Raw genomic sequence first — 46,585 nt, 5'->3', positions numbered from 1 at the left:
GAACCTGTGACCCCTACCATGTCAAGGTAGTGCTCTACCGCTGAGCTAACCGCCCATCTTGTTCTTGCCGCCCGAAAGCTGGCCTTGCTACGTAAAAACCCGGCGCCAGGGCCGGGCTTTGCAGTTCACGACAGCCCCCTTCCAGGGACGTCGTGGTGGGCGGTACAGGGTTCGAACCTGTGACCCCTACCATGTCAAGGTAGTGCTCTACCGCTGAGCTAACCGCCCATCTTGTTCTTGCCGCCCGAAAGCTGGCCTTGCTACGTAAAAACCCGGCGCCAGGGCCGGGCTTTGCAGTTCACGACAGCCCCCTTCCAGGGACTTCGTGGTGGGCGGTACAGGGTTCGAACCTGTGACCCCTACCATGTCAAGGTAGTGCTCTACCGCTGAGCTAACCGCCCGATTTTGCTTCTGAACGTCCGCGATTGCGTCGGTGCAGGCCGCGTATATTACGGATGCCGGCCGTGAAGCGCAACACTTTTGTGAAGAAGATGCTGCACTGCCGCGTTCAGCCCAGACTCGCTTCCTTCAGCTGCCGGATCTGGTCACGCACGCGGGCGGCATCCTCGAATTCCAGGTTCTTGGCGTGCTGGTACATCTGCTGCTCCAGCGCCTTGAGACGGGACGCCAGCTGGGCCGGGCTGAGGGATCGATAGTCACTCCCCTCCTCGGCAACGCCGGGCCTGCCCTTGCCCTTGCTCTTCTTTGCTTCCTTCTCGGCCGCATCGGAGCGCGCGCCTTCCAGCACGTCGGTGATCGGACGCGCCACCGAGCGCGGCACGATGCCGTGCTGCTCGTTGTACTCGACCTGCTTGGCGCGACGGCGGTCGGTCTCGTCGATCGCCGCCTGCATCGAACGGGTGATCTTGTCCGCATACAGGATCGCCTTGCCACGCACGTTGCGGGCGGCACGGCCGATGGTCTGGATCAGCGAGCCGGTCGAGCGCAGGAAGCCCTCCTTATCGGCATCCAGGATCGCCACCAGGGACACCTCGGGCATGTCCAGGCCCTCGCGCAGCAGGTTGATGCCCACCAGCACATCGAACTTGCCCAGGCGCAGGTCGCGGATGATCTCCACGCGCTCGACCGTGTCCACGTCCGAGTGCAGGTAGCGCACGCGGATGCCGTGCTCGGTCAGGTATTCGGTGAGATTTTCGGCCATGCGCTTGGTCAGCGTCGTGACCAGCACACGGTCACCGGCCTTGATGCGCGCGTTGGCCTCGCTCATCAGGTCGTCAACCTGGGTGCCGACCGGGCGGATCTCCACCACCGGGTCGATCAGCCCGGTGGGGCGTACGACCAGTTCGGTGATCTCGTCACCGGCCTCGCGGTACTCATAGGGGCCTGGCGTGGCCGACACATAGATGCTACGCGGGCAGCGCTCTTCCCACTCCTCGAAGCGCAGCGGCCGGTTGTCCAGCGCCGAGGGCAGCCGGAACCCGAACTCGACCAGCGTTTCCTTGCGCGAACGGTCGCCCTTGAACATGGCACCGATCTGCGGAATGGTCACGTGCGATTCGTCGATCACCAGCAGCGCGTCGGCCGGCAGGTAGTCGAACAATGTCGGCGGCGGTTCGCCGGCGTTCTTGCCGGTCAGGTGCCGGGAGTAGTTCTCGATGCCGTTGCAGTAGCCGACCTCGGCCATCATTTCCAGATCGAACTGGGTGCGCTGCGCCAAGCGCTGCGCCTCCACCAGCTTGTTCTGCGCGTACAGCTGCTCCAGGCGCTCCTTCAGCTCGACCTTGATCGTCTCGATCGCCGCCAGCACACGCTCGCGCGTGGTGGCGTAATGGGTCTTCGGGTAGACCGTGAAGCGCTGCATGTTGCGCAGCGTCTCGCCGGTGAGCGGATCGAACAACGTGATCTTCTCGACCTCGCCATCAAACAGCTCCAGGCGCAGCGCCTCGCTGTCCGACTCGGCCGGGAACACGTCGATGACTTCACCACGCACGCGGAAGGTACCGCGCTGCAGCTCGTATTCGTTGCGCGTGTACTGCAGCTGGGTGAGGTGGTTGATCAGGTCGCGCTGGTCGATGCGCTCGCCCTTGGACAGGATCAGGCGCAGCGACAGGTAGTCTTCCGGCGCGCCCAGGCCGTAGATCGCCGACACTGTCGCCACCACGATCGCGTCCGGGCGCGACAGCAGGGTCTTGGTCGCCGCCAGCCGCATCTGCTCGATGTGCTCGTTGATCGAACTGTCCTTCTCGATGAAGGTGTCCGACGATGGCACGTAGGCTTCCGGCTGGTAGTAGTCGTAGTAGCTGACGAAGTACTCCACCGCGTTGTGCGGGAAGAACGCCTTGAACTCACCATACAGCTGCGCCGCCAGCGTCTTGTTCGGCGCCATGATCAGCGTCGGCTTCTGCACGTTCTGGATGACGTTGGCGATGGTGTAGGTCTTGCCCGAGCCGGTGACGCCCAGCAGCGTCTGCTTGGCGATGCCCGCTTCGAAGTTGCTGGTCAGCTTCGCGATGGCATCAGGCTGGTCGCCTGCCGGCGAATACGGCGAGACGAGTTCAAAACGGTCGCTCATGGTGGTGCCAGTTCCCGGGAGTGGTGAGTATACGGGGCATGGAGTGACGGCCCGCTGAGGGGTTTCCGGGCAGGTGAGCGCGGCGTTGGCTGATGGTGGCGCCTAGCTGGACAAGGGAGGCTGGACCCATGCGCCACCTCCCCTTCCCCAGCCCTACCGCACCGCGAGGCATGCATCTGGTCGAACTGTTGGCGGTCGTGGCAGTGATGGCCGCGCTACTGGCGGCCGGCTGGCCCTCCCTGCAGTCCCTGCTGTTGCGGCAGCGTGCGGACGCCACCCGCATCAACTTGCAGTCCGGACTCGCTACTGCGCGCTACCAGGCGATCATGCGGCGTACCTTGATCGGCATCTGCGCAAGTACCGATGGCCACCACTGCGGCGACGACTGGAGCCAGGGCTGGATCATCTACAGGGCAATCGGCGGGCGACAACCACCCTCTTCTGCCGATGCCATTCTGATGCACCAGACAGGCTTTCCGAACATCAAGATCCGGGGAGCCACCAGCAGTGGCCGACCACAACTTTACTTCCAACCGGATGGCCGCAGCCCTGGCGCCAACCTGACGCTGCGCATCTGCGCGGACGGCCGTGAGCACTCCCGGATAATCGTCAGCAACAGCGGTCGCGTCCGATCAACACGGACCAGGACCGATCGACCCTGCTGAAAACAAAAAAGGCCTGCGGATGACCGCAAGCCTTTGATGCGTATAACTTGGCGCCCGAAGTTGGACTCGAACCAACGACCCCCTGATTAACAGTCAAGTGCTCTAACCGGCTGAGCTATTCGGGCGGGGAGGCGCATTGTAATCACCTCGGTCAGAGAGTGCAACACTCCTGTCCACGACGACCGCCGACGCACTTTTCCCACATCACCAGCATTCGGACAGCGTGCCCTTGGACGTCTTCACATTGGCCTGGTTGAGGGACAGGTCACCACACTTGTCTTTGGTCTGAGCATTGGCAGCCGTCGCCGTAAATGTAAACGTCGATTGCGCGGTTTCCATGGACAAGGTGTAAGCCGCCGTACCACCCTCACGAGGAGAGTTGATGGAATCCGCGCCGCCCGGGAAGGTGAAGCCCACATAGGTGTTGTTGACGGTGTGGTAGCGCTCGGCCAGCTGCGCGTACTCCACCAGGTCGGCCTTGGCCTGCGCCCGCCGCGACTTCCGCACATGTTCGCTGTAGTTCGGGTAAGCAATCGCAGCGAGGATCGCCACGACCGCCACCACGATCATCAGTTCAATGAGAGTGAACCCGCGGGCCAGGCGGCCAGGGGCAAACGTCGTGTGCATTGCGGCAACTCCATTGATCGACGAAGCACGGATGCCACTCACTGGATCTGCCTCCACGACTGGCGACCACACGGGTAAGGCAAGTACATCGGTTTCGCACCCGCCACCGAAATCTGCATCAGGCAGGCCTCGCCAGGCGGCGTCGGAGGCGGGGTCCCTGGCTCACCCGGATCCGGCGGCGCAAGGCGAGGGACAACAGAGGTCGTGACATCCCTGACCGGAGCGTTACCGCCCGTTTCCAGGGGTACACCAGCCGTACCTGCCCCCGGCGACGTGCCATCCGGTGCACCGAAGCGCACCTGCGACATTGCCGCTTCGCCACTGCCGGCCTGCAGGCCAAACACCCAGTTCGCACCATCCACCGAGCAGCCCCTGGCCTCGGACGGGATATAGGTTGGCATGAAGACCACCCCGGAAACGATGCGCGGATTGCCGACTGCACGCTCCTTGTCGGACAGCGTTACGGTCCAGCCACGGCTCAGCGTCGGGATAGTACCCGGCAGCAGGGTACGAACGTCATTCTCAAACTGTGCCGCGAACGGACGCAGATTGGCCGAGGTCAACGTGGCACTGGGCTGCCCGGTTTCGACGTCATTGATGCCAAAGAGCGCCTGCACCGCAGCATCGTTCTCATCGCCGTAGTACGAGAAGCTGCCGGTCCCGAAGATCAGCATCACGCCACCGGACGGGCCCGCGGTCACGGTCATGCCGCCGGTGATCGGTTGGCGATAGGTCCGCTTGTCGCTGCGATCGACATGAGTATCGGTGGTGAACAGCGGAACTGTCGGTGCCGCGTCGGCGCGCAGGTCGAACTTCCAGACCGCTCCTCGCTTGTCAGCACCATAGACGGTATCGGCAAGACCATCGCGGACCCGTTCGCTCTGTCCAGCCCCGCCCCAACGATCGACCACGACGATGTTGCCCAGCCCATTGCTACCGGCGGGCAGATCTGTACCAGATTCGACCGCCTCGATCATGCGGATGGTCGGCGTGCTGCCTGCTGCCATGTCGACCACGAACAACACGGCTTTGCCACTCTCGCTTTCATAGCCATTGCCAAAGATCGCCCGGAAGCCCACCGAGCCATCGGCATTCTTCATCGGCACGATCACCGGCTTGCCCAGCACATGGCCGATATTCGCTCGCACTTCGTCATCCAGTGCGGCGTTGAGATCACTGATTTCCCATAGCAGCGAGCCGGTGCCGCCGAAGCTGGCCGGATCAGACACATCCAGCGCGAACACGCTACGGCCACCTGCGCCGGCCGTACCCACCAGCGAGGTGGTCCAACCGCTGCTGCCATAGGTATCGCTGATTGTCACTGGGCCATCGACGTAGTAGCGATGCTGGAAGCGCTGGATGTTCTGGTTGGTGGGATCGTTGGGCAACAACAGATTGCCCATATGACCCAACGACGTGGACGGGATATAGGCAAACAGCTCCTTGCCACCATCGCTGTCCATCTCGCCATCCGCGCCCATGCCGCCATCAAAGGCGTGCAGCATCCCGTCGTTGGCAGCCGCGTAGACCATGTAGCGTCGGTCATTGCGCTTGGTGACCATGTAGTCGGCATAACTGGTGCCCATCGCGCCCGGCAGACGGCGGAAGCCGTAGTCATCGAGCGGCGAGCTCAGGGCCGGCGTAGAGGTGATGATGTCCCCAAGCACTGTGGTACGGTCGCGCAGCTTGCCACCGCTGCGCTTTTCGTTGGTTGTGTCTCCACGCAGATACGCCACGGCGGTCGCCGAATCCGTGGCGAGCCCTTCCAGTTCCGAGGCACTGCAGATCAGCATGCCCGGATACATCACACCCGACTTGTCGCACAGGTTGGCCAGGCTGACATTACTGCCGGTGAAATCAACCAGTTCACCGTTGCGCCAGAAGCGGATGCGGCGCGATGCGGCCGCTGGCATCTTCGCCGACGCTTCCCATGCCTCCTCCGAGACAATCCTGCGCGTTGAGTCGTCCACTTTCAGCGAGTAGGCATGCAACCTGCCGTACCAGTCGGTGCCGTTGTTGGTCGCCTCGTAGAACGGCTCCACCGACAGCGAGCCCACGCCGATACGAGCCCCCGTCAACGAACGCGAGCCGGACGGCGTGGCCCCTTGGGCAACATTGCTGATGATCCGGCGCATGGCAGCGGTGATTTCGCCCGGGCGCGTGGCGTTGACCATCTCGCCGCGGGTGTCATATACCGCGTTCCACAGCTCGTCGACCGCTTCCGGCTTGAGATCCTGCGTCGTGGTCGGGAAATTGGGCTTGACCACGTACGGATCGGGACTGAGCACCCAGGGGCGCTTCGGATCCGGAAGGTACTTGACGCCGAACTCTTTGCCCTGAGTACCCAGCGTCACACCGTAGAAATTCATGTGCAATTTTCTGTTGCAGTCCAATGACGGGTCCGGACTGGAACTGCTGCACTCTGCAGGAACCGGCACAGAGCCGTTATCAAGGTCTTCGACCAGCGGGCCCTTGTAGTAAGGCGCCACCAGGTCCTTCATCAGAGTATTGTTGCCGCTTTCATTGATGTACCCATCAGTGAACAGCATGCCCGCATTCTTCTGGCAAGCCAGCAGCACAGGCGCCCCTTCATCCGTGCGCTGGAACTGCTGACCAAGGTATTTTGCGGCAGAACGGTTAGGCGTGGAGCCACTGGCTCGCATTCTGCTCATGATGTCGTACAGCAACTTCGACTTTTCGGTCTCGTCGGTCATGTTGTGCATCTTGACCTTCTGCAGATCATCCGGCCGATCGTTGATACGGAACCAGCCCACGCGCAGGTTCGTAGTGCCATGCAGCGCATTGGTGGCCGCACCGATCAAGGCTTCGCGACGGGTCCGATACAGACTGAACCAGTTGGCGAAGTTCCGCATCGCATTGTTGAACTTGGCCTGATCCTTGTTGAAGTTATCCAGCTTGATCTCATACTTGTAGAGCGTACCCGGACGCCCGCCAACTGGGTTGGTCACCGCCACCGGGGATGCGGTATAGCCGTAATCGGCCGGCAGCGAGGCCGGGTTTTCCAGGAAGAACGTGGCCGGATAGAACACCATTGCGGCACTGCAGCTTTTGCTCAGCGTCACCTTCTTATTCAGCACAGCGAAGCCGTCCTTCACACTACTGTTTCCGCCTTTTCCGCTGGTAATATCGCTGCACCGATTGTCTTCAATCCTCGTATCTTTCGGAAGTTCCATACCGCTATAGAACTGAAAACGCCAGTTTGCGGATTTTCCACTCACGACAATGGACCTCATTGTCGAATCGGCGGTGAGGTCAAGGGTGCCGGTCTTCTTGCCGTCTGGCGTGCCCGGTCGCGGATCCAGGGGCGCTGCGGCCGGATCAATCGGACCACTTGGGAAATTGGCAGCCGAGCCCGTGAGCCCGGTTTTCCACGAATCATAGGTCTCGCGAGGATCAAAGTAGGAGCCGTTGACATCCGGAGATCGCACAAAGCCATAGGCATCCAATGGCGGAACTGCAAGATTCGAATCCCGGCCGTAGTTCGGGAATACGTAGTGATATATGTTCCCGAAATCGACATAGCCGTACGCCACGCTGCCACTGTAGAAGCTCGTCCCGCTCCAGCGATATACACCATCACGGGTGTTGTTCAGCGTCTCCCACAGCATCGAACCGGAATCATCCAGCGCCATCAGGAAGGCCGGTGCCGTCTGCACCTGGATGTTCAGCGGCGCCTGTGCAAGCGTGCCCTGGCCCTGGGCCGCCATCAGGGTATAGATGAAGTAGCCCCCACCCAGCGCCAGTGCGGCGCCACCTGCGGCCATGAAGCGGAATTTGCGCGAAGCCATGGCCTGCGTCCTCAGAGTTTGAATACGGTATCGATGACCACTGCGGACGAGCTGGCATCCGCATCGTCAGTGGCGAACCCAGTGATCTGGTAGATCGGCGTGATGTCTTCCAGTGGCCGCCCCATCTCCAGTGCCGATTCACCAACTACGCAACTGTCGATCTGCCTTACATTGACTGCAGAGCGAGTATCGTCGCGGCGCTCTACAGCCCAATCGGCCGGGTCGAATCCATCATCGCAGACCCGCGACACATCGCTGGCCTGCACCAGGCTCTCGTCGCCGACATCCTGGCGATTGGCGATCTGTTCCACCGTGCGCTCGGCTGCACGCACCACACCTTCCGAATTCTGGAACGCCCGGTTGGCGGCTCGGTAATTGGCTGCCATCTTCTCCTGCATGCCCGCCACCTGCATGCCAGCGATACCCAGCAATGCCAGCAGGATGAGCATGATCAACGCGACATACAGCACCGCACCACGCTGCTGGCGGGGAGCGGTGATCGGCCTGAACGAACGCTGGAAATGGGCCATGATCAGTTTCCGAACAAGCGATTGCGCAGGGCAATCGAGACTTCATAACTGGAGCGGTAGCGACCGTCGGGCTTGTCACTGTTGGTGAACTCAACGCCGAGCACCGATAGCGCATTGGCCGATTGGGCCGAGGACGACGGCGATGGGCTGCGCGCCAGCAATCCGACCTGCACTTGCCCCACACGCAACCACTGTGCGGCACCTTCGGCATTGGCATCCGTGCTGACCCCGCCGGCTGCGGCGAGCTGGGTGATGTTGCCGGCCGGCGGAGCACTGATACTGATGTTGGCGGTGTTGTCCAGGCCGTACATCAGCTGCAGGCTTTCGATGCCTTCCACCAACTCTTCATTGATCTTGTACTCCCCATCGCTGTCGGCACGCGCTCGCCGCAGCCCAGGCTGTTTCGTCTCCGGATTGATACCCACGTAATAGACCATCGACTCGGCGCGATAGAGCATCGTCTGCCCGGTTGGCTGCGCCACGTAGCGCGACAGATCCAGAGAGGTCGCAGTCACCCGCGCAGCGCTCAACGTGCCTGCGAACACATCGGCATGCCCACAGTCGGCGATGCCGAACAGAGTGGGCGTGCTGATGCCATCGCTGGTCAGGCGCGCGACGTGGTCACTATCCACGTCCAGGAGTGCATCGCCGCCATCGGAAGAGATCGCCGTGACCGGCACCCCCATGGGGGCGAAGAAGCGGAGCAACAGCACATCGCTGCCGCCGGCCGGTGCCGGGCTCAATCCGGCGATCGCAGCCGGCAGGCCTTGCGGCGCGGACCAGTCCGCGCCTAGCGCCAGACTGCCGCCGGGAGCCGTGCCGGGAGCGTCGAAGCCCTGGATGGAAACACTGAAATCCAACGGACTGCCAGCACCGGAGGTAGCACCAAGATGCGATACCGGGTCTCCCTGGTTCTTTACTACATGGGCCTGGTCGTTGACACAGCCCATGTGCCCGGCCATTCGGATGTCCCGCTCCAGGAAGTCCAACGCGAATCGTGCATTTTCCTGAACGCGGGATGCTCCCTCAGACAGGCGCGAAGCCGTCTGTGAGGCAATGAACACCTGGACCACACCCAGCATCAACACCAGGCTGATCACCAGCGCGACCATCAGTTCGACCAGCGATAGACCAGCCATGGCGGTACGACGTTTCATGGCCATGCTCACAATTCCGTCGCCAGAGCGAAGGTGGTGGCCTTGTCCGGATCATCCGGATCCCAGCGCTGGTCGCCCCAGGTGATCGCCACGTTCACCACACCCCCCTTGTAGGTCACCTCGGCGCCGGCATCGTCACCCAGCGCTTTTACAACCTGGCATTGCCAACGTTCAATCTTTGCACCAATAGCGACTTCGCCGGTATCGGCGGCGCACGCCTTCTCTGCGGTTTTGCTGCCTGCCGCAAACGACGCGGCGGTGTACCACGCCGCTTGATAGCGGTTGCTGCGCATCTGCTCGGTCAAGTCGTAGGCGAGATTGGTTGCCTGGGTACGGTAGTTGGCGCTCTGTACGAAGCGGACGTTCATGGTCTGCAGCAGGGCGAATCCCAGCAGGCCGAATGCCAGAACGATAATTGCAATCAGCACTTCCAGCAGAGTGAAGCCGCCCGCTTGGCGTGCACGGATCGAACGCGGGTTCATGAGCAGGTTTCCTTGGTGCTGCGGATCTGCCCAGAGGCATTTACCGTAAGAGTGCGTTTGTCCAGTGCGCCCTTGCTGCAGACATCCGGCTCCAGCAGGATCGACTGATCGCTGGCGGCCCTGCGGCGCCCCCGCCCATCGAAGGCGACCTCTTCCGACGGTCCACTCAGCTGCAGCTTGGGGCTGCCGCTGACGAACCGCAGTACGGTTTCCTCGGAGGACATCGTGCCATCACCATCGGTGTCAGTGAAGGCCAACATGCCGGCAGACCAGCTACCGTCACAGCTCGCGCCGTCGCTGCTGCCACACACGCCACCGCCACGGTTGCTGCGAATTGCCTCGCTCCGCGCCAGGCTGAGCAGGCCCAGTACTTCATTGTTTGCCGACGCAACCCGATTGGAGCGGAGAGTGCCTTGGAAACTCGGAAAGGCGATCGCGGCCACGATCGCCAGCACGGCAACCGTGACCATCAACTCAACCAGCGTAAAGCCGTATTGCCGGCGCAAAGACATTGGACGCTCCCCAGCGTGTTGATGGCCACGATGGGCCATCGCCCTGCCACCGGCAAGCGGCGGCAGGATGAACGGTCATTCCGGGGCGACGGGCGTCAACGCCTTGACGGCCAGCCCTCCCCTGCCTGTCCCGGCGCGATCCCCATCGCGCCGACGCAGGCTCAGGCCAGCACCTGGTAGCAGGGCTGGTATTCGCCGGAGATCTTCATCCGGCGCTGTTCGACGAAGGCACGCAGCAGCGCGTCCAGGGCCTGCATCATGTCCGGGTCACCGTGGATCTGGAACGGCCCGAACTGCTCGATGCGGCGCATGCCGTCTTCCTTCACGTTGCCGGCAACGATGCCCGAGAACGCCCGGCGCAGGTCGGCCGCCAGCGCGTGCGGGGCACGTCCGTGGTGCAGGTCCAGCGCGGCCATTGCCTCGTGGGTCGGCACGAACGGCTGCTGGTACTCCCACGGAATCTCGATCGACCAGTTGAAGAAGAACGAGTCCTTCTGTGCCAGGCGGTGCTCACGCACGCGCTTGATGCCGTTGGCCATCTTCTTTGCCACCGCCACCGGGTCGCCGATGACGATCTCGTAGCGCTCGGCGGCTGCATCGCCCAGGGTCAGGCGGATGAAGCGATCGATCTGCTCGAAGTACGGCGCTGCCACCGTCGGGCCGGTCAGGATCAGCGGGAACGGCAGGTCCTTGTTTTCCTCGCGCAGCAGGATGCCGAGCAGGTACAGGATTTCCTCGGCGGTGCCGACGCCACCGGCGAACACGATGATGCCGTGGCCGATGCGGACGAAGGCCTCCAGGCGCTTCTCGATGTCCGGCATGATCACAAGGTGGTTGACGATCGGGTTCGGCGATTCGGCCGCGATGATGCCCGGCTCGGTCAGGCCGATGTAACGCGTCACGGTGCGGCGCTGCTTGGCGTGGGCGATGGTGGCACCCTTCATCGGGCCCTTCATCGCGCCTGGACCGCAGCCGGTGCAGATGTCCAGGCCGCGCAGGCCCAGCTCATAACCCACCTGCTTGGTGTACAGGTACTCGTCGCGCGAGATCGAATGGCCACCCCAGCACACGACCAGGTTCGGGTCGCCCGGGTTGAGGATGCGTGCGTTGCGCAGCAGGCCGAACACCGCGTTGGTGATGCCCTCGGACGACTCCAGCTCGGCCGCGTAGGCCGGGCCCATCTCGATGGCCATGTAGGCCAGGTCACGCACCACGGCGAACAGCAGTTCGGCGACGCCGCGGATGATCTCGCCATCGACGAAGGCCATCGCCGGTGCATTGACCAGATCGATGCGCACGCCGCGATCCTGCTGCGCCACCTGGATGTCGAAATCAGGATACAGATCGCGCGCTGCGCGCGGATCGTCAGAGGCACTGCCGCTGGTCAGCACGGCCAGCGCGCAGCGGCGCAGCAGCTCGTGCATACCGCCGGCAGACGCATCGCGCAGGCGGGCCACTTCGGCCCGCGACAGCACATCCAGCCCACCGCGCGGGTAGATCCGCGCGTCCTGCACCGGCAGTGCACGGGCTGATTTTTCGTTCGTGGTCATGTCCAATTTTTCGCTTCCTTCAAGGTTTCCGACTGTACTGCCGCCCCCTTAAAAAGCAAAACGGCCGGGAAGCCCGACCGTTGGATGTGTGCTTCCCGCGTTCGCCTTTCCGGGACCGCATCGGCGGCGTTGGCACCGCGCACATTTCCGGATGCTACGCCGATGCCAGGTGACCTGCAAGGACTTTCGCATGAACGGAAAACGGCCGGGTTTCCCCGGCCGTTCGACAGAGAGAAGGCTCAGCCCTTGGACTGTATCAATGCATACAAGCCAGGTTACCTCCTGCAATCAAATATCGGCACAGGATTAGGATCGATGGGCACTGATGATGATGGATCAGTTATCTTCCAAGATTCATATGCAAGCCTCCCGTGGAGTTCCGGGATATCACGATAGGCTACGAAGTACTCCCCCCTATCCGAGTTTTCGTAGTAGTCAACTCGATATTCCAAAGGCAGTGAAAGGAAGCTAGCCAGCACCGCAGCATATCGCTCCTGCACCGGGGTATCGCAACTCATGTGCGCGCCGGAAACAAGAAGAAACGCATCCCCGCTCCGCCCCGAAGTGGACGTATCCCCCCCACCCGGATAGGTCGGAGTCGGGGGGCAGTAGCTTGGATTACACCAAGGATCCAAAGCACTGACCTTCGATGCCGCAGTCATACCCATACCAAATACGACAGATGCGATGATCACACTCAACTTCATGGCAACTCATCCTTGTTTTGATTCCAACGTTGAACTTCAGAACACTTCACCTACGGACGTCCACTTCTACACATTGCAACTTCACGGCTCGGCCAGAATCCTTCCAAGCAGGACTCCGCGCCCCCACTCCTCCAACCCACCCGGATTCACGCTCAACCGCTCGAAGAGTTCGAGCGCAGCACAATTGAACTCCTCCAGGGCACCTGGCGCACCATCAGCGGCCAGTTCGATCGCGTGAACAAATTCTCTTTGCATGACCTTTATATAGATCGCCAGGAAAGCAAAGAAATCACAGTGATAGTGGATCGAAAAGACGAACGCAATCGCTCGCATCAATCGACCATTTCCATCCTCGAACGGATGAATGATGTTGACTGTCAACAGCAGCGCATACAGCCGAACGATTGGCGCCATTTTTTCAGTGGCACCAATAATTCGAGACAGATGTGATTGAACATCGATATGTGCTGCAACGAAGCTCTGAGGTACATCCCTCGGACCGACCCATATTCGCCCGACCCGAAATCCGGCACGTTCCACAGCACCACTGGAAAATCTAGCGTGAATGAAGAGAAGTGAACGAGCGTGCATACTCAGGATGTTGCACTTTCCTGCAGACTTAAGGTATTCAGCACCTCGGCGGCAGCGCAGGAAATGATCATCTGCAGAACGACAGCTCGGACAAAACCGCATTCGACATGAAAGCACACGAGCGAACAGCTCTCTCAGGCGTCGACTCGAGCAATGATCAGGAGCATTCTCCGGCAGTGCAAATTTACAATCCTGCAACCCTGCTATGGACGACTCCGGCAATCCGTACCTGACCTTCATTTCCGCCTTCCATGGGGAACCACACCGGTCACTTATATCGAACAGAAAATTACTTGTCCATCTCAAAAAAGAAACGGCCGGGTTTCCCCGGCCGTTTCCACTTACTGCTTCAAGCTCTGATGGATCAGAACTCGTAACGCAGGGTCAGCATTGCAGACCAACGCGAAACGACGCGTGACGGGTAGCCCGAGCTGAAATCGTACTCACGCAGTTCCTGCGGCGAGTTGCGACCCAGATCGTACTCGTACGAACCATCGGCCTTGACCTTGCCAGTGGTCAGGTAGCGAGTGTCGAAGTCAGACGCGTTGCGGGTCCGACCCCAGCTCTTGTCCAGCATGTTCAGGAAATTGTAGATATCCAGGCGCAGGATCGACTTGTGCTCCTTGAAGAAGCCCGGGAGTTCCTGCTGAATGGCCACATCCAGCTGATTGACCCACGGATTGCGGGCACCATTGCGCTCGGCGACCGAACCGCGACGCGCTGCCAGGTAGGGATTTTCGTCGATGCGGCGCTGGAACTCGGCGATCTCGGCGGCGGTTGCAGCGCGATTACCCTTCACGTATGAAACGTTGGCGTCATTCAGCAACGGAATATACGCCGGATCCTGGAAGATGCCGTCACCGTTCAAGTCACCATCAACCAGCCAAGTGTAAGGCAGGCCGTTGCGACCAGTGTAGAAGCCGGTAATGCTGGTCTTGTAGTTGCCGAAGAACGCGTGCTCCCAACCCAGCGACAGCTTGATCTGATTGCGGATCTCGCGGGTGGCGGTGCCAGCATACTCCTCGTTCGGGTTCAAGCGCGAAACGAACTGGTAGCTCGACCAAGCCTGCGAACTGGTGTCCGAACCCACTTCTGTTGCCTTGGTGTAGGTATAGGACAGGTTGCCGTACCAGCCATTTGCCATCGGCTTGTCCAGCGAGAAGGTGACTGCAGTGGAACTGCCCTTGTTGGAGTTGGTCAGGTAGGTCGAGTTGGTGGTGTAACCCGGCTTGCTACCATTGTTCTTAACGCCGCCCGGAGTGACCCAGTAGCTGTCACGACCGTCGAACAGCTGGCCGTTCGGCGTTCCGATATTCAGAGCGTTGTAGAACACTGCATCCTTGTTCTTCAGGTACTGCACTTCGACAGTGCCCACCAGCCCCATCCACGGCAGCTCATGATCGTAGCCCAGGCTAGCCTTCCAGACGGTCGGCAGTTTGAAGTCCGGATCAATGGAATCCATCTGCGCATTGGTCGGCGCGGCTGCACCGCTCGGGAACGGCTGGTTGAATGCATCCGGGCTGAACGCGTACTGGCCGTTGTTCGGAACACAGCCGCGAACCACGGTGTTGCCATAGGCGCAGAACGAAGCCGAGGTCATGCCGTTGTTCTGGTACGGATTGGCAAGCCAGACGAACGGCGGGACTGACTGGAACAGGCCCACGCCACCGCGCAGCTGCGAGTAGCGCTCGGTATCGAAGGTGTAGTTGAACGAGAAGCGCGGCATGATCACCTTATTGCTGCTGCCGAGCTTGTAGTCATTTCGGAAGCCGAAGGTTTCCTCGAAGCCCGGCTTGCGCGGCGGCGCCTTGTCGGCCTTCGGGATATTGGCGCGCACACCATAGGTGATCGACAGGTTGTTATTTACCTGCCAAGTATCCTGCAGGTACGGGCTGAACATGGTGAAACCAATCGCAGCTGCAGTGTCGGCTTCGGAGTACCCACCGATCGGGCGGCGCACATCGTAGCGGTAGTACTTGCCTGCTTCGAAGTCAGCGATGCTGTCAAAGGTATACACGCCGTGCAGATCTCGGCCATACAGATTCAACGCGTCGGTATCTTCATAGTCGAAACCACCCTTGATAGTGTGATCGCCAGCGTAGTAGGTACCAAAGATCGAGGCGGTCTTCTTCTTGGTGTTGATCGCATTCTCGTGTCGGTTGCGATCTTCACCCAGGCGCACACCGTTGCTCGAGCCAGACTGGGTGCTGGCCACACCCACATTGATGGTCGGCAGGTTCTGCGAAGCTCCCGAGACCTGTTCGAACTTCTGGTAGCTGAACTTGGCCTCCGTGGTGAAGTTGTCGGTCCAATCACTGAACAGCTGCAGTGCAGTGTTCTTGGTCTCGCTGGTCTTGGTGAACCAACGACTGGTAAGAATCACAGAATTTGCGTTGCTGTCGTACGGCTGCGGCAGCGACTCCTCAGTCTGCTGGTAGGTCAGGCTGGCGCGATGTGAGTCGTTGATGTTCCAGTCGATTTTGCCCAGATAGCGCTTGTTGGTCAGATTCACGCCACCGGCTGCACCATAGGTACCCGGGTCGATCCCGTACTTGTTCTTGGAAATGTCGATGACCCGGTCGATCTCCGCGCGGGTCACCGCACCAGTGCTCAGACCGTCGGAAGACGCCGCGCCACCGAAATCGGTGATTTCCTGTTCTTCATACGACCCAAAGAAGAACAGGCGATCCTTCAGGATCGGACCGCCCAGGGTGAAGCCCTTGGTGGTGTCCTTGCCGAAAGCATCGTAGTCCTCGCCGTTGCGCTTGCCCACCATGCTGTCGGCCTTCTTGTACACGTAGTACGCCGAGCCGTGGAACTCATTGGTACCAGACTTGGTGACCGCATTGATCGCGGCGCCGACCACGTCCTGAGACACGTCATAGTCGCTGACTTTGATGTCGTAGGCAGCAATCGTGTCCACCGAAATCGGCGAGCCGGTGTACGGCATGCCGTTGGCGTTGAGGCCGAATGGGTCACCCTGAGACAGGCCGTCGACCGAGATTTTGTTGTAGCGGTTGTTGATACCCGCGACCGAGATTGCGCCGGTGGCCTGGTCAGTCACGCTGATGCGCGGATCCAGACGAGCGACGTCATCCAACGAACGATTGCCCTTCGGCGCCAGCTCCAGCTTGCGGCCGTCAACCGAGGTACCCACGCCCTTGTTTTCCGAGCTGAAGACGCTTGAACCGGCAGTGGCAACAACGTTCACGGCATCCAGGTTCGTTGCAGCCAGATCACCGCCCAGGTTGGCGTTGACCGTGTTGACCTGGTTCAGGTTCAGGAAGACTCCCTCTTCGGTCTTGGTCCCTGCACCCGGCTTGGTGATGGTGATGGTATACGGGCCACCCACGCGCAAGCCGCGCGCGGTGTAGCGACCCGACGCATCGGTGGTGGCACGCGAAACGGTGCCCGACTCGGTGTGGGTGATGGTGACTTCAGCGCCGACCACAGGCTGGCCTGCGGCGGACATCACCTGGCCGCCGACACCGGCAGAGGTGCTCTGGGCGAAGGCGGGAGCGGCGGCGAGCGCAGCCACGAGACCAAGGGTGAGCTTGGACATCCGGAGTGGGTGGGTCATTTTTCGGTAGCCTCGATGCGAGTTGGCGATGGCGGAAAAAAAGCGCATCCAAACAGCCCTGCGGGTGGCTGGTCGGACATTTATCTGGGGTTCCCTACCGCTTGGCTGAAGGAAGCCACAACGGTTAACACTAGATTAACACGCTACGCCATCAATGTGACGGTTGTGCGACAAACGGCACCCGATCGCAACGCAATCGTGACGGGTTCTTCACTCCGCCTTTCCCCGGCGCTCACTCGGCCGGGGACGCCCCGCTGGCATCGAGAATCCGGCCGCGCCAGGTGGCGCCAGCACCGGACAACAGGGTCACGGCCGCAGCGGCGGCGGCCTCCGGGCCTTGGGCGGCCGGGTCCTGGTCGACGGAATACGCCCGGGCCCGCAGGGCTGTGCGCAGCGGGCCGGGGTACAGGCCACTGACCCGTATCGGGCTGCGGCCGAGTTCGTCATGCAGGCTGGCGATCAGGCCACGCAGGCCATGCTGGGCCACACCGTAACCGCCCCAGTAAGCCTGCCCGACCCGGTCGGGGGCATCGACCGCAAACACCAGCGCCGCATCTTCGCGCTGCCGCAGCAGTGGCAGGCAGGCCTGGGCCAGCCAGGCCGGCGCGGTCAAGGTAACGTGCACCGCACGGGCGAAACTGGCCGGGTCGGCCAGCTCGAACGGGGTCAGGCCCGGGAAGTGGGCGGCACAGACCAGCAGGCCGTCCAGCCGCCCCAGCTCGCGCTGCAGGGCCTGGGCCAGCTCGGCATAGTCATCGGGGCCGGCGCCTTCCAGGTCCAGCGGGTACAGCAGGGGTTCCGGGCCGACAGCCTGCACCTGGGCGTAGACACGGTCCAGGCGCCGCGGCTTGCGGCCCAGCAGGACCACGGTGGCACCGGCCGCTGCGGCCGCAACGGCCGCCGCACTGCCCAAGCCACCGCCAGCGCCTGCAACCAGCACCACGCGATCCTGCAACGGGCGGCCATCGAGCGCCCCGTCGGTCGGTGACGTCGATGGCCAGGCACTCATCCCTGGGTCGCCTCTTCGACGATGCGCTTGAGCTCGCCGGCTTCGAACAGCTCCAGCACGATGTCACAGCCGCCGATCAATTCACCGTTGATGAACAGCTGCGGGAAGGTCGGCAGGTTGGAAAAGCGCGGCAGGTTGGCGCGGATCTCGGGCTCTTCCAGCACGTTGACGGTGCGCAGGGTGACCGCGCCGGCCGCCATCAATGCCTGTACGGCGCGGCTGGAGAAGCCGCACATCGGGTATTGCGGGGTGCCCTTCATGAACAGCACGAGTGGGTAACGATCGACCTCGGCCTGGATTTGCTGCATTACCGCCACAACCACACTCCTTGCTTCGCCGGACAAACCGACCGTGATGGTCGGCTAGACTGCCCACGGTAGCCGCCATTGTAAGCGGATGGAACCGGCTGCCGCCGCCCCCTGGCCACGAACCTGTCCATGCCTGTCGAATTGCCTGCCCTGCCCTACCTCTCCGGCTCCCTGCAGCCGCACCTGTCCGCACAGACCGTGGAACTGCATCACGGCCGCCACCATCGCGCCTACGTGGATGCCGTCAACGCCGGCATCCTCGGCACCGAGTGGGAGGAAGCGTCGCTGGAGGAGATCGTCCGCCACGCCCAGGGCACGCTGTTCGATGCCGCTGCACAGGCCTGGAATCACAGCTTCTACTGGCAGTGCCTGCGCCCGCGCGGCGGCGGTGAGCCGCAGGGGCGGCTGGGCGAGCTGGTCAAGCGCCAGTTCGGCGACGTGCAGCGCCTGCGCGAGGAATTCAACCGCACCGCACTGGGCCTGTTCGGCTCGGGTTGGGTGTGGCTGGTGCAGCATCCGGGCGGGCAGCTGGGCCTGCAGGCCACCCGAAACGCCGGCACGCCATTGACCGGCGAAAGCACCCCACTGCTGTGCTGCGACGTCTGGGAGCACGCCTACTACACGGACTACCAGAATGATCGCGCGCGCTACCTGGACGCGTTCTGGCAGATGGTCAACTGGGAATTCGCCGAAAGCCAGCTGCGCTGAGGCAGCGGCTCCGCCACGGGGTAGTGCCGGCCGCTGGCCGGCATCCCCATACGCGCACGACCATACCCGATCCGCCCGCCAGCGGCCGGCACTACCGGGAAACAGTACAGAGCTTCACGCGCTCTCGTGCGCGGCCACCGCGTCCATCACCCGTGCCGAGTACACCAGCGCGGCGCCTGCATTGAGCGACACGGCCACGCCCAGCGCCTCGGCGATTTCCTCGCGGCTGGCGCCGTGCTTCAGCGCTGCATCCACATGCACGGTGATGCAGCCGTCGCAGCGGGTGGTCACTGCCACGGCCAGCGCGATCAGCTCGCGGGTCTTGGCATCCAGGTGGTTGGTCTGCGCGCCGGCATTGGCCAGGGTGGCATAGCCCTTGACCGTATCCGGCGAGAGCTTGCCGATCTCGCCGATGCGGCCCTTCAGTTCCTTGCGGTAGGCATTCCAGTCGAGCATGGTCGTGACTCCTGTGAAAGGAGCTCCACGCTACCACCGGGAATGTTGCGCCGATGCCTGCACCGGCGCGCCACATCGTTGCATTGCCGGCCAGCGGCCGGCGCTACCGGGTTCAGCGGTTGCGCAGCGCGTGTACCGCCGGCGCCACCTGGGCCTGGCGACCCAGCTCCAGACCCACCTGGTCCAGTGCATCGGCCAGTGCATCAGCAGCATCATCGCGCAGCGTGGCATGACCGACCTTGCGGCCCTCACGCGGCTCCTTGCCGTAGTCGTGCCAGTGGCCGCTGGCCTGGGCCAGCACCGGCGCCGGGTCCGGCATCGCGCCCAGCCAGTTCAGCATGCAGGCATGGCCGAGCATGCGGGTGCTGCCCAGCGGCAGGCCCAGCACGGCGCGCAGGTGATTCTCGAACTGCGAGGTCTCGCTGCCTTCGATGGTCCAGTGGCCGGAGTTGTGCACGCGCGGCGCCATCTCGTTGGCCAACAGCTCGCCATCGCGGCAGAACAGCTCCAGCGCGAACACGCCGACATACTGCAGGTGCTCGGCGACGCGACGGGCATAGCCGATCGCGGCCTCGTGCTCGGCGGCCGACAACACGGCCGGCGCCACGCTGGCCGACAGCACGCCGTCGACGTGCCAGTTGCCGGTGACCGGCCAGGCCTCGAAGCTGCCATCGCGGCCACGCACGGCAACCACGCTGACCTCCCGCTGGAAGGCCACGAAGCCTTCCAGGATCAGACCAGTACGCTCGACCTGCGCACCCAGCGCATCCCATGCGGCATCGATGTCGGCCTCGCTACGCAGGCGGAACTGACCCTTGCCGTCGTAACCGAGGCGGCGGGTCTTGAGGATGCACGGCAGACCGAACTCGGCAGCCTTCGCGGCCAACTCGTCACGGCTGCGGATGTCAGCGAAGGCCGGCAGCGGAATGCCCAGCTGCTGAAACAGGGTCTTCTCGCTCAACCGGTCCTGGGCCACGGCCAGTGCGGCCGGCGGCGGGTAGACCGGCACGCGGTCGGCCAGGAACTGCGCGCTGTCGGCCGGCACGTTCTCGAAATCGAACGTGACCACGTCGACCTTGGCCGCGAAATCCGCCAACGCCTGGCGGTCATCAAAGGCACCGACGGTGAGCGGCGCCAGCGGGCCGCTGCAGGCGTCGGCTGCGGGGTCGTACAGTTCGAAGCGCAATCCCAGCGGCGCACCGGCCAGTACCATCATGCGGGCGAGCTGGCCGCCACCCAGGATGCCTACGGTCAGGCTCATTGGCGCGGATCGTCGTGGGCCATCACGTCTTCGGTCTGGCGTGCGCGGAACGCGTCGAGCGCCTGGCCGATCGCCGGCTGGTCACTGGCCAGCATTGCGGCGGCGAACAGCGCGGCGTTGGAGGCGCCGGCATTGCCGATGGCGAAGGTGGCGACCGGGATGCCGGCTGGCATCTGCACGATCGACAGCAGCGAATCCATGCCGTTGAGGGCCTTGGACTGCACCGGCACGCCCAGCACCGGCACGGCGGTCTTGGCGGCGATCATGCCCGGCAGGTGCGCGGCCCCGCCGGCACCGGCGATGATCGCGCGCAGGCCACGCGGGCCCGCCTGCTCGGCGTAACTGAACAACACATCCGGCGTCCGATGCGCGGACACTACCTTCACTTCGAACGGAACACCCAGAGCTTCAAGCTTCTGGGCGGCGTGCTGCATGGTTTCCCAGTCGGAACGGGAACCCATGACGATGCCGACAAGCGGCGCGATCGGGTTGGGGGTCATTGGCCGTCACCTGCCTTAAAGACGTATTCTAGCCATCTTCCACGCAAGACGAAGAACCATGGATCGCAAGCTGCTCGACCTGCTGGTGTCGCCGGACACCCGCCAGCCCCTGTCCCTGCTGGATGGCAAGGGCCTGGAAGCCCTCAACAAGGCCATTTCCACCGGCGCGGTGAACAAGGCCGATGGCAACCCGCTGGCGCAGCCGCTGCGCGAAGCGCTGGTCACCCGCGACCGCAAGCAGGTGTTCCGCGTTGACGACGGCATCCCGGTGCTGCTGGCCGAGGAAGCCATCCCGACCGCCCAGATCGCCGACTTCCCGGCCGCATGAGCGCGCTGCCGACGCCGGATGCGGCCGTTGTCGCCGCCGATGTCGCGCGTGCGCTGGCCGAGGACCTGGGCAGCGGCGACGTCACCGCCGCCCTGCTGCCCGACCAGGCCGACAGCGCCTACCTGCTGTGCAAGCAGGACGGGGTGATCGCCGGCCGCCCCTGGTTCGACGCCACCCACCGCGCACTCGATCCGGACGTGCGCATCGAATGGCATGTCTCCGAGGGCGACATGGTCACCGCCGGCACCGTACTGGCGCTGCTGCACGGGCGCAGCCGCAGCCTGGTGAGCGCCGAGCGCACTTCGCTGAACTTCCTGCAGACGCTGTCCGGCACCGCCACGACCACCGCGCGCTACGTGGCGGCCGTGGCCGGCACCGGCACGCGCATCCTCGACACCCGCAAGACCCTGCCCGGCCTGCGCCTGGCGCAGAAGTACGCGGTGCGCTGCGGCGGTGGAGAGAACCATCGTTTCGGCCTGTACGACACGGTGATGCTGAAGGAGAACCACATCCGCGCTGCCGGTTCACTGGCCGCAGCCGTGGCTGCCGCACGCCGGCAATGGCCTGGGTTGCCGCTGGTGGTCGAGGTCGAGGATCTTGCGCAGCTGCGCCAGGCGCTGGAAGCTGGTTGCGAACGCATCCTGCTGGATGACTTCAGCCCCGACCTGCGCCGCGAGGCGGTGCGCATCACGGCGGGCCGCATTCCGCTGGAAGTCTCCGGCAGCGTGGGCCTGGGTGGCCTGCGTTCGATCGCCGAGGACGGCGTCGACTGCATCTCCATTGGCGGCCTGACCAAGCACGTGCAGGCGATTGATCTGTCGCTGAAGCTGGGCCCGCCGCCGGGCTGAGGCCTGACCCGGTTCTCACACCCGGCGTTCACGACAGCGCTGCGACGCTGCGGTCATCCCCCACAGGAGCCGCGCATGCGCCGGATGCTCTTGCCTGCCTGCCTGCTGCTGGCCGCAGCCCCCTTTTCCGCAGCGGCCGCCGAAGCCTGCGATGTGCCGCCCCGCTTCGGCCTGAGCCCGTTGGCGGTGGCCATCCGCAATACCGCCTGCAACGAGCACCGGCTGTGGTTCCGGCCCTTCATTGATCGCGATGGCCGCGCCGCCAGCCTCAGTGTCACCGAGGCCGAAAGCGATCACCTGGCCGACAACGGCCTGATCGCCTGGCAGCGCGTGGCCGGCTACTGGCGCAACAGCGGCACGCTCAACGCAATGGGCAGCATCGCCGGCGCCAGCAGCTGCCTGGCACCGCTGGGCACGCGCTACACCGACAGCGACTGCCGCGCCTTCCTGGTCGACAACCCGTGGTCGGCCGCGTTCATTTCCTGGGTGATGGTGCAGTCCGGCGTTCCCGGCTTCAACACCTCGCCACGCCACATCGACTACATCCGTGCCGCGTACCAGGGCGGCCCCTCGGGCGTGCCGTACCGGTTGGTCGATCCCGCGACCGCAAAGCCCGCACCGGGCGACCTGCTGTGCTTCCTGCGCGACCGCAGCACCACGCTCAGCTACAGCGGGCTGGTGCAGGCACTGGGCAATGGCTCGGTGGGCCACTGGAAATCACATTGCGAAGTGGTGGTAGCGGCCAATCTTGGCGGCGACCAGACCCTGTACCTGGTCGGTGGCAACGTGATGAACACCGTGGCGATGCGGTTGCTGCCGCTGGACCGCACCGGGCTGATCAAGCTGCCGCCCGCGCGCGAACGCAACAGCACCGGCATCGACCCCAGCTGCACGCCGGGCCGCGAGGACGAATGCAGCTTCAACCGGCAGGACTGGGCAGCGCTGCTGCAGTTGACCGCCACATCACCGCTGGTGATGCCCTCTCCCACTGCGACGCCGATGCAGCCCGCCCCGACACCGCAACCGGTCATCGTGCCCGCGCAACCGGTATCCAGCGAACCGCAGCCGCGGCGGTGAATCCAGCGCTTGATCCAGCGCACGTTCGCCGCCATCTTTGCGGAATCGACCTCTGACGGCTGACGCCATGCCCACCCTGCTGCTGTTGCTGATTGCCGGCGGAATCATCTACTTCTTCTGGAACGCTGCGCGTTCGGCCGCCGAGCGCGCGGTCGAGCTGGGACGCAATGCCTGCCGCGCAGCCGACGTGCAATGGCTGGACCAGGCGGTGCATGCCACCGGCCTGCGCCTGTCGCGCGGCGAGGATGGCCGGCTCGGTTTCGAGCGCACGTTCAAGTTCGAGTATTCCTACGATGGCATCGATCGCCACGTGGGCCGCATGGTGCTGCGCGGCGACCAGTTGATCTCGTTCACTGGCCCGGGCGCGGCGCGGATCAGCCAGATCCGGCCGGATGCGGAGGATGCCGAGGATGTCTAAGGGCTTTGAGTGCCGACCAACGGTCGGCACCCACCGGTAAATCCTGTAAAGGAAAACGCCGCCCGTCGGGGCGGCGTCAGAGGGATTACTTGACCACGCGCAGGTTCGGGCGACCCTTGGGCGGCGGACTGGCCGGCGGGGTATCGTCCGGCGGCGTGCCTTCCTCATGCAGCAGTTCGTCGCTGGTCGGCGCAGTTTCGCTGCCCGGAATGTCATCCGGCAGTGCCATGCCCTGCCCGGTCTCGCGGGCGTAGACGGCCAGCACGGCGCTGATCGGCACCTGCACCGGGTAGCTGGTGCCGGAGAAGCGCGCCGAGAAGCTCACCATCTCGTTGTCGATCATCAGCCGCACGACAGCGCGTTCGGCGATGTTGAGCACAACCCGGCCATCCTTGACCGCCGAAGGCGGGACCTGCACGCCGGGGACGCCGGCGTCGACCAGGATGTGCGGGGTCAGCTGGTTGTCGTTGATCCATTCCACCAGCGCCCGCAGCAGGTACGGGCGGTGGCTGGTCATGTGGAAGAAGTCTTCGGTCATGCGTGAAGTGTACGCGCCCGGCGCCCCGCCGGGGCGGATCGCCTGCACGCCGGTCGGCGTGCAGACGGGTAAAGCAAGACGGGATCAGCCCGGCAGATCGCGCAGCTTCTTTTCCTGGTCGGTCAGGCTGCGGACAAATCCCGGATGGCGGAAGATGCGGTTGCCGTAGTCTTCAATCGCCTTGCCGTCCTTCGGCAGCGGCACATCCAGCGACTGCAGGCGCCAGATGATCGGCGCCATCGCGCAGTCGGCCAGGCTCATTTCCGGGTTGAGGAAGAACTTGCTGGCCTTGAACAGTGGCAACGAGGCCGTCAGCAGTTCTTTCAGGCGCTTGCGACCGGCCTCGGCCTGGGTCTTGTTGCCCAGCTGGATGGCCTGCACCTGCGGCACCCAGTCGTGCTCGATGCGCAGCATGGCCAATCGGATGCGGGCACGCGACAGCGGATCGACCGGCATCAGCGGCGGATGCGGGTAGCGCTCATCGAGGTATTCGCTGACCACCGACGCGGCGTAAAGCACCAGTTCGCGTTCGACCAGGGTCGGCACCGAGTGGTACGGATTGAGGTCGATCAGGTCTTCAGGCGGGTTCTGCGGATCGACCGGAACGAAGTCGAACGTGACCCCTTTCGCCGCCAGCACCAGACGTACACGGTGGCACAGCACATCGTCGTTCGAGGAAAACAGCGTCAGTGTATTGCGCATGCGTACGCTCGCCGCCATCAAAGGCTCTCCCACGACAGGAGACCGCCTGCCGCATCGGCGCCGCCGGCACCGTGCCAGCGATCGACTCCTCCCCGAGTGTGCAACCGACCATCACAAAAGCCAATAGGCCCGTGTGATGGCCGGCGGCAGATTCAGTGAACGTCCTTCCAGTATTCCTTCTTCAGCAGGTACAGCAGGAAGGTCAGCAGGGCCAGGAACAGGATCACCCACACGCCCAGCTGCTGGCGCTTGAGCGCGGCCGGTTCGCCGGCGTATTCGAGGAAGTTGGTGATGTCACGCACGGCCTGGTCGTACTGTCCGGCATCGACGTTGCCTGGCGTTTCCAGGCGCAGGCCGGTCACCGGCGGGTCCATGCCCGGCGCCTCCGGCTTGCCATGCACGGCATGCTGCAGGCCCTGCATTTCCCACAGCGGGTTGGGCATGGACGCGTTGGCGAACAGCGCGTTGTTCCAGCCCAGCGGCCGGCTGCTGTCCAGGTAGAACGACTTGAGGTAGGTGTAGACCCAGTCACTGCCGCGCACGCGCGCGATCAGGCTGAGGTCCGGCGGCATCTTGCCGAACCACTTCTCGGCATTCTCCTTGGGCATCGCCACCGGAATCGGGTCACCGATCGCCGAGCCGGTGAAGTTGAGGTTGTTCATCACCTCTTCCTCGGTCAGGCCCAGATCCTGCGCCATCCGCGAATAGCGCAGGTACTTCAGCGCATGGCAGCCGGAGCAGTAGTTCATGTACAGCTGCGCGCCGCGCTGCAGCGAGGCACGGTCACCGAGATCGTTGCCGGCCTGCAGCAGCTTGGTGCCGCCCTCGGCGGCGGAGGCCAGGAAACTGCCCAGCATCAGGGCGGCCGTCAGGGCCAGCCGGACCATCCAGCGTTCAGTCATGGGTGGTCACCCTCTCCGGTACCGGCTTGGTCCTGTCCAACCTTGTCCATAGCGGCATGGTGATGAAGAACGCGAAGTACAGGAAGGTCAGTACCCGCCCGATGTAGGTCTCGTGCACGTCGGTGCCTGGGCCGGAACCGATCACGCCCAGCCAGACGAAGCACACCGCCAGTACGCCCAGCATCACCTTCGAGATCCAGCCGCGGTAGCGCACCGATTTCACCTTCGCCTTGTCCAGCCACGGCACCAGGAACAGGATCGCGATGGCCGAGAACATCACCAGCACGCCGCCCAGCTTGTTCGGCACCACGCGCAACATCGCGTAGTACGGCGTGTAGTACCAGACCGGCTTGATGTGCTCCGGGGTCACCAGGCGGTTGGCCTCGGTGAAGTTGTCGTGCTCCAGGAACAGGCCGCCGAAACCGGGCGCGAAGAAGATGATGAAGGCGGCGATGATCAGCAGGAAACCGGCGCCGACGCCATCCTTGAGCGTGTAGTACGGGTGGAACGGGATACCGTCAGCCGGGGCGTTCGGCGACCAGCGGTTGCCCTTCGGCCCCTTCTTGATCTCCACGCCATCGGGATTGTTCGAACCCACTTCGTGCAGCGCGCCCAGGTGCAGCACCACCAGCAGCAACAGCACCAGCGGCAATGCGATGACATGCAGCGCGAAGAAGCGGTTGAGCGTGGCGTCACTGGGCAGGTAGTCGCCCATGATCCATTCGGTCAGGCCGTTGCCGATCACCGGTATCGCGCCGAACAGCGAGATGATCACCTTGGCGCCCCAGAACGACATCTGGCCCCACGGCAGCACGTAGCCCATGAACGCTTCGGCCATCAGCACCAGGTAGATCAGCATGCCCAGGATCCACACCAGCTCGCGCGGCTTCTGGTAACTGCCGTACAGCAGGCCGCGGAACATGTGCAGGTAGACCACGATGAAGAACAGCGAGGCCCCGGTGGAGTGCATGTAGCGGATCAGCCAGCCCCACTCCACATCACGCATGATGTATTCGATGGAACCGAACGCCTCGGCGGCGTTGGTCTTGTAGTGCATCGTCAGGAAGATGCCGGTGACGATCTGGTTGACCAGCACCAGCAGCGCCAGCGAACCGAAGTAGTACCAGATGTTGAAGTTCTTCGGCGCGTAGTACTCGCTGACGTGCTTGCGGTACACCGGCATCAGGCCCGGTGCCCGGGCATTGACCCAGTCGGCCACGCCGCTGGCGGTACGGCTGAGGATATTGGCCATCAGGCAGCCCCCTGCGGATCGACACCGATGATGATGGTGTTGTCGTCCTGGTAGTGGTGCGCGGGCACCTTCAGGTTGATCGGCGCCGGCACGTCCTTGAAGACGCGGCCGGACATGTCGAAGCGCGACTTGTGGCAGGGGCAGAAGTAACCGCCCTTCCACTGCGGGTCGTAGGGTTCAGGCCGGATCTCGGCGACCATTTCCGGCGAGCAGCCCAGGTGCGTGCACAGGCCGACCAGCACGGAGATGTCCGGCTTGATCGAGCGCAGCTCGGGGTTCTGCTTCAGCACGTACTCCGGCTGCTGGTCCTTCTCGCCGGACTCGGGGTCCTTGAGACGGCCGTCCAGCCCGTGCAGCGCATCGAGGATCGCCTTGGACCGTTTGACGATCCAGATCGGCTGGCCACGCCATTCCACGATCAGGCGTTGGCCTTCCTGCAGGGCGCTGATGTCGGCCACCACCGGTGCGCCGGCAAGCTTGGCGCGGGCACTGGGGTTCCAGGATTTGATGAAAGGAACTGCGGTGAATCCGACGCCGACGGCGCCCACCACGGCTGTGGTGGCAGAAAGAAAACGCCGACGTCCGGTGTTGACTGGATCGTGTACCCCATCGTTGGCCATCCGGCACTCCGATATTGATTAGGTAGCTTTAAGGCTGCCAGCGGATCCGGTGGGGGCCAGAGCCGCATTGAATCACGGTCGAGTGTAGCGGAACCGTCGCGCGCCACACAACGCATTGCAACAACATTGATTGCGGGCTTGCCGGCCAGCGGCCGGTCGGTACCGGCCATTGCCCAGGGGTTGCCGGCCAGCGGCCGGCACTACTGGTGCGTCAATGCGGTGCGGTAACGCTCGGCCAGCTGCCCGACCCGGCGCACGTAGTACTGGGTTTCGCTGTAGGGCGGTACGCCACCGTGGCGGTCGACCGCGCCTTCGCCAGCGTTGTAGCCAGCTGCGGCAAGGGTCAGATCGCCATTGAAGCGCTTCAACAACCACGCAAGATACTGTACGCCGCCGCGGATGTTCTGCCCGGCATCGTAGGAGTCACTGACACCGAAGCGCGCGGCGGTTGGCGGCATCAGCTGCATCAGGCCCTGCGCACCGGCACGGCTGAGCGCGGTCGGGTTGTAGGCCGACTCGGCATGGATGATGGCCCGCACCACCGCCTCTTCCACGCCGAACTCGCGCGCGGCCGAGCTGATCTCGCCCTGGAAAGCCGTGGTGTTCAGGCGCACCGTGCCGAAGTCCACGCGTGGATTGACCCCGCACGCGTAGCAGCGCTCCATGAAGCTGTAGCGGATGGTCCGCACCGGGCCGAGGTTGGCCACCTGGGTCGGGCGCGCACTGGTGTAGTGGCGCACGCCGTCCTTCATGAAGGAATAGACCTGGCCGCTGACCATGCGTCCGGCGCGCAGGGCGACCGGCTGTGCTGGAGCAGCTGCGGGTGCGGATGCGGGTACGGACGCAGGTGCGACCGTTGCCGGCGTTGCGGCGCTGGCGGCAACGGCCACCGGATTGCGTTCAATGCTGGCCACCGCGGTCGGCGTCGGCCTTGGCGCGGCCACCACCGGGCGCGGCGCCGGACGGGTGTCGCGGCTGTAGCTGATGGTGCTGCAGCGCGCACCGGCCACCCGCTTGCTCACATAACTGGTGACGCCGTCAGGGCCCTGGCACTTGTACAGGGTTCCGGCGCTGGCCGGCGCAGCGGTCAGCGCAGCGATGATGATCGCCGTTGTCCCCAGTATCCCCTTCATGGCGGCGAGTGTCCCAGCTTCGTCGGGGCTTGCCAAGCGATGTGGCTCAGCCTGTGACCGGCGGCACAGCCAGCACCTGGCCCAGCCCGGCCAGGCGCTGGGCCAGTTCGTCGCGCAGGCCTGGCGGCGTGGTCCACAGCGCCACCGGCACGCGGTCCAGGCTCAGGATCTGCGCCAGCATCATGCCCCGGCTCTCAGCACCCATGCGCAGCAGGCAGTGCTCGGCGCCGTCCGCCTCCAGCACCCCGCACCAGGGCGGAATGCGCCCTTCCAGCTCGGCGCGGCTGCCGGCCAGGCGCAGGATCGCCTGCAGCGCGAACGGGGCCTGGCTGACTGCCTGCCGCACCATTACATCCGGCGGTGCCGGGGTGCGTCGGTGCATGCCCGGCTCGGAGCACTCACGCACCGCGCCCATCCGGTCCACGCGCAGGGTGCGCCAGTCCTGCCGGCCCAGATCCCAGGCCAGCAGGTACCAGCGCCGCCCGTAGTTGACCAGGTGCTGGGCCTCGACCTCGCGCTGGGTGACGGCCTCCTGTGCGCTGCGGTATTCGAAGGCCAGCCGTGACGCCTGCCGGCAGTACTGAGCCAGCCGCCCGAGCACGCGCGCATCGGTGGACGGAAGATCAGACAGGGTGGCCGTCGCTGCATGCACCTCGCCGGCCTGCTGGCGACGACGGGTCGGCACCAGCGGGTCGAGCTTGGACAACAGGCCGCGTGCGGTGTCGTCGATGCCGGCGACGGTCGCCGAGGCCGCGCGCAGGGCGATGGCCAGGGTGGTCGCCTCCTCCTCGTCCAGCAGCATCGGCAGCACCGGCGCCCCTGCCCCCAGCTGGTAGCCGCCGCCAACCCCGGACGAGGCCTGGACCGGATAGCCCAGTTCGCGCAGGCGCTCGATGTCACGGCGGATGCTGCGCCGGTCCACGCCCATGCGCTCGGCCAACTCGGCCCCGGACCACTGGCGACGGGCCTGCAGCAGGGCGATCAGGCGCAACAGTCGATGGGCGGTATGGCGCATGAAGGATCGAGGACAGAAGTCGTCCGCAATAGTGCCCCAGGATGAGCTCCAGTTCACCACCCACCGGAAGGAGCAATGCCATGACATCCCGCCAGATCACCCTGTACCACGCCGCCCGTTCACGCTCGAGCGGCGCCGTGGCCCTGCTCGAAGCGCTGGGTGCCGACTACCGCATGCAGGTGCTGGACCTGAAGGCCGGCGCCAACCTGGCCCCGGCCTATCTGGCCATCAACCCGATGGGCAAGGTGCCGGCCATCGTCCACAACGGCGCGCTGGTGACCGAGCAGGTAGCCATTTATCTGTACCTGGCCGACCTGTATCCGGAAGCTGGGCTGGCCCCGCCGATCGGCGACGCCCTGCGCGGCCCCTACCTGCGCTGGATGGCCTTCTACGGCGCCTGTTTCGAGCCGGCGATGATCGACAAGGCGATGCATCGCGAGCCGCCGCCGCGCCTGATGTCGCCCTACAACGACGCGGAGACGGTGCTGCAGGTGATCGAAGCCCAGCTGGCACAGGGGCCGTACCTGCTCGGCGAGACGATGAGCGCCGCCGACGTGCTGTGGGGCAATGCGCTGGCCTGGACCACCGCCTTTGGCCTGGTGCAGCCGGCGCCGGCAACGGCTGATTACATTGCACGGATGAGTGCGATGACCGCTTTCGACCGTTCGCGGCAGATCGATGCGGAGCTGGCAGCGGCCTGAGGCATGCCGACGGGCGCGGCCGGGCGCTACCGGGGGGGGGGCGGACCCGGAATTCCAGTAGATCCACGCCATGCGTGGATGACCCGCCCGCCGTGCCTGCGGGACGGAAAGCAGCCAGGCATGGCCTGGCTCTACTGGGCCGGCGCACGCGCTGGGATGCGGGTAGAATTGCCCGCTTTCCCGCCACCCGAATGGATTAAGCGCCATGACCGGGACGCCAGACGTCTTTCCGCCCGCCACGCCGGGCGGTACCCCGCTCGTTGCCCTGCCCACCGGTCCGCGCAAGCCCGACCAGGTGAAAGGCAAGCTGTACATCAAGACCCACGGTTGCCAGATGAACGAGTACGACTCGGCCAAGATGGCCGACGTGCTTGCCGCCAGCGATGGGCTGGAACTGACCGACAGCCCGGACGACGCCGACGTCATCCTGGTCAATACCTGCTCCATCCGCGAGAAAGCGCAGGAGAAGGTATTCAGCCAGCTGGGCGTATGGAAGGGCCTGAAGAACAAGGGCCGCGAGGTCATCATCGGCGTGGGCGGCTGCGTCGCTTCGCAGGAAGGCGAGGCAATCATCAAGCGCGCGCCGTTCGTCGACCTGGTGTTCGGCCCGCAGACCCTGCACCGCCTGCCGGAACTGATCCGTGCACGGCGCGAGCAGAAGCGCCCGCAGGTGGACATCAGCTTCCCCGAGATCGAGAAGTTCGACCGCCTGCCGGAACCGCGCGCCGAAGGCGCTTCGGCCTTCGTCTCGATCATGGAAGGCTGTTCCAAGTACTGCTCGTTCTGCGTGGTGCCCTACACCCGCGGTACCGAAGTCAGCCGCCCGTTCGAGGACGTGGTGGTGGAGGTGGCGCAGCTGGCTGCACAGGGCGTGCGTGAGATCAACCTGCTCGGCCAGAACGTCAATGCCTACCGCGGCCCGTATGGCGACGGCGAGTTCGCCGACCTCGGCCTGCTGATCCGCACCATCGCCGAGATCGACGGCGTCGGCCGCATCCGCTTCACCACCTCGCACCCGCTGGAGTTCAGCGATTCGCTGATCGACGCGTTCCGCGACGTGCCGCAGCTGGCCAACTTCCTGCACCTGCCGGTGCAGGCCGGCAGCGACCGCGTACTGTCGGCGATGAAGCGCGGCTACACCGCACTGGAATTCAAGTCGAAGATCCGCAAGCTGCGCGCGGTGCGCCCGGACATCTCGATCAGCTCGGACTTCATCGTCGGCTTCCCCGGCGAGACCGATGCCGATTTCGAGAAGACCATGAAGCTGATCGAGGACATCGGCTTCGACCACAGCTTCTCCTTCATCTATTCGCGTCGCCCGGGTACACCGGCTGCGGATCTGGAGGACACGATCAGCGATGCCGAGAAGCACGCGCGCCTGTCGCGCCTGCAGGAACGCATCAATGCGCACGCTGCCGGCATTTCCGAGAAGATGGTCGGTACCGTGCAGACGGTGCTGGTGGAAGGGCCCTCGCGGAAGAACCCGAACGAACTGACCGGCAAAACCGAGAACATGCGTTCGGTGAATTTCCCGGCGCCGGCACGATTGATCGGCCAGTTCGTGGACGTGGTGATCACCGAAGCGCTGACCAATTCGCTGCGCGCGCGGGTGGTGGCGGAATAAGGTTAGGGTGTGCCGACCAACGGTCGGCACCCACCGGAGTTGATGCCGGCCAGCAGCCGGCACTACCGGATGGCATTCCCTAATCCAGGCGCTTGCGGAAACGCAGGATCGCCAGGGTCATCATCACCACGATGAAGGCCAGCAGCGCCAGCGCATCGTGCCACAGCTCCCACAGCGAGGCGCCGCGCAGCATGATGCCGCGCACCAGGCGCAGGAAGTGGGTCAGCGGCAACACCTCGGCCAGCCACTGCACCGGCCGCGGCATGCCGGCGAACGGGAACATGAAGCCCGACAACAGGATCGACGGCAGGAACAGGAACAGCGTCATCTGCATCGCCTGGAACTGCGAGCGCGCGCGCGTGGAGATCAGCAGGCCCAGCGCCAGGTTGGCCAGCACCAGCAGCACCGCGGCCAGATAGATGTCCAGCAGGCTGCCGCGGATCGGCACCTGGAACAGCCAGGTGCCCAGCACCAATACCAGCGTGGTCTGCAGCAGACCGATAGCCGCATAGGGCAGCACCTTGCCGACCATCAGTTCGCTGCGCGACACCGGTGTGGCGATCAGCAGTTCCATGTTGCCGCGCTCGCGTTCGCGCACCACCGCTACGGCCGTGAACATCACCAGGGTCATGGTCAGGATCACCCCGATCAGGCCCGGCACGATGTTCACCGCCGAACGCCGCTGCGGGTTGTAGAAGCTGGTCACGCTGATCGGACCACCAGCGATGCTGCCTTCGCGCAGCGGCCGCGTGTTGCTGGTCGGACGCGTATCCAGCGGCACCTGTGCCAGCTGGATCGCTGCGCTCTGCACCACGGTGTCGCTGCCGTCGACCAGCACCTGTACCGCTTCGCGTCCATCGAAGCGACGACGCTCAAAGTCGGCCGGCACCACGATACCGACACTGATTTCGCCACGGCGCAGCGCCTGCATCAGCTGATCGGGCGTATAGGCTTCGCTGCGCGGCGTGATCACGCCGGTGGCAACCATGTCCTGCACCAGCGCGCGTGACGCCGCACTGTTGGCCTGGTCGGCGACACCGGCGTTGAGATGGCGCAGGTTGAGATTGATCGCGTAGCCGAACAGCAGCAGCTGCATCACCGGAATGCCGACGATCATCGCCAGCGTGATGCGGTCGCGGCGCAGCTGCCGCAGCTCCTTGAGCATGATCGCCCACAGGCGGCGCAGGTTCATGCCGCCGGCTCCCGGCCACGGCCGCGGGTGGCCGCCACGAACACGTCTTCCAGGTTCGGTGCCACCGCCTCGATGCGGGCCTGCGGATCGGCACCGGCCAGTGCACGGCGCAGCTCGGCAACATCTGCCATCTCCTCACTGCACAGCACGCGCAGCTGAGTGCCGATCTGCGCCACGCTCAGCACGCCAGGCAATGCGGCCAGCGCGCGGCTGGCCTGACGCGGTTGCACTGACGTGACCTGCAACGTGCGGCCTTGCAGCTGTGCACACAGTTCGTCCGGCGTGCCGTCGGCCACCAGTGCGCCACGATCGAGAATCGCCAGCCGGTGGCAGCGCTCGGCCTCGTCCATGTAATGGGTTGAAACCAGAACGGTGGTACCGGCGTCGGCCAGCTCGAACAAGGCCTCCCAGAAATCGCGGCGCGATTCCGGATCGACCGCACTGGTCGGCTCGTCCAGGAACAGCAGTTCCGGCCCATGTATCACCGCACCGGCCAGCGCCAGGCGCTGCTTCTGCCCACCACTGAGGGTGCCAGCCAGTTGTGGCTGGCGGTCCTGCAGCCGGTATTGCTGCAGCAGTTCGTCGACCCTCTGCCGGGCCTGTGCGCGCGGCAGGTCCTGGATGGCGGCGAGGAACTCCAAGTTCTCGCGCACCGACAGATCTTCATACAACGAGAAGCGCTGGGTCATGTAGCCGATGCGTCGGCGCAGCGCTTCGGCCTGCTCGGGAACCGCCAACCCCAGCACCTCGATCTGCCCTGCGCTGGGTTCCAGCAGGCCGCACAGCATGCGGATGGTGGTCGACTTGCCAGACCCGTTAGGGCCCAGAAAACCGTATACCTGTCCGCGCGGTACGGTCAGGTCGACGTTGTCCACGGCCAGCAGCTCGCCGAAGCGGCGGGTCAGGCCCTGCGCATGCACCGCGATGTCCGCACCGGTGTTCAGAAGCGCACCTGTACCGGAAGACCCGCTGGCAGTTTCTGCATGTCGCTGTTCCCGTCCACTTCAATCTCGGCCAGATAGCTCAGCCGTTCGACGTCATCGCCGGTCAGTGCGTAGTACGGCGTGAACGATGGTTCGCTACGGATCGCACGTACATGCCCCTTCAGCACGGTGTTGCCGCCTTCCAGCTGTATCTGCGCGGCCTGCCCGACCTTGACCTGCAGACGCAGCGGTTGCGGCAGGTAGACGCGCGCATAGGGGCGCTCGCCGACCAGCATCACTGCCAGCGGCGCACCGATCGGTGCCTGGTCACCCTGCCGGTAGGGCAATGCATCGACTACCCCGTCGCGCGGTGCACGCAACTGCAGCTTCTGCAGGTTCACGCTCTGTACCACCTGCTGTGCCCGTGCGGCATCGACGGCCGCCTGGCCCTGGGCGATATCCTGCACACGGCTGCCGTGCACCCGCTCCAGCCAGGCCTGCTCGGCAGCACGCACGCTGGCTTCGGCATTGCCGGCGGCGGCGCGTGCTCGATCCAGTTCAGCGGCGGCGATCAGGCGCTGCTGCGCCAACGGCTGGACCCGTCGGTAATAGGCACTTGCTTCGGCAGCCTGTGCGCGCAACGCGGCCAGTTGTGCCTGGGCCTGAGCGATCTGCTCCTGGCGTGGGCCGATCTGCAGTTCTTCCAGCTGCGCCTGCGCACGCGCCGTATCAGCCTGCGCTGCGGCGAACTGCGCGCCTCCCCGCGCCGGGTCCAGCTGCATCAGCACGGCCCCGGCCTTGACCTGCTGGCCCTCGCGCACCTCCACCGTGGCGATCACTTCGGCCGCCGGTGCCGGCACCGTGATCCGGTCCCACTCCAGCGTGCCCAGCGCAGTCGGCGTTGACTGCCCACACCCCACCAGCAGGCCGATGCCCGCCAGTCCGATTCCACGCATCCCGTTGCCGATGCCCATGCCATCCCCTCCTGCGACGGCGACACGGTGCCATGTGCCCCGTGCACCCTCAATGATTCCAATCAGCCCTGACGGTTTTTTCACCACGCGTGGGCAAGCCTTTTGCTGCAAGGCTCCGCACCACCTATCCACAGGTTGATTCGGCATCATTCCACAACCGTTGTGGAAATCCGGCAGGACCCGGCGCTGTTGCTCGCCGGGCAACGAAACCTGCACTGCCATCACGATGAATGCCCCCCGCGCAGGCCACCCGTGGCAGTGCTGCCGTAGCGACCGGCGACCATGACGCTTTTTTCACCAGGACCTCATGGGCCTTGTGGCACAAGCAGTGCGAAGGTCTATCCACAGGTTTCCGCGTGCCCCGTCCACACCGGGTGTGGAAAACGCTGTATCGACCGTCTGCTGGCCGTGTGCCCCGCACGCGCGCTACCCTTGTCCTCCCTGAATACACTGCGGTGGAAGGCGTCCGCCCCACCCCAAGCAATGAAAAGCATCGATCATCGAGACTTCACCCTGTCGCCGGAAGACAACGAGCGACTGGCCAACCTGTGCGGCCCCTTCGACGGGCACCTGCGCCAGATCGAGCTGAAGCTCGGCGTGGAGATCGCAAATCGTGGCTTCGTGTTCCGCATCAGCGGCCCCAACGAAGCCATCGTCGAGGCGCAGAAGCTGGTTGAAGCGCTGTACGCCGAAGCCGGCGAAACGACCTTCGACAACCACGCCATCCACCTGCGCCTGGCGCAGGCCAATGTCGAGCAGATCGCCGAGCGTTCCTACGAAGCGCAGGAGGTTGCGATCAAGGTCAAGCGCGGCACGGTGCGCGGCCGCGGCGCCAACCAGGGCCGCTACCTCCACCAGATCGCCACCCACGACATCAACTTCGGCATCGGCCCCGCCGGCACCGGCAAGACCTTCCTGGCCGTGGCCAGCGCGGTCGAGGCCCTGAATGAATCGCGGGTGCAGCGCCTGATCCTGGTGCGCCCGGCGGTGGAGGCCGGCGAGAAGCTGGGCTTCCTGCCCGGCGACCTGAGCCAGAAGGTCGATCCCTACCTGCGACCGCTGTACGACGCCCTGTACGAGATGATGGGCGTGGAAAAGGTGGTCAAGCTGCTGGAGAAGAACGTCATCGAGATCGCGCCGCTGGCCTACATGCGCGGCCGCACGCTCAACGATGCGTTCGTGATCCTGGACGAAGCACAGAACACCACCATCGAGCAGATGAAGATGTTCCTGACCCGCCTGGGCTACGGCTCCACTGCGGTGGTCACCGGTGACCTGACCCAGACCGACCTGCCCAAGCACGTGAAGTCCGGCCTGCGCGACGCCATCGACGTGCTGCGTGAGGTCGAGGGCGTCAGCTTCACCTTCTTCGAATCCCGTGACGTGGTCCGCCACCCGCTGGTCGCGCGCATCGTGAGCGCGTACGACCGCCGCGACCTGCATCAGATCCAACCTGGAGCAACTCCATGACCCGTGGTCCCGTGCGATTGGACGTCGCCGTCAGCTATGCCCTGCCGCGCGCCGGCCTGCCGGCGGCAGTGAGCTTCCGCAAGTGGGTGGCCGCCGCGTTGAAGGGCCGCATCCGCGAGGCCGATCTGGCCATCCGCGTGGTCGATGCCAAGGAAGGACAGTCACTGAACCGCCATTACCGCGGCAAGGACTACGCCACCAACGTGCTCAGCTTCCCGGCCGAAGTGCCCGAAGGCCTGCCCAAGGGCGTCAAATTCCCGCTGCTGGGTGACCTGGTGATCTGTGCTCCGGTCGTGGCACGGGAGGCCGATGAACAGAGCAAGGCGCTCAATGCCCATTACGCGCATCTGACCGTGCACGGCGTGCTGCACCTGCTCGGCTGGGACCACGAGGACGACAAGGAAGCCGAGGCGATGGAGCAGCTGGAGCGGGAAATCCTGGCCGAACTGGGCATCGACGATCCATACGCGGGCGAGCGCTGAGCGGGCCACAGCCCGTCGCCAGGAACACGAGAGGAACAAGGATGACCTCGGGAAACAGCTCAATGATGTTTGTGATCGGCGCCACCTTGTTCGCCATGCTGCTGGTGCTGGGCGCGTATGCCTTGCGCCGCATCAGTGCCCGCGAACCCAGCGGCAGGCACTGGCTGCTGCGCAGCCTGGCCCTGCTCTCGCCCGTGTGCCTGCTGGCCGGGCTGGCGATCGGCATGATCGGCCCGCACCTCAGCGGACGGTTGGAACCGGCCCATCTCCCCGGTCTGCTTGAAACGTCGATGGTGCTGACGCTGGTGGGTGCACTGACCCTTCCGCTCCTGTGGCGGATGATCGTGCACCGCCGCCTGGGCCGCCCCGTGAACTCGCTCCCGTTCTTCCACGCCAGCCGTACCTCGCTGCTGGTGCTGTTCGTGCTGGCTGTGATCTACATGAAAGTGGCCAGGACCGCCGCAGCGGAACTGATGCCCTGGCTGACCAGCCCGGGCCTATGGCCGGCGGTGGCGCGCATCGCGGGGCAATCGATGCAGGTCGCCATGCTTGCGGTCGTGCTGACCCTCTCACTGATGGTCGTGCGGCGGGCGATGACTGGTTTCCTGCGCCTTCTCACCGGGCTGTTCAGGCGCTCGCCGGGGCTATGATGGCGGCCCTTCGCCTGCGGAAACCGACCGTGTCACTGCGCTGCTGCCTGCCCCTGCTCTGTGCCCTCGCCGCTCCCTCCGCCTTCGCCACCAGCCTGGACCTGCCGGCCCTGATCGAATGCCGCCAAGGCGTGGCCGAGCAGGCCGCGCTGGCGCCGCTGCTGGCCGATCCGCTGAAGGCCGTGGCCCAGGGCCTGCAACCGCTGCCGCAGGGCAACCAGTTCATGAGCGAGTTCCGGCTGGCCGGCCCGATCACCGTCTTCGGCCAACAGACCGAGCGGGTGGCGGTGGCCGGCGCCAGCATCATGGCGGTGCTCGACCAGGCCGACCCACGCCCGCTGGCCAAACGGCTGGAATTGGAGACCGGCTACGACCAGGACGGCAAGTTCATGGCCGGCCGCGAACTGGTCAGCCGCGACGTGACCGACCCGAAGACCGGCGAGGCCCAGATCGAGTCGATCATCCTCAGCGTCTCCACCGTGGCCTCCCACCCCGGCAAGACCCTGGCCGGCTGCACCTACAGCCTGGACCTGCCCGAGGAGGAGCCGGCCCCGGCCGCCCCCACCCCTGCCACCTGCAGTCACTGACAGGCCGTCACATCCTGCTAGACTTGGGTCAACGCCCGGCCTGCCGGGTGCCTTTTTTCCAGAGATGTCAGAAGACGACAGTAGTAGCTCCCCTGCGGAGCACAGTGAAAAGAAGCGCGGCTGGCTTGAACGCCTGACCTCCGCCTTCTCCGGCGAACCCCATACCCGCGACGAGCTGGTCGCTGTCCTGCACACCGCGCAGGAAGAGGGTCTGATCGCCGCCGATACCCTGAAGATGATGGAAGGCGCCATTTCGGTGGCCGAGCTGACCGTGGGAGACGTGATGATTTCGCGCTCGCAGATGGTCTCGCTGCCGGTTGAAGCGCCCTTCCTGGAACTGATGAAGCAGGTGGTCGAATCCGGCCATTCGCGCTTCCCGGTACACGGCGAGAACAAGGACGACATCCTTGGCATCCTGCTGGCCAAGGACCTGCTGCGCGGCGTGGTTGCCGACAACGGCCCGGCCAACGTGCGCGAGCTGCTGCGCCCGGCGGTGCTGATCCCGGAAGCGAAGAAGCTCAACGTGCTGCTGAAGGAATTCCGCCTGTCGCGCAACCACATGGCCATCGTGGTCGACGAGTACGGCGGTGTCGCCGGCCTGGTCACCATCGAGGACGTGCTGGAACAGATCGTCGGCGAGATCGACGATGAGCATGACGAGGCCGAGGATCCGTCCGCGCAGATCGCCATCCAGTCCGACGGCCAGTACGTGGTCGACGCGCTGACCCCGATCGGCGACTTCAACGAGCGCTTCGGCGCGACGTTCTCCGACGAGGACTACGACACCATCGGCGGCCTGGTCACCGAGGCCGTGGGCCATCTGCCGGAAGTCGGTGACGAGCTGGCGCTGGATCGCTTCATGTTCCGCGTGGCCCGCGCCGATGCGCGCCGGGTACAGGCCTTCCACGTGACCGTGCTGCCGCCGGACGCGCAGGACGACGCTTGAAGCGCCGCGGCCTGATCCTCATGGTGTGGCTGGCACTGTGCGTGCTGGCCATGGCCCTGCCGCTGGCCGCCTTCGCGCAGCCGGTCGCAGCCTCACCTGCCGTACCCGCGACCAACGCTGAAGCCCCTGCCCCGCGCATCGGCGTGGTGACCATGCAGCCGGGCACCGTGTTCTTCGAACGCTTCGGCCACGACGCCATCGTCGTGGTCGATCCGGTCAGCGGCGAGGCAACCTCGTACAACTTCGGCTACTTCGATCCGTCCGAGGACGATTTCATCAGCCGCTTCGCACGCGGCGACATGATGTATTACCTGGTGGCGCTGCCGTTGCAGCAGGACCTGTCGTACTACGACGAGACCGGCCGTGGCGCCAGCGTGCAGTGGCTGGACCTGCGCCCGGACCAGGCGCGTGCGCTGGCCGCCGACCTGGCCGAGCGGGCCAAGCCGGAAAACGCGCGCTACCACTACGATTACTACACCGCCAACTGCGCCACGATGGTGCGCGACACGGTGGACAAGGCACTGGGCGGCGGCCTGCAGTCACAGCTGTCGGGGCGCTCGCGCGGCAACACCTACCGCAGTGAATCGGTCCGCCTGGCGTCGCCGGCACCGTGGATGTGGCTGGGCTTCGATGTCGGCCTTGGGCCATTTGCCGACCAGCCGCTGTCGCGCTGGCAGGAAGCCTTCGTGCCGATGCGCCTGGCCGATGCGCTGCGCCAGGCACGCAACAGCGATGGCCGTCCGCTGGTGCAGTCCGAACAGGAACTGCTGCCGCATCGTATCGATCCGGAGCCGAAGGAATTCGCGCGCCGCTGGTGGCCGTGGCTGCTGCTCGGGCTGATCGTGGCCGGCGGCGTGCTGGCGCTGCGCAACCGCCCGCGCCTGCTGGCCGGGCTGGCCCTGCCGTTCTGGCTGCTGTGCGCCCTGTTTGGTGGCGTGCTGGTGTTCCTGTGGGGCTTCAGCATCCACTACGCCGCATGGGCCAACCGCAACCTGCTGTTGCTCTCGCCGCTGGCCGTGCTGCTGTTGCCGGGTGCAATCGCCCTGCTGCGCCGTCGCGTGCCAGGCCGCATGTTCAGGATCGTGTTGTGGCTGCTGGCGGTACAGGCGGTGGCCGCGCTGGTACTGCACTGGCTGAGCCTGCAGGCACAGTACAACGTGCAGTGGATCGTGCTGCTGCTGCCCGTCCACGTCGCGCTGGCATGGGTGCTGGGGCGTACTCCTCACTTGTCCAAAACACAGCCCTGACGCACGATGGCGGGCATGTCATTGCCCGCCTCTGCTGCCGCGCCCGCCTCGGCCAACCCCGCCTGCGTCATCAACTGCGTCCACTACGATGACGAGGGCAAACGCCACGACATCACCCTGGACGCCATCAGCGATGTCATTGCCAGTGGCAACGGCTTCGTCTGGGTCGGCCTGTACGACCCCAATGATGATGTGCTGTTGAAACTGCAGGAAGAGTTCTGCCTGCACGACCTGGCCATCGAGGATGCGCGCAACGCGCACCAGCGGCCCAAGGTCGAGACCTACGGCAATTCCATGTTCGTGGTGGTGACCACCGCGCAGATGGTCGACGAGCGCATCCAGTACGGCGAAACCCATGCCTTCCTCGGCCCGCGCTTCCTGGTGACGGTACGCCATGGCGCTTCGCTGTCCTATGCCCCGGTGCGTGCGCGGGTGGAACGCGAGCCGCAGCTGCTGAAGATGGGCCCGTCGTACTGCCTGTACGCGGTGACCGACTTCGTGGTCGACAACTACCTGCCCATCGTGCACCGCTTCCGCGACACCCTGGAGCTGCTGGAGAAGGACATCTTCGCCGACACCTACAAGCGCAGCACGGTGGTGCGGCTGTACGAGCTCAAGCGCGAGCTGAACAAGATGCGGATGGCGGTGGCGCCGCTGCAGGATGTGCTGGCGCAGCTGCGCCGCTACCAGGGCGAGCTGATCCCCGACGAAGTGAAGCTGTACATCCGCGACGTCCACGACCACGCAGTACGCATCAGCGATGTGATCGACACCCTGCGTGAGATGCTCGGCACCGCGCTGAGCGTGAACCTGTCGCTGGTGACGCTGGCGCAGGGCGAGACGGTCAAGCGGCTGGGTGCATGGGCCGCGCTGCTGGCGGCGCCGACGCTGATCACCAGCTGGTACGGCATGAACTTCAGCCACATGCCGGAGTTGAGCGAGCCGTGGTCGTACCCGCTGATGATCGTGGGCGTGGGCGGTGTGTGCGTGGGGCTGTACCGGTTGTTCAAGCGCGCGAAGTGGTTGTAGGGCGTATCGACCAACGGTCGATACCCACCAGGCACGGGGGGCGTCGATACCCACCAGGCACGTGGGCATCGATACCCACCAGGCACGTGGGCATCGATACCCACCAAACCGGTAGGCCACGACCGTGGGTCGTGGCGAATGACCCGCTTCTGGTAGTGCCGGCCGCTGGCCGGCAACCAGGCAATGCCGGCCAGCGGCCGGCACTACCGTTCGGAATCAAGCCACGTAGACGGTCTTGATGTTCATGAACTCATGGATGCCGTGGTCGGCCAGCTCCCGGCCGAAACCGGACTGTTTGCTGCCGCCGAACGGCAACCGTGCGTCGCTCTTGACGATGGCGTTGACGAACGCGGCACCGCATTCCATGCGCTGCGCGAAACGTTCGCCGCGCACCGGATCGCGCGTCCACACGCTGCCGCCCAGGCCGAAGCGGGTGTCGTTGGCCACGCGCAGTGCCTCGGCCTCGTCAGCGACACGGATCACCGCAGCCACCGGCCCGAACAGCTCCTCGTCGTAGGCCGGCATGCCCGGGCCGACCTGATCGAGCACGGTGGCCGGATAGCCGGCATGTGTACCCGCAATCGGCTCACCACCCAGCAGTACCCGCGCACCCTTGGCCACGCTGGCCTGCACCTGCTTGTGCAGTTCGTCACGCAGATCGGCACGGGCCATCGGCGCCAGCGTGGTACCGCGCTCGTCCGGATCACCGTACTGGCGCTCGCCCGCGGCTTCCACGAAGCGCCGGGTGAACTCATCGGCCACCGCCTCGACCACGATGAAGCGCTTGGCTGCGATGCAGGTCTGCCCGCTGTTATCGAAGCGCGACTTCACCGCCGCCGCCACGGTCTTGTCGAGGTCGGCATCGTCGAGCACCACGAAGGCATCGCTGCCACCCAGCTCCATCACCGACTTCTTCAGCTGGCTGCCCGCGTTGGACGCGATCGAGCGCCCTGCCCGCTCGCTGCCGGTCAGCGTCACCGCCTTCACCCGTGCGTCGCGCAGCACCTCGGCCGCCTGGTCGTTGTCGATGTGCAGTACATCGAACACGCCGTCAGGCAGGCCACCGTCACGGCATACCGCCAGGATCAGGTCGGCGCACTGCGGCACGTTGCTGGCGTGTTTGAGCAGGGCCACGTTGCCTGCCATGAACGCCGGGGCGAGGAAACGAAACACCTGCCAGATCGGGAAATTCCACGGCATCACCGCGAACACGCAGCCGATCGGCTCGTAGCGCACATAGCTGCGCTGGGCTTCGGTGTCGATCAGCTGCGGCTTGAGGTAGTCGGCAGCATGGTCGGCGTAGTACTCGCAGGCCGCCGCGCACTTGTCGACCTCGGCCAGCGCTTCGGCCTTGAGCTTGCCCATCTCATGGGTCATCGCCTGCTGCAGATCGTCACGGCGCGCGCGTAGTTGCGCGGCGATCCGGCGCAGGATGGCACCGCGATCCTGCAACGAGTGATCAGCCCAGCCGGGGAAGGCATCGGCTGCGGCCTGCAGGCGTTGCTCGATGTCGGCAGCACCCATCAGTTCATGGCAGTAGGTCACCTGGCCGGTGGCCGGGTCGACAATCTCGACGGTCATGCGGGGTCTCCATCTGGTAGACCCCCATTGTGCGCCGCCGGCCGTGAGCCAGATGTTGCCGACGCTGTCGACAAACCGTGTGCTCAGCCGTTGTCCTGGCGTGCCAGCTGCAGGTCGCGCTGGCGCCGTTTCTCGGCACGCGCGTTGATGTACCAGCCGATCACGGCGGCGATCGATACCGCCGACACCAGCAGCGTGGCCAGTGCATTGATCTTCGGGCTGATGCCCATGCGCACCGAGGCGAACACCTTCATCGGCAGCGTGGTCGAGCCCGGCGTGGCGACGAAGCTGGCCACCACCACGTCATCCAGCGACAGGGTGAACGCCAGCAGCCAACCGGCCACCAGCGCCGGCGCGATGATCGGCAGGGTGATGCGCCCGAACACGGTCAGCCGGCTCGCGCCCAGGTCCATCGCCGCTTCCTCCAGCGACAGGTCCATTTCCTGCAGGCGCGAGGACACCACCACGGTGACGAAGCACAGGGTGAAGGTGACGTGGGCGATCCAGATGGTGGTCAGGCCACGCGCCGGGAAGCCGGGAATCGCACCCATCGAGGCCAGCAGCGCCATCAGCGAGAAGCCGAGGATCACATCCGGCATCACCAGCGGCGCGGTCACCAGTGCGCCGAACAGCGGCTTGCCACGGAAGCGCTTGAAGCGCGTCATCACCATCGCCGCCAGCGTGCCCAGCACGGTGGCGGTACAGGCGGTCCAGAACGCCACCACCAGGCTGGTCCACATCGCATCCATCAGCGCGCGGTCGGCGAACAGGTCGCTGTAGGCGCGGGTGGAGAACCCGGCCCAGACCATCGCCAACCGCGAGCTGTTGAACGAATAGAACATCAACAACAGGATCGGCAGGTACAGGAAGGCGAAGCCGAGCAGCAGCACGCCCAGCCCGAGGCCCTTTGCGTTACGCGGGCTCATGCCTGCTTCCCTTCCAGCAGGCGCTGCTGGGAACGGTTGAACAGCAGGATCGGCACCAGCAGCAACAGGATCATCGCCACCGCCATCGCCGAGGCGCCCGGCCAGTTGCGGTTGTTGAAGAACTCGTTCCACAGCTGGCGGCCCACCATCAGCGTCTCCGAGCCACCCAGCATTTCCGGGATCACGAATTCACCAATGGCCGGAATCATCACCAGCATGCAGCCGGCGATGATGCCCGCCTTGGACAACGGCAGGGTGATGCGCAGGAACGCCTGCCACGGCTTGGCACCAAGGTCGTAGGCGGCTTCCAGCAGGCGGTGGTCATGCTTGACCAGATTGGCGTACAGCGGCAGCACCATGAACGGCAGATAGCAGTAGACGATGCCGATATAGGCGGCGGTCGGGGTGTCGATCAACTGCAGTTTCGGCAGGCCCATCGACGTCATCAGCGTCTGCAGGCCGGTGAACTGCAGGAACTGGTCGAGCAGGCCGTTGCGGTCCAGGATCGCCTTCCATGCATACACGCGGATCAGGAACGAGGTCCACGACGGCAGCACCACCAGCATCATCGCCACGTTGCGCGCGGCCGGCGACAGGCGGGCGATGGCGTAGGCCATCGGGTAGCCGATCAGCAGGGTCAGGAAGGTCGAGATCGCCGCGATCTTGATCGAGCTCAGGAACGCCTGCGCATAGATCGAATCGCGGAACAGCGCCAGGTAGTTTTCCAGGTTCAGCTTCAGCGAGAAGCCGCCATCGGCGTACTGCAGCAGCCAGGTGTACGGCGGCGAGCCGACCCGGCTGAGCGAGAAGCTGATCATCAGCACGATCAGGAACGGCACTGCGAAGAACAGCAGCAGCCACAGATACGGAATGCCGATCACCGTGGCACGCAGCCCCGGCAACCAGCGCTTCAGGCCGGCGACGCTCATGAGGTCAGCACCACGCCGTCGTTGTCGCGCCAGTGCACCCACACCTCGTCGCCCCAGGTGAGGCCATCACTGGCCCAGCGCTGCGAGTTGGCGAAGTTGGCCAGTACCTTGGCACCGCTGGGCAGGCGCACGTGGTACACCGAGTGGCTGCCGAAGTAGGCAATGTCCTCGATCACGCCCTGCGCCTTGTTGGTGTGCCCTTCCGGCTCGTCCTTGCCGATCATCACCTTCTCCGGGCGCAGCGCGAACGCGACCGGCTGCCCTTCATAGCCGGTGATGCCATGGGCGATGTAGATCGGCGCCGGGAACAGCGGCGAGCGCACGGTCACGTACTCGGGAAGGTCCTCGTCGATCACCCCGTCGAACAGGTTGACCGAACCGATGAACTCGGCGACGAAGCGGTTGGCCGGCTGCTCGTAGACCTCGTCCGGCTTGCCGACCTGCTGGATCCAGCCGGCATCCATCACCGCGATGCGGGTGGCCATGGTCATCGCTTCTTCCTGGTCGTGGGTGACCATCACGCAGGTCACACCCGACGATTCGATGATGCTGACCAGTTCCAGTTGCATCTGCGAGCGCAGTTTCTTGTCCAGCGCGCCCATCGGCTCGTCCAGCAACAGCAGCTTCGGCCCTTTGGCCAGCGACCGCGCCAGCGCCACGCGCTGCTGCTGGCCGCCGGACAGCTGGTGCGGCTTACGCTTGCCCAGGTGGCCCATCTGCACCAGGTCGAGCATCTCGCCGACGCGCTTGCTGATCGCGTCCTTACCCAGGCCATCCTGCTTCAGGCCGAAGGCAATGTTCTGCTCGACCGTCATGTGCGGGAACAGGGCATAGGACTGGAACATCATGTTGACCGGCCGCTGATACGGCGGCAGCGCGTCCAGACGCTGGCCGTCGAGGGTGATGCTGCCCTTGGTGGGCGTCTCGAAGCCGCCCAGGCAGCGCAGCAGGGTCGATTTGCCACTGCCGGAGCCACCGAGCAGGGCAAAGATCTCGCCCTTGCGCACGTCCAGATTGACGTCGTCAACGGCGACGAAACCGTCGAATTCCTTGCGCAGGTCACGAATGGAGAGATAGCCGGGCGCACCGGTCGTGTCGACGACGGTGGCTACCGGCTGGGCTTCAACGGGCATGGGGGCTCCGGGAGCGGGCGGTGGACAGCGGCCGCCATTCTAACGGCCGGGGGGCCCAGGGGATATGACGGCGGCAGGCGGAAGCGGCCGCTGGCCAGCCCCGGGGGCCCTGGGAGTGTCGGTTTTCCCCCGCCATGGTGGCCTGTCCGCGCAAAGGCCCGGGCTCCCCTGGACGCCCCTGCGGTCGTCCCGGCCAGACACCACAGGCGACGCCTCGATCTGCAACGTTTTTCAGAACCGGATCTGTTGAAGGCCCGGGGCATTCCCCGCGCAATGGCCCGGATCAAGCCCCTGCATGGACCCATCCTGGTGACTTCCCCGGACCGCCCCTCCCCTTTCCCGCCCCGAATGCCGGGCACCCTGCCTGCAACGC

At 64.8% G+C, this 46,585-nt stretch carries 44 protein-coding genes and 3 tRNA genes; 15 read left to right on the top strand and 32 right to left on the bottom strand.

Going from position 1 to position 46,585, the window contains the following annotated elements:
• Positions 1 to 153: 153 nt before the first annotated feature.
• The 3 genes from QRO95_RS12835 to uvrB form a co-directional block, all read right to left on the bottom strand.
• Positions 154 to 228, bottom strand: a tRNA-Val gene (locus QRO95_RS12835).
• 98 nt (positions 229 to 326) lie between these two features.
• Positions 327 to 401, bottom strand: a tRNA-Val gene (locus QRO95_RS12830).
• A gap of 107 nt (positions 402 to 508) precedes the next feature.
• Positions 509 to 2,533 carry an excinuclease ABC subunit UvrB gene (gene uvrB / locus QRO95_RS12825; RefSeq protein ID WP_285302729.1) on the bottom strand — a complete coding sequence of 675 codons (2,025 nt, stop codon included), beginning with the start codon at positions 2,531 to 2,533 and terminating at the stop codon, positions 509 to 511.
• 170 nt (positions 2,534 to 2,703) lie between these two features.
• Here uvrB and QRO95_RS12820 point away from each other — a divergent pair, with 170 nt between their 5' ends.
• Entirely contained in the window at positions 2,704 to 3,198 is a 495-nt protein-coding gene (locus QRO95_RS12820) for a GspH/FimT family protein (protein WP_285302728.1), read from the top strand.
• 48 nt (positions 3,199 to 3,246) lie between these two features.
• Here the strand turns inward: QRO95_RS12820 and QRO95_RS12815 are convergent.
• The 12 genes from QRO95_RS12815 to grxD form a co-directional block, all read right to left on the bottom strand.
• Positions 3,247 to 3,323, bottom strand: a tRNA-Asn gene (locus QRO95_RS12815).
• 79 nt (positions 3,324 to 3,402) lie between these two features.
• Positions 3,403 to 3,825 carry a type IV pilin protein gene (locus tag QRO95_RS12810; protein ID WP_285302727.1) on the bottom strand — a complete coding sequence of 141 codons (423 nt, stop codon included), beginning with the start codon at positions 3,823 to 3,825 and terminating at the stop codon, positions 3,403 to 3,405.
• A gap of 38 nt (positions 3,826 to 3,863) precedes the next feature.
• The gene (locus tag QRO95_RS12805; RefSeq protein ID WP_285302726.1) at positions 3,864 to 7,634 is read right to left on the bottom strand and encodes a pilus assembly protein; all 3,771 of its coding nucleotides are present in this window, start codon (positions 7,632 to 7,634) and stop codon (positions 3,864 to 3,866) included.
• Positions 7,635 to 7,645: 11 nt separating this feature from the next.
• Positions 7,646 to 8,164 (bottom strand): PilX N-terminal domain-containing pilus assembly protein, encoded by a 519-nt coding sequence (locus tag QRO95_RS12800; RefSeq protein WP_285302725.1) that lies wholly within the window; start codon positions 8,162 to 8,164, stop codon positions 7,646 to 7,648.
• 2 nt (positions 8,165 to 8,166) lie between these two features.
• Positions 8,167 to 9,327 carry a PilW family protein gene (locus QRO95_RS12795; RefSeq protein ID WP_285302724.1) on the bottom strand — a complete coding sequence of 387 codons (1,161 nt, stop codon included), beginning with the start codon at positions 9,325 to 9,327 and terminating at the stop codon, positions 8,167 to 8,169.
• Positions 9,328 to 9,329: 2 nt separating this feature from the next.
• Positions 9,330 to 9,803, bottom strand: coding sequence for a type IV pilus modification protein PilV (pilV, locus tag QRO95_RS12790; protein ID WP_164079892.1), 474 nt, complete (start codon positions 9,801 to 9,803; stop codon positions 9,330 to 9,332).
• Positions 9,800 to 10,315 carry a GspH/FimT family pseudopilin gene (locus QRO95_RS12785; RefSeq protein ID WP_285302723.1) on the bottom strand — a complete coding sequence of 172 codons (516 nt, stop codon included), beginning with the start codon at positions 10,313 to 10,315 and terminating at the stop codon, positions 9,800 to 9,802. Before QRO95_RS12785 ends, pilV begins: the two co-directional genes overlap by 4 nt.
• A 161-nt stretch (positions 10,316 to 10,476) precedes the next feature.
• Positions 10,477 to 11,865, bottom strand: coding sequence for a nucleotide 5'-monophosphate nucleosidase PpnN (gene ppnN / locus QRO95_RS12780; RefSeq protein WP_010486098.1), 1,389 nt, complete (start codon positions 11,863 to 11,865; stop codon positions 10,477 to 10,479).
• A 788-nt stretch (positions 11,866 to 12,653) separates the two neighbouring features.
• A complete protein-coding gene (locus QRO95_RS12775; protein WP_164079890.1) occupies positions 12,654 to 13,403 on the bottom strand; it encodes a Fic family protein in 750 nt (249 codons plus the stop codon).
• Positions 13,404 to 13,527: 124 nt separating this feature from the next.
• Positions 13,528 to 16,743 carry a TonB-dependent receptor gene (locus QRO95_RS12770; RefSeq protein WP_197615038.1) on the bottom strand — a complete coding sequence of 1,072 codons (3,216 nt, stop codon included), beginning with the start codon at positions 16,741 to 16,743 and terminating at the stop codon, positions 13,528 to 13,530.
• Positions 16,744 to 16,975: 232 nt separating this feature from the next.
• Positions 16,976 to 17,752, bottom strand: a complete 777-nt coding sequence (locus tag QRO95_RS12765) for an SDR family NAD(P)-dependent oxidoreductase (RefSeq protein WP_285302722.1) — start codon at positions 17,750 to 17,752, stop codon at positions 16,976 to 16,978.
• Complete coding sequence (gene grxD / locus QRO95_RS12760) at positions 17,749 to 18,069, bottom strand: Grx4 family monothiol glutaredoxin (RefSeq protein WP_005408852.1); 321 nt, start codon at positions 18,067 to 18,069, stop codon at positions 17,749 to 17,751. The genes QRO95_RS12765 and grxD overlap by 4 nt, the downstream gene beginning before the upstream one ends.
• Positions 18,070 to 18,189: 120 nt before the next feature.
• On the opposite strand from grxD, the gene QRO95_RS12755 reads away from it, so the two are divergent.
• A complete protein-coding gene (locus QRO95_RS12755; protein ID WP_164079887.1) occupies positions 18,190 to 18,768 on the top strand; it encodes a superoxide dismutase in 579 nt (192 codons plus the stop codon).
• Between the two features lie 114 nt (positions 18,769 to 18,882).
• Here QRO95_RS12755 and QRO95_RS12750 read toward each other — a convergent pair whose 3' ends face one another.
• The 3 genes from QRO95_RS12750 to purE all read right to left on the bottom strand — a co-directional run bounded on the left by QRO95_RS12750 (position 18,883) and on the right by purE (position 20,985).
• Positions 18,883 to 19,224: a carboxymuconolactone decarboxylase family protein gene (locus QRO95_RS12750; RefSeq protein ID WP_004152082.1), complete on the bottom strand. Its 342-nt coding sequence runs from the start codon at positions 19,222 to 19,224 to the stop codon at positions 18,883 to 18,885.
• 112 nt (positions 19,225 to 19,336) lie between these two features.
• A complete protein-coding gene (locus QRO95_RS12745; RefSeq protein WP_032128885.1) occupies positions 19,337 to 20,485 on the bottom strand; it encodes a 5-(carboxyamino)imidazole ribonucleotide synthase in 1,149 nt (382 codons plus the stop codon).
• Positions 20,482 to 20,985, bottom strand: coding sequence for a 5-(carboxyamino)imidazole ribonucleotide mutase (gene purE / locus QRO95_RS12740; RefSeq protein ID WP_005412808.1), 504 nt, complete (start codon positions 20,983 to 20,985; stop codon positions 20,482 to 20,484). Before purE ends, QRO95_RS12745 begins: the two co-directional genes overlap by 4 nt.
• Before the next feature lie 58 nt (positions 20,986 to 21,043).
• Here purE and QRO95_RS12735 point away from each other — a divergent pair, with 58 nt between their 5' ends.
• The 4 genes from QRO95_RS12735 to QRO95_RS12720 all read left to right on the top strand — a co-directional run bounded on the left by QRO95_RS12735 (position 21,044) and on the right by QRO95_RS12720 (position 23,656).
• Entirely contained in the window at positions 21,044 to 21,313 is a 270-nt protein-coding gene (locus tag QRO95_RS12735) for a Trm112 family protein (protein ID WP_032128883.1), read from the top strand.
• Complete coding sequence (nadC, locus tag QRO95_RS12730) at positions 21,310 to 22,161, top strand: carboxylating nicotinate-nucleotide diphosphorylase (RefSeq protein WP_285302721.1); 852 nt, start codon at positions 21,310 to 21,312, stop codon at positions 22,159 to 22,161. The genes QRO95_RS12735 and nadC overlap by 4 nt, the downstream gene beginning before the upstream one ends.
• 75 nt (positions 22,162 to 22,236) lie before the next feature.
• The gene (locus tag QRO95_RS12725; protein ID WP_285302720.1) at positions 22,237 to 23,238 is read left to right on the top strand and encodes a DUF2272 domain-containing protein; all 1,002 of its coding nucleotides are present in this window, start codon (positions 22,237 to 22,239) and stop codon (positions 23,236 to 23,238) included.
• A 67-nt stretch (positions 23,239 to 23,305) separates the two neighbouring features.
• Positions 23,306 to 23,656 carry a DUF3301 domain-containing protein gene (locus tag QRO95_RS12720; protein WP_049423257.1) on the top strand — a complete coding sequence of 117 codons (351 nt, stop codon included), beginning with the start codon at positions 23,306 to 23,308 and terminating at the stop codon, positions 23,654 to 23,656.
• Positions 23,657 to 23,741: 85 nt separating this feature from the next.
• Here QRO95_RS12720 and QRO95_RS12715 read toward each other — a convergent pair whose 3' ends face one another.
• The 7 genes from QRO95_RS12715 to QRO95_RS12685 all read right to left on the bottom strand — a co-directional run bounded on the left by QRO95_RS12715 (position 23,742) and on the right by QRO95_RS12685 (position 29,818).
• The gene (locus QRO95_RS12715) at positions 23,742 to 24,194 is read right to left on the bottom strand and encodes a ClpXP protease specificity-enhancing factor (protein WP_019659028.1); all 453 of its coding nucleotides are present in this window, start codon (positions 24,192 to 24,194) and stop codon (positions 23,742 to 23,744) included.
• Positions 24,195 to 24,278: 84 nt separating this feature from the next.
• Entirely contained in the window at positions 24,279 to 24,914 is a 636-nt protein-coding gene (locus QRO95_RS12710) for a glutathione S-transferase N-terminal domain-containing protein (protein ID WP_032128879.1), read from the bottom strand.
• 134 nt (positions 24,915 to 25,048) lie between these two features.
• Positions 25,049 to 25,798, bottom strand: a complete 750-nt coding sequence (locus QRO95_RS12705; RefSeq protein WP_032128878.1) for a cytochrome c1 — start codon at positions 25,796 to 25,798, stop codon at positions 25,049 to 25,051.
• A complete protein-coding gene (locus QRO95_RS12700) occupies positions 25,791 to 27,050 on the bottom strand; it encodes a cytochrome bc complex cytochrome b subunit (RefSeq protein ID WP_032128877.1) in 1,260 nt (419 codons plus the stop codon). The genes QRO95_RS12705 and QRO95_RS12700 overlap by 8 nt, the downstream gene beginning before the upstream one ends.
• Positions 27,050 to 27,670 (bottom strand): ubiquinol-cytochrome c reductase iron-sulfur subunit, encoded by a 621-nt coding sequence (gene petA / locus QRO95_RS12695; RefSeq protein ID WP_010486121.1) that lies wholly within the window; start codon positions 27,668 to 27,670, stop codon positions 27,050 to 27,052. The genes QRO95_RS12700 and petA overlap by 1 nt, the downstream gene beginning before the upstream one ends.
• 200 nt (positions 27,671 to 27,870) lie before the next feature.
• Positions 27,871 to 28,803 (bottom strand): lytic transglycosylase domain-containing protein, encoded by a 933-nt coding sequence (locus QRO95_RS12690; protein WP_285302719.1) that lies wholly within the window; start codon positions 28,801 to 28,803, stop codon positions 27,871 to 27,873.
• 46 nt (positions 28,804 to 28,849) lie between these two features.
• Positions 28,850 to 29,818: a YafY family protein gene (locus tag QRO95_RS12685; protein WP_285302718.1), complete on the bottom strand. Its 969-nt coding sequence runs from the start codon at positions 29,816 to 29,818 to the stop codon at positions 28,850 to 28,852.
• An 80-nt stretch (positions 29,819 to 29,898) separates the two neighbouring features.
• Here QRO95_RS12685 and QRO95_RS12680 point away from each other — a divergent pair, with 80 nt between their 5' ends.
• Positions 29,899 to 30,519 carry a glutathione S-transferase family protein gene (locus QRO95_RS12680; protein ID WP_012510589.1) on the top strand — a complete coding sequence of 207 codons (621 nt, stop codon included), beginning with the start codon at positions 29,899 to 29,901 and terminating at the stop codon, positions 30,517 to 30,519.
• A 205-nt stretch (positions 30,520 to 30,724) separates the two neighbouring features.
• Positions 30,725 to 32,143, top strand: a complete 1,419-nt coding sequence (gene miaB / locus QRO95_RS12675; RefSeq protein WP_049463570.1) for a tRNA (N6-isopentenyl adenosine(37)-C2)-methylthiotransferase MiaB — start codon at positions 30,725 to 30,727, stop codon at positions 32,141 to 32,143.
• 79 nt (positions 32,144 to 32,222) lie between these two features.
• Here the strand turns inward: miaB and QRO95_RS12670 are convergent, their stop codons facing one another.
• From QRO95_RS12670 to QRO95_RS12660, 3 genes are read right to left on the bottom strand one after another with little or no spacing between them, the layout of a single operon-like run.
• On the bottom strand, positions 32,223 to 33,335 hold the full coding sequence (locus QRO95_RS12670) for an ABC transporter permease (RefSeq protein WP_049399908.1): 1,113 nt from the start codon (positions 33,333 to 33,335) through the stop codon (positions 32,223 to 32,225).
• On the bottom strand, positions 33,332 to 34,255 hold the full coding sequence (locus tag QRO95_RS12665; protein WP_285302717.1) for an ABC transporter ATP-binding protein: 924 nt from the start codon (positions 34,253 to 34,255) through the stop codon (positions 33,332 to 33,334). The genes QRO95_RS12670 and QRO95_RS12665 overlap by 4 nt, the downstream gene beginning before the upstream one ends.
• 20 nt (positions 34,256 to 34,275) lie before the next feature.
• Positions 34,276 to 35,232, bottom strand: coding sequence for an HlyD family secretion protein (locus tag QRO95_RS12660; RefSeq protein ID WP_285302716.1), 957 nt, complete (start codon positions 35,230 to 35,232; stop codon positions 34,276 to 34,278).
• Between the two features lie 483 nt (positions 35,233 to 35,715).
• Between QRO95_RS12660 and QRO95_RS12655 the strand changes: the two genes are divergently transcribed.
• The 7 genes from QRO95_RS12655 (at position 35,716) to QRO95_RS12625 (ending at position 41,643) form a co-directional block, all read left to right on the top strand.
• Entirely contained in the window at positions 35,716 to 36,702 is a 987-nt protein-coding gene (locus tag QRO95_RS12655) for a PhoH family protein (protein WP_019337148.1), read from the top strand.
• Positions 36,699 to 37,184, top strand: a complete 486-nt coding sequence (gene ybeY, locus QRO95_RS12650; RefSeq protein WP_049399905.1) for an rRNA maturation RNase YbeY — start codon at positions 36,699 to 36,701, stop codon at positions 37,182 to 37,184. Before QRO95_RS12655 ends, ybeY begins: the two co-directional genes overlap by 4 nt.
• Before the next feature lie 41 nt (positions 37,185 to 37,225).
• A complete protein-coding gene (locus QRO95_RS12645) occupies positions 37,226 to 37,834 on the top strand; it encodes a hypothetical protein (protein WP_197655542.1) in 609 nt (202 codons plus the stop codon).
• Complete coding sequence (locus tag QRO95_RS12640) at positions 37,834 to 38,421, top strand: hypothetical protein (protein WP_285302715.1); 588 nt, start codon at positions 37,834 to 37,836, stop codon at positions 38,419 to 38,421. The genes QRO95_RS12645 and QRO95_RS12640 overlap by 1 nt, the downstream gene beginning before the upstream one ends.
• A 64-nt stretch (positions 38,422 to 38,485) precedes the next feature.
• Positions 38,486 to 39,367 (top strand): HlyC/CorC family transporter, encoded by an 882-nt coding sequence (locus QRO95_RS12635; protein WP_005408827.1) that lies wholly within the window; start codon positions 38,486 to 38,488, stop codon positions 39,365 to 39,367.
• A complete protein-coding gene (locus QRO95_RS12630; RefSeq protein ID WP_182267536.1) occupies positions 39,364 to 40,614 on the top strand; it encodes a DUF4105 domain-containing protein in 1,251 nt (416 codons plus the stop codon). The genes QRO95_RS12635 and QRO95_RS12630 overlap by 4 nt, the downstream gene beginning before the upstream one ends.
• Positions 40,615 to 40,620: 6 nt before the next feature.
• Complete coding sequence (locus tag QRO95_RS12625) at positions 40,621 to 41,643, top strand: magnesium and cobalt transport protein CorA (protein ID WP_012510579.1); 1,023 nt, start codon at positions 40,621 to 40,623, stop codon at positions 41,641 to 41,643.
• A gap of 216 nt (positions 41,644 to 41,859) precedes the next feature.
• Here the strand turns inward: QRO95_RS12625 and QRO95_RS12620 are convergent, their stop codons facing one another.
• The 4 genes from QRO95_RS12620 to QRO95_RS12605 all read right to left on the bottom strand — a co-directional run bounded on the left by QRO95_RS12620 (position 41,860) and on the right by QRO95_RS12605 (position 46,212).
• The gene (locus QRO95_RS12620; protein ID WP_285302714.1) at positions 41,860 to 43,224 is read right to left on the bottom strand and encodes an NAD-dependent succinate-semialdehyde dehydrogenase; all 1,365 of its coding nucleotides are present in this window, start codon (positions 43,222 to 43,224) and stop codon (positions 41,860 to 41,862) included.
• Between the two features lie 83 nt (positions 43,225 to 43,307).
• Positions 43,308 to 44,150: an ABC transporter permease subunit gene (locus QRO95_RS12615; RefSeq protein ID WP_285302713.1), complete on the bottom strand. Its 843-nt coding sequence runs from the start codon at positions 44,148 to 44,150 to the stop codon at positions 43,308 to 43,310.
• Positions 44,147 to 45,079, bottom strand: a complete 933-nt coding sequence (locus tag QRO95_RS12610) for an ABC transporter permease subunit (protein ID WP_049399899.1) — start codon at positions 45,077 to 45,079, stop codon at positions 44,147 to 44,149. The genes QRO95_RS12615 and QRO95_RS12610 overlap by 4 nt, the downstream gene beginning before the upstream one ends.
• Positions 45,076 to 46,212, bottom strand: coding sequence for an ABC transporter ATP-binding protein (locus tag QRO95_RS12605; RefSeq protein ID WP_032130239.1), 1,137 nt, complete (start codon positions 46,210 to 46,212; stop codon positions 45,076 to 45,078). The genes QRO95_RS12610 and QRO95_RS12605 overlap by 4 nt, the downstream gene beginning before the upstream one ends.
• Positions 46,213 to 46,585: the final 373 nt, after the last annotated feature.

Origin of the sequence: Stenotrophomonas maltophilia group sp. Smal13, assembly GCF_030236855.1 — a bacterium.
Classification (GTDB): domain Bacteria; phylum Pseudomonadota; class Gammaproteobacteria; order Xanthomonadales; family Xanthomonadaceae; genus Stenotrophomonas; species Stenotrophomonas maltophilia_A.
This window is presented reverse-complemented; position numbering and strand designations above follow the sequence as displayed.

Bases quoted from the DNA above. Each gene is read 5' to 3' on its own strand.
- uvrB (WP_285302729.1), bottom strand. From the start codon at position 2,533: ATGAGCGACCGTTTTGAACTCGTCTCGCCGTATTCGCCGGCAGGCGAC.
- QRO95_RS12820 (WP_285302728.1), top strand. From the start codon at position 2,704: ATGCATCTGGTCGAACTGTTGGCGGTCGTGGCAGTGATGGCCGCGCTA.
- QRO95_RS12810 (WP_285302727.1), bottom strand. From the start codon at position 3,825: ATGCACACGACGTTTGCCCCTGGCCGCCTGGCCCGCGGGTTCACTCTC.
- QRO95_RS12805 (WP_285302726.1), bottom strand. From the start codon at position 7,634: ATGGCTTCGCGCAAATTCCGCTTCATGGCCGCAGGTGGCGCCGCACTG.
- QRO95_RS12800 (WP_285302725.1), bottom strand. From the start codon at position 8,164: ATGGCCCATTTCCAGCGTTCGTTCAGGCCGATCACCGCTCCCCGCCAG.
- QRO95_RS12795 (WP_285302724.1), bottom strand. From the start codon at position 9,327: ATGGCCATGAAACGTCGTACCGCCATGGCTGGTCTATCGCTGGTCGAA.
- pilV (WP_164079892.1), bottom strand. From the start codon at position 9,803: ATGAACCCGCGTTCGATCCGTGCACGCCAAGCGGGCGGCTTCACTCTG.
- QRO95_RS12785 (WP_285302723.1), bottom strand. From the start codon at position 10,315: ATGTCTTTGCGCCGGCAATACGGCTTTACGCTGGTTGAGTTGATGGTC.
- ppnN (WP_010486098.1), bottom strand. From the start codon at position 11,865: ATGACCACGAACGAAAAATCAGCCCGTGCACTGCCGGTGCAGGACGCG.
- QRO95_RS12775 (WP_164079890.1), bottom strand. From the start codon at position 13,403: ATGAAGGTCAGGTACGGATTGCCGGAGTCGTCCATAGCAGGGTTGCAG.
- QRO95_RS12770 (WP_197615038.1), bottom strand. From the start codon at position 16,743: ATGACCCACCCACTCCGGATGTCCAAGCTCACCCTTGGTCTCGTGGCT.
- QRO95_RS12765 (WP_285302722.1), bottom strand. From the start codon at position 17,752: ATGAGTGCCTGGCCATCGACGTCACCGACCGACGGGGCGCTCGATGGC.
- QRO95_RS12755 (WP_164079887.1), top strand. From the start codon at position 18,190: ATGCCTGTCGAATTGCCTGCCCTGCCCTACCTCTCCGGCTCCCTGCAG.
- QRO95_RS12750 (WP_004152082.1), bottom strand. From the start codon at position 19,224: ATGCTCGACTGGAATGCCTACCGCAAGGAACTGAAGGGCCGCATCGGC.
- QRO95_RS12745 (WP_032128885.1), bottom strand. From the start codon at position 20,485: ATGAGCCTGACCGTAGGCATCCTGGGTGGCGGCCAGCTCGCCCGCATG.
- purE (WP_005412808.1), bottom strand. From the start codon at position 20,985: ATGACCCCCAACCCGATCGCGCCGCTTGTCGGCATCGTCATGGGTTCC.
- QRO95_RS12735 (WP_032128883.1), top strand. From the start codon at position 21,044: ATGGATCGCAAGCTGCTCGACCTGCTGGTGTCGCCGGACACCCGCCAG.
- nadC (WP_285302721.1), top strand. From the start codon at position 21,310: ATGAGCGCGCTGCCGACGCCGGATGCGGCCGTTGTCGCCGCCGATGTC.
- QRO95_RS12725 (WP_285302720.1), top strand. From the start codon at position 22,237: ATGCGCCGGATGCTCTTGCCTGCCTGCCTGCTGCTGGCCGCAGCCCCC.
- QRO95_RS12720 (WP_049423257.1), top strand. From the start codon at position 23,306: ATGCCCACCCTGCTGCTGTTGCTGATTGCCGGCGGAATCATCTACTTC.
- QRO95_RS12715 (WP_019659028.1), bottom strand. From the start codon at position 24,194: ATGACCGAAGACTTCTTCCACATGACCAGCCACCGCCCGTACCTGCTG.
- QRO95_RS12710 (WP_032128879.1), bottom strand. From the start codon at position 24,914: ATGGCGGCGAGCGTACGCATGCGCAATACACTGACGCTGTTTTCCTCG.
- QRO95_RS12705 (WP_032128878.1), bottom strand. From the start codon at position 25,798: ATGACTGAACGCTGGATGGTCCGGCTGGCCCTGACGGCCGCCCTGATG.
- QRO95_RS12700 (WP_032128877.1), bottom strand. From the start codon at position 27,050: ATGGCCAATATCCTCAGCCGTACCGCCAGCGGCGTGGCCGACTGGGTC.
- petA (WP_010486121.1), bottom strand. From the start codon at position 27,670: ATGGCCAACGATGGGGTACACGATCCAGTCAACACCGGACGTCGGCGT.
- QRO95_RS12690 (WP_285302719.1), bottom strand. From the start codon at position 28,803: ATGAAGGGGATACTGGGGACAACGGCGATCATCATCGCTGCGCTGACC.
- QRO95_RS12685 (WP_285302718.1), bottom strand. From the start codon at position 29,818: ATGCGCCATACCGCCCATCGACTGTTGCGCCTGATCGCCCTGCTGCAG.
- QRO95_RS12680 (WP_012510589.1), top strand. From the start codon at position 29,899: ATGACATCCCGCCAGATCACCCTGTACCACGCCGCCCGTTCACGCTCG.
- miaB (WP_049463570.1), top strand. From the start codon at position 30,725: ATGACCGGGACGCCAGACGTCTTTCCGCCCGCCACGCCGGGCGGTACC.
- QRO95_RS12670 (WP_049399908.1), bottom strand. From the start codon at position 33,335: ATGAACCTGCGCCGCCTGTGGGCGATCATGCTCAAGGAGCTGCGGCAG.
- QRO95_RS12660 (WP_285302716.1), bottom strand. From the start codon at position 35,232: ATGGGCATCGGCAACGGGATGCGTGGAATCGGACTGGCGGGCATCGGC.
- QRO95_RS12655 (WP_019337148.1), top strand. From the start codon at position 35,716: ATGAAAAGCATCGATCATCGAGACTTCACCCTGTCGCCGGAAGACAAC.
- ybeY (WP_049399905.1), top strand. From the start codon at position 36,699: ATGACCCGTGGTCCCGTGCGATTGGACGTCGCCGTCAGCTATGCCCTG.
- QRO95_RS12645 (WP_197655542.1), top strand. From the start codon at position 37,226: ATGACCTCGGGAAACAGCTCAATGATGTTTGTGATCGGCGCCACCTTG.
- QRO95_RS12640 (WP_285302715.1), top strand. From the start codon at position 37,834: ATGGCGGCCCTTCGCCTGCGGAAACCGACCGTGTCACTGCGCTGCTGC.
- QRO95_RS12635 (WP_005408827.1), top strand. From the start codon at position 38,486: ATGTCAGAAGACGACAGTAGTAGCTCCCCTGCGGAGCACAGTGAAAAG.
- QRO95_RS12625 (WP_012510579.1), top strand. From the start codon at position 40,621: ATGGCGGGCATGTCATTGCCCGCCTCTGCTGCCGCGCCCGCCTCGGCC.
- QRO95_RS12620 (WP_285302714.1), bottom strand. From the start codon at position 43,224: ATGACCGTCGAGATTGTCGACCCGGCCACCGGCCAGGTGACCTACTGC.
- QRO95_RS12615 (WP_285302713.1), bottom strand. From the start codon at position 44,150: ATGAGCCCGCGTAACGCAAAGGGCCTCGGGCTGGGCGTGCTGCTGCTC.
- QRO95_RS12610 (WP_049399899.1), bottom strand. From the start codon at position 45,079: ATGAGCGTCGCCGGCCTGAAGCGCTGGTTGCCGGGGCTGCGTGCCACG.
- QRO95_RS12605 (WP_032130239.1), bottom strand. From the start codon at position 46,212: ATGCCCGTTGAAGCCCAGCCGGTAGCCACCGTCGTCGACACGACCGGT.